41 protein-coding genes, 1 tRNA gene, 3 rRNA genes and 2 pseudogenes (1 of these 47 running past the window's edge) are annotated in these 57,671 nt (G+C 68.3%); 24 read left to right on the plus strand and 23 right to left on the minus strand.

The window, feature by feature from the left end:
• The 3 genes from C3B71_RS12310 to C3B71_RS12320 form a co-directional block, all read left to right on the plus strand.
• On the plus strand, positions 1 to 208 hold the final stretch of the coding sequence (locus C3B71_RS12310) for a hypothetical protein (RefSeq protein ID WP_111890598.1). Its footprint begins 254 nt before the window's first position; the window shows 208 of its 462 coding nt (coding positions 255-462); the start codon falls outside the window, past its left edge; the stop codon is at positions 206 to 208.
• A gap of 144 nt (positions 209 to 352) precedes the next feature.
• A complete protein-coding gene (locus tag C3B71_RS12315; RefSeq protein ID WP_108968423.1) occupies positions 353 to 817 on the plus strand; it encodes a hypothetical protein in 465 nt (154 codons plus the stop codon).
• Positions 818 to 1,124: 307 nt separating this feature from the next.
• A complete protein-coding gene (locus C3B71_RS12320) occupies positions 1,125 to 3,896 on the plus strand; it encodes a hypothetical protein (protein WP_108968425.1) in 2,772 nt (923 codons plus the stop codon).
• 60 nt (positions 3,897 to 3,956) lie between these two features.
• Here C3B71_RS12320 and C3B71_RS12325 read toward each other — a convergent pair whose 3' ends face one another.
• Positions 3,957 to 4,904, minus strand: a complete 948-nt coding sequence (locus C3B71_RS12325; protein WP_159097691.1) for a glycosyltransferase family 2 protein — start codon at positions 4,902 to 4,904, stop codon at positions 3,957 to 3,959.
• 164 nt (positions 4,905 to 5,068) lie between these two features.
• On the opposite strand from C3B71_RS12325, the gene C3B71_RS12330 reads away from it, so the two are divergent.
• The 3 genes and pseudogenes from C3B71_RS12330 to C3B71_RS12340 all read left to right on the plus strand — a co-directional run bounded on the left by C3B71_RS12330 (position 5,069) and on the right by C3B71_RS12340 (position 8,427).
• Positions 5,069 to 6,085: a glycosyltransferase family 2 protein gene (locus C3B71_RS12330; protein WP_108968429.1), complete on the plus strand. Its 1,017-nt coding sequence runs from the start codon at positions 5,069 to 5,071 to the stop codon at positions 6,083 to 6,085.
• Entirely contained in the window at positions 6,075 to 7,262 is a 1,188-nt protein-coding gene (locus tag C3B71_RS12335; protein WP_108968431.1) for a DUF1972 domain-containing protein, read from the plus strand. The genes C3B71_RS12330 and C3B71_RS12335 overlap by 11 nt, the downstream gene beginning before the upstream one ends.
• Positions 7,259 to 8,427 (plus strand): annotated as a pseudogene (locus C3B71_RS12340) (glycosyltransferase family 4 protein). The gene C3B71_RS12335 and the pseudogene C3B71_RS12340 overlap by 4 nt, the downstream one beginning before the upstream one ends.
• A 74-nt stretch (positions 8,428 to 8,501) precedes the next feature.
• On the opposite strand, the gene C3B71_RS12345 reads toward C3B71_RS12340, so the two are convergent.
• The 3 genes from C3B71_RS12345 to C3B71_RS12355 form a co-directional block, all read right to left on the minus strand.
• Complete coding sequence (locus tag C3B71_RS12345) at positions 8,502 to 9,386, minus strand: hypothetical protein (RefSeq protein WP_108968433.1); 885 nt, start codon at positions 9,384 to 9,386, stop codon at positions 8,502 to 8,504.
• Positions 9,386 to 10,132 carry a CDP-alcohol phosphatidyltransferase family protein gene (locus tag C3B71_RS12350; protein WP_108968435.1) on the minus strand — a complete coding sequence of 249 codons (747 nt, stop codon included), beginning with the start codon at positions 10,130 to 10,132 and terminating at the stop codon, positions 9,386 to 9,388. Before C3B71_RS12350 ends, C3B71_RS12345 begins: the two co-directional genes overlap by 1 nt.
• 90 nt (positions 10,133 to 10,222) lie before the next feature.
• On the minus strand, positions 10,223 to 10,858 hold the full coding sequence (locus C3B71_RS12355) for a TetR/AcrR family transcriptional regulator (protein ID WP_108968437.1): 636 nt from the start codon (positions 10,856 to 10,858) through the stop codon (positions 10,223 to 10,225).
• Between the two features lie 1,218 nt (positions 10,859 to 12,076).
• Between C3B71_RS12355 and C3B71_RS12360 the strand changes: the two genes are divergently transcribed.
• From C3B71_RS12360 to C3B71_RS12390, 9 genes are all read left to right on the plus strand, one after another.
• Positions 12,077 to 13,552: a sugar transferase gene (locus C3B71_RS12360; RefSeq protein WP_234415905.1), complete on the plus strand. Its 1,476-nt coding sequence runs from the start codon at positions 12,077 to 12,079 to the stop codon at positions 13,550 to 13,552.
• Positions 13,552 to 13,992: an adenylyltransferase/cytidyltransferase family protein gene (locus tag C3B71_RS12365; RefSeq protein WP_108968439.1), complete on the plus strand. Its 441-nt coding sequence runs from the start codon at positions 13,552 to 13,554 to the stop codon at positions 13,990 to 13,992. Before C3B71_RS12360 ends, C3B71_RS12365 begins: the two co-directional genes overlap by 1 nt.
• A 5-nt stretch (positions 13,993 to 13,997) precedes the next feature.
• Positions 13,998 to 15,536, plus strand: a complete 1,539-nt coding sequence (locus C3B71_RS16535; protein WP_234415906.1) for an Ig-like domain-containing protein — start codon at positions 13,998 to 14,000, stop codon at positions 15,534 to 15,536.
• A complete protein-coding gene (locus tag C3B71_RS16540) occupies positions 15,533 to 16,132 on the plus strand; it encodes an Ig-like domain-containing protein (protein ID WP_234415907.1) in 600 nt (199 codons plus the stop codon). Before C3B71_RS16535 ends, C3B71_RS16540 begins: the two co-directional genes overlap by 4 nt.
• Positions 16,090 to 19,791, plus strand: coding sequence for an Ig-like domain-containing protein (locus C3B71_RS16545; RefSeq protein ID WP_234415908.1), 3,702 nt, complete (start codon positions 16,090 to 16,092; stop codon positions 19,789 to 19,791). Before C3B71_RS16540 ends, C3B71_RS16545 begins: the two co-directional genes overlap by 43 nt.
• Positions 19,792 to 19,901: 110 nt before the next feature.
• Entirely contained in the window at positions 19,902 to 20,864 is a 963-nt protein-coding gene (locus tag C3B71_RS12375) for an AAA family ATPase (protein WP_108968440.1), read from the plus strand.
• A 10-nt stretch (positions 20,865 to 20,874) separates the two neighbouring features.
• A complete protein-coding gene (locus tag C3B71_RS12380; protein WP_234415909.1) occupies positions 20,875 to 22,179 on the plus strand; it encodes a DUF58 domain-containing protein in 1,305 nt (434 codons plus the stop codon).
• Positions 22,176 to 24,476 carry a transglutaminase-like domain-containing protein gene (locus tag C3B71_RS12385; RefSeq protein ID WP_108968442.1) on the plus strand — a complete coding sequence of 767 codons (2,301 nt, stop codon included), beginning with the start codon at positions 22,176 to 22,178 and terminating at the stop codon, positions 24,474 to 24,476. The genes C3B71_RS12380 and C3B71_RS12385 overlap by 4 nt, the downstream gene beginning before the upstream one ends.
• Positions 24,477 to 24,618: 142 nt before the next feature.
• Positions 24,619 to 25,731: an RDD family protein gene (locus tag C3B71_RS12390; RefSeq protein WP_267896300.1), complete on the plus strand. Its 1,113-nt coding sequence runs from the start codon at positions 24,619 to 24,621 to the stop codon at positions 25,729 to 25,731.
• Positions 25,732 to 25,815: 84 nt separating this feature from the next.
• On the opposite strand, the gene C3B71_RS12395 is transcribed toward C3B71_RS12390, so the two are convergent.
• The 3 genes from C3B71_RS12395 to C3B71_RS12405 form a co-directional block, all read right to left on the minus strand.
• Entirely contained in the window at positions 25,816 to 27,168 is a 1,353-nt protein-coding gene (locus C3B71_RS12395; RefSeq protein ID WP_108968446.1) for a serine/threonine-protein kinase, read from the minus strand.
• A gap of 100 nt (positions 27,169 to 27,268) precedes the next feature.
• Positions 27,269 to 28,582, minus strand: coding sequence for an FHA domain-containing protein (locus C3B71_RS12400; protein WP_234415910.1), 1,314 nt, complete (start codon positions 28,580 to 28,582; stop codon positions 27,269 to 27,271).
• 160 nt (positions 28,583 to 28,742) lie between these two features.
• Positions 28,743 to 29,471, minus strand: a complete 729-nt coding sequence (locus tag C3B71_RS12405) for an FHA domain-containing protein (RefSeq protein ID WP_234415911.1) — start codon at positions 29,469 to 29,471, stop codon at positions 28,743 to 28,745.
• Positions 29,472 to 29,533: 62 nt separating this feature from the next.
• On the opposite strand from C3B71_RS12405, the gene C3B71_RS12410 reads away from it, so the two are divergent.
• Positions 29,534 to 30,118: a hypothetical protein gene (locus C3B71_RS12410; RefSeq protein WP_073328261.1), complete on the plus strand. Its 585-nt coding sequence runs from the start codon at positions 29,534 to 29,536 to the stop codon at positions 30,116 to 30,118.
• A gap of 16 nt (positions 30,119 to 30,134) precedes the next feature.
• On the opposite strand, the gene C3B71_RS12415 is transcribed toward C3B71_RS12410, so the two are convergent.
• From C3B71_RS12415 to C3B71_RS16825, 4 genes are all read right to left on the minus strand, one after another.
• Positions 30,135 to 31,991: an ABC-F family ATP-binding cassette domain-containing protein gene (locus C3B71_RS12415; RefSeq protein ID WP_108968448.1), complete on the minus strand. Its 1,857-nt coding sequence runs from the start codon at positions 31,989 to 31,991 to the stop codon at positions 30,135 to 30,137.
• Entirely contained in the window at positions 31,991 to 32,956 is a 966-nt protein-coding gene (locus C3B71_RS12420) for a 4-(cytidine 5'-diphospho)-2-C-methyl-D-erythritol kinase (RefSeq protein WP_108968449.1), read from the minus strand. The genes C3B71_RS12415 and C3B71_RS12420 overlap by 1 nt, the downstream gene beginning before the upstream one ends.
• On the minus strand, positions 32,953 to 33,906 hold the full coding sequence (gene rsmA / locus C3B71_RS12425; protein ID WP_073328253.1) for a 16S rRNA (adenine(1518)-N(6)/adenine(1519)-N(6))-dimethyltransferase RsmA: 954 nt from the start codon (positions 33,904 to 33,906) through the stop codon (positions 32,953 to 32,955). Before rsmA ends, C3B71_RS12420 begins: the two co-directional genes overlap by 4 nt.
• 119 nt (positions 33,907 to 34,025) lie before the next feature.
• Positions 34,026 to 34,847: a resuscitation-promoting factor gene (locus C3B71_RS16825; protein ID WP_108968451.1), complete on the minus strand. Its 822-nt coding sequence runs from the start codon at positions 34,845 to 34,847 to the stop codon at positions 34,026 to 34,028.
• Positions 34,848 to 35,758: 911 nt separating this feature from the next.
• On the opposite strand from C3B71_RS16825, the gene C3B71_RS12435 reads away from it, so the two are divergent.
• A complete protein-coding gene (locus tag C3B71_RS12435) occupies positions 35,759 to 36,271 on the plus strand; it encodes a hypothetical protein (protein WP_146752324.1) in 513 nt (170 codons plus the stop codon).
• 50 nt (positions 36,272 to 36,321) lie between these two features.
• On the opposite strand, the gene C3B71_RS12440 is transcribed toward C3B71_RS12435, so the two are convergent.
• The 3 genes from C3B71_RS12440 to metG all read right to left on the minus strand — a co-directional run bounded on the left by C3B71_RS12440 (position 36,322) and on the right by metG (position 40,125).
• Complete coding sequence (locus tag C3B71_RS12440) at positions 36,322 to 37,266, minus strand: G5 domain-containing protein (protein WP_073328245.1); 945 nt, start codon at positions 37,264 to 37,266, stop codon at positions 36,322 to 36,324.
• 79 nt (positions 37,267 to 37,345) lie between these two features.
• Entirely contained in the window at positions 37,346 to 38,278 is a 933-nt protein-coding gene (locus tag C3B71_RS12445) for a TatD family hydrolase (protein WP_108968455.1), read from the minus strand.
• Entirely contained in the window at positions 38,275 to 40,125 is a 1,851-nt protein-coding gene (gene metG / locus C3B71_RS12450; protein ID WP_073328240.1) for a methionine--tRNA ligase, read from the minus strand. Before metG ends, C3B71_RS12445 begins: the two co-directional genes overlap by 4 nt.
• Positions 40,126 to 40,259: 134 nt before the next feature.
• Here metG and C3B71_RS12455 point away from each other — a divergent pair, with 134 nt between their 5' ends.
• From C3B71_RS12455 to C3B71_RS12465, 3 genes are all read left to right on the plus strand, one after another.
• A complete protein-coding gene (locus C3B71_RS12455; RefSeq protein ID WP_146750869.1) occupies positions 40,260 to 40,811 on the plus strand; it encodes a hypothetical protein in 552 nt (183 codons plus the stop codon).
• A gap of 141 nt (positions 40,812 to 40,952) precedes the next feature.
• Positions 40,953 to 41,588: a hypothetical protein gene (locus tag C3B71_RS12460; RefSeq protein WP_108968457.1), complete on the plus strand. Its 636-nt coding sequence runs from the start codon at positions 40,953 to 40,955 to the stop codon at positions 41,586 to 41,588.
• 119 nt (positions 41,589 to 41,707) lie between these two features.
• On the plus strand, positions 41,708 to 42,448 hold the full coding sequence (locus tag C3B71_RS12465; RefSeq protein WP_146750867.1) for a hypothetical protein: 741 nt from the start codon (positions 41,708 to 41,710) through the stop codon (positions 42,446 to 42,448).
• A gap of 22 nt (positions 42,449 to 42,470) precedes the next feature.
• Here the strand turns inward: C3B71_RS12465 and rsmI are convergent, their stop codons facing one another.
• Positions 42,471 to 43,451 carry a 16S rRNA (cytidine(1402)-2'-O)-methyltransferase gene (gene rsmI, locus C3B71_RS12470; RefSeq protein ID WP_234415912.1) on the minus strand — a complete coding sequence of 327 codons (981 nt, stop codon included), beginning with the start codon at positions 43,449 to 43,451 and terminating at the stop codon, positions 42,471 to 42,473.
• A gap of 36 nt (positions 43,452 to 43,487) precedes the next feature.
• Between rsmI and C3B71_RS12475 the strand changes: the two genes are divergently transcribed.
• The gene (locus C3B71_RS12475) at positions 43,488 to 45,407 is read left to right on the plus strand and encodes a dolichyl-phosphate-mannose--protein mannosyltransferase (protein WP_234415913.1); all 1,920 of its coding nucleotides are present in this window, start codon (positions 43,488 to 43,490) and stop codon (positions 45,405 to 45,407) included.
• A 737-nt stretch (positions 45,408 to 46,144) separates the two neighbouring features.
• Here the strand turns inward: C3B71_RS12475 and rrf are convergent.
• From rrf to C3B71_RS12490, 3 genes are all read right to left on the minus strand, one after another.
• Positions 46,145 to 46,266: ribosomal RNA gene (gene rrf, locus C3B71_RS12480) — 5S ribosomal RNA — on the minus strand.
• Positions 46,267 to 46,626: 360 nt separating this feature from the next.
• Positions 46,627 to 49,826: ribosomal RNA gene (locus C3B71_RS12485) — 23S ribosomal RNA — on the minus strand.
• 376 nt (positions 49,827 to 50,202) lie between these two features.
• Positions 50,203 to 51,769 (minus strand): 16S ribosomal RNA (locus C3B71_RS12490).
• Together the 16S, 23S and 5S rRNA genes form the textbook arrangement of a ribosomal RNA operon.
• A gap of 388 nt (positions 51,770 to 52,157) precedes the next feature.
• On the opposite strand from C3B71_RS12490, the gene C3B71_RS12495 reads away from it, so the two are divergent.
• On the plus strand, positions 52,158 to 52,634 hold the full coding sequence (locus tag C3B71_RS12495; RefSeq protein WP_108968464.1) for a hypothetical protein: 477 nt from the start codon (positions 52,158 to 52,160) through the stop codon (positions 52,632 to 52,634).
• Here the strand turns inward: C3B71_RS12495 and C3B71_RS12500 are convergent.
• Positions 52,569 to 52,922, minus strand: a complete 354-nt coding sequence (locus tag C3B71_RS12500) for a nuclear transport factor 2 family protein (protein WP_234415914.1) — start codon at positions 52,920 to 52,922, stop codon at positions 52,569 to 52,571. The genes C3B71_RS12495 and C3B71_RS12500 overlap by 66 nt on opposite strands.
• Positions 52,923 to 53,073: 151 nt before the next feature.
• On the opposite strand from C3B71_RS12500, the gene C3B71_RS12505 reads away from it, so the two are divergent.
• Both C3B71_RS12505 and C3B71_RS16970 read left to right on the plus strand, forming a co-directional pair.
• The gene (locus C3B71_RS12505; protein WP_108968466.1) at positions 53,074 to 53,376 is read left to right on the plus strand and encodes a YgjV family protein; all 303 of its coding nucleotides are present in this window, start codon (positions 53,074 to 53,076) and stop codon (positions 53,374 to 53,376) included.
• A 234-nt stretch (positions 53,377 to 53,610) separates the two neighbouring features.
• Positions 53,611 to 53,760: pseudogene (locus C3B71_RS16970) on the plus strand (hypothetical protein); the annotation flags it as partial.
• Between the two features lie 505 nt (positions 53,761 to 54,265).
• Here the strand turns inward: C3B71_RS16970 and C3B71_RS12510 are convergent.
• The 4 genes from C3B71_RS12510 to C3B71_RS12525 all read right to left on the minus strand — a co-directional run bounded on the left by C3B71_RS12510 (position 54,266) and on the right by C3B71_RS12525 (position 57,604).
• A tRNA-Ala gene (locus tag C3B71_RS12510) sits at positions 54,266 to 54,338 on the minus strand.
• Between the two features lie 109 nt (positions 54,339 to 54,447).
• Positions 54,448 to 55,575 (minus strand): hypothetical protein, encoded by a 1,128-nt coding sequence (locus tag C3B71_RS12515; protein ID WP_108968468.1) that lies wholly within the window; start codon positions 55,573 to 55,575, stop codon positions 54,448 to 54,450.
• 129 nt (positions 55,576 to 55,704) lie between these two features.
• Positions 55,705 to 56,400, minus strand: a complete 696-nt coding sequence (locus C3B71_RS12520; RefSeq protein ID WP_108968470.1) for a GNAT family N-acetyltransferase — start codon at positions 56,398 to 56,400, stop codon at positions 55,705 to 55,707.
• A complete protein-coding gene (locus C3B71_RS12525; protein WP_073329387.1) occupies positions 56,393 to 57,604 on the minus strand; it encodes a molybdopterin molybdotransferase MoeA in 1,212 nt (403 codons plus the stop codon). Before C3B71_RS12525 ends, C3B71_RS12520 begins: the two co-directional genes overlap by 8 nt.
• Positions 57,605 to 57,671 lie beyond the last annotated feature (67 nt).

The raw sequence follows: 57,671 nt of genomic DNA on the forward strand, positions 1-57,671 counted from the left end.
GTCACTCAGTCGCGGACTCGGCCTACGCCCACTGAGCGAGCAGCCCGCGGTGAACAGCACCACCGCGGACGCGTCCCTGAATGCTGCCTTCGCCGTCTTCGACGAGGTCACAGGCAACGACGATGTTGAGGTGCTCTTCCCCGGGCTGGGCCTGATCGAGTCGGTGCCCGTGGTGGCCTCAAATCAGGCACCATTCTCACTCGCCTGAACAGCGGTCGCGATGGGGATCACCGCGGATCCCGCCCACACAGCCCGGATGCACGGCTAACCTGGTGTCCTGACACAACGCCTTGGAGACCCGCCGAGCTCGCGTGGTGGCTCGTGCGGGGATTGGCATGATGAGGGGGCACCCATGAGCCAAGACGAGGCTGACCGGATCGGCGGCCTGCTGAAGTTGGCGCCACTGTGGCTGGCGCATCTCGTTCTCGGCGTCATCGTCGGAGTCGTATTCGCTACGATAAGCGGCCCGGTCTACACCTCCACGGCCAGCGCTCTTGTTGCCGCCGATACCAGCGACGGGGGTCGCAGCGTCTCCTCCGCAACGAACATCATCAATACGGTGATGCCGACGATTATCCAGCTCAGCACATCCGACTCGGTGCTGGCGGAGGTCGCGCAGACCACTGGGATCGACCAGGCCGAGGTGAAGCGCGCGGTCACGGTGACAAGCTCGACCAACAGCCTGATCATCACTGTCTCGGCTTCCGCATCGTCTGCCGAGACCGCGCAGGTGATCGCCGAGGCCGAGGTCACCGCGTTGCGTCGGGTAGTATCGGAGTTGTCAATAACCCCCAGGACGAGACGGGCCTGTCTTTGACGGACGTAGACGCCGCCTCTCTTCCCTCTGCACCATCCGGCCCCTCAAAGGCACGTTACGGAGCAGTCGGCGGCATCATCGGAGCCCTGATCGGCCTTGCAGTCTCGTTCCTACTGCTTCGCATCCGCGTAAGCAGCGACGACGAGGGCGCAGTCCAGAACACGGCCACTCCACCCGCGACACCGCCGACGCCTGAGTAGGCCACCATTCATGACGTAGACAACTGCACATGCGATCACACGACGATCACCACAGCGGTAGACCTTATGTTACGCTGCTCACACGCCCCCTGAGTCGGAGTTACGTCATGAAACGCATCGCCCCCGCCCTTACTGTGCTGTTCACCCTCGTCTCAATCACTCTTTGCACTGCCCCGACCACGCATGCCGCGGCGGCTACGGACACGATCCACGTCAGCGCCTCGGCGGACGACAAGAGCGCGGACGGCACGGCAGCGCACCCCTTCCATACGATCGGCTCCGCACTCAAGGCCGCTGACCCTGGGGACACGGTGGAGGTTGACAGCGGCACTTACCGTGAGGGTGAACTGGTCCTCAACGGAGTCACGCTCAAGGCCAAGAATGGGACCAAGCCCGTTCTTACCGGCACCGAGGCGCTGGCGCGGGCCGACTTCACCGGCCAGAACGGCATCTGGACCAGCAAGCGCACTGATTTCGTGCGGTTCAACCAGGACGCCTCCACTAATCCCAAGAAGGTGGACGGCGATATGTCTCGCTTCCCGGAGGCCGTATTCTTCGTTGGAGCCGACGGAACCGCCGAGGAGCTGACCCAGGTGGATGACCCCGCCGAGGTCAAGCCGGGGACGATGACCTTCTACGTCAGGGACCTGGCCGCTGAGGAGAACCCCGCCATCGCCTCCCGGCTGGCGAACTCCGACAGCGAGTCCTCCTGGGTGCAAGGCCCACATACGGGCGCGCAGTACGTCCTGGGCTGCGACCCCGGCGACAATACTGTCGAGATAATCCAGCACGGCCGGGCTCTCACCATGACCGGCGACGGCGCGGCGGTGACCGGCCTGACGATCAGCAACTACGCGCCGATCCAGTCGTGGAGCTACGTCGAGCCGGTCTGGGGCACGAACGGCAACGCGACCATGGTCTTCAATGTTTCAAACAACTCGCGCATCGACCGGGTCACGTTCTCCGGCTCCCAGGCGGGACCCGCACTTCACATCGATGCCAATGACGTCACCGTGACGAATTCGGTTTTTACGGGGAACGGCAGCAACGGCGCCGGAGCGAATCGCGCTCACCGCCTTTTCATGTACGGAAATACATTCACAGGGAATGGCAATAAGAGTTTCATCACCGCCGCTTGCGGCGCCTACTGCACAGTGGCGGACCTCAAACTGACTCACAGCGATTCCCTGCGCCTCGAGGGCAATACCTTCGACCGCTCACAAGCGCTGCAGGACGATTCGGACGAGCCCCTCGACGCCTCCGACCTCAGCATGAACAAGGCGCGTCCCACCGCCTTCAACGCCCTGTGGCTGGACGAAGGTGTGATCAACTCGGTGATCGTGGGGAACTCGTTCATCAACATCGACCGCATCGCGATCCTGGACGAGATCGGCCAGAATAACGTCATCGTTTCAAACCTGATTCAGGGATCCAAGACCGGTATTCAGCTGTCCGGCAGCGCGCGCGACAAGGTCTGGAACAACACGATCGTCGGCACCATCGACCCGATCTACGTACGCGAGGACGGACGCATCGACGCATGCAACCTGTCGAGCGAGTGGGATACCTGCCCGGCCGGCTACGTCGAGAAGTGGAGCGCCGGAGAATACAACGGCGGTGACACCACCAAGCCAATGGCATGGGACTCACTGAACAACGAGCTGATCAACAACATCATCGCCTCTAAGCCACGGACGGCCTTCACCGATCCCGGCGCCAACAAGAATCATCGCTACACGAACATGATCCTGGTCGAGGCATCCAGGAACCTGCCGCGCCCGGACGAGGCGGAGGGAAGATTCGCGGGCGTCAACGAGCAGCTCGCCGAGTCCGACTACAACGTGTTCGTCCGGCCGCAAACCATAGATTCCGGCACGGGCTCCGACCGCTACCTGACCAACTTCGGCCTAGGCCCCGATTCCTGGGCCGTGTCCGAGACGCTCACGCAGGAGTCTCAGGCGCAGGGCCTGACGATTGCCGGCAAGGACTCCCACTCGCTCGACCTTCGCGCCGATCGCGGCGACTCTCCGATCTTTGTTCGCGAGACCAGCACCATCACCGACTACAGCGGCGACTACCGGATTCGGGCGGGCTCTCCGGCAGAAGACTCGGGCAAGCCGCTCAGCGCCGCGGTCGCGACCGCGCTCGGACTGCCGACGGGAGCAACGGTGGACAGGGGCGCACTCGTGAACGCCGCCTGGGACACCTCCACGTCGGACCTCGGCAGCAACACGCGTCTGAACGACGGTATCTGGGGCGACCAATTCGAGACCGCCGTCAGTGGCGGCTGGGGCACCTCCTGGTCGGTCGCACCCGCAGCGCGTTTCACCGGCGGTGCGGACGGCTACGGGGTCATCGCCATGCCAGAAGCCGGCGCAGGCTCCTCCGCCACCGTGCGCAACTACAGTTCCACAAGCACCCGCGTCAACGCCTACTTCACCTTCGCCGAGAACGGGGCGGGAGGGAGGACCTACGTCTCGATCGCCGCACGTGGCATCGCCGGGTCTTCGGACTGCTACTACGTGAAAACAGTCCTGGACAATGGGAGACTCTCCGCCAGCCTGATGAAGCGGGTCGGCCCGCAGGAAACCACGCTGGCCACGATCCCGGTGGAGGGCACGTTCAGCCCGGGCATGCGGGTGAATGTCGTCGTCGAGGCGGCGGGCACCTCGCCCACCACGCTGCGGGCCAAGGTTTGGTTGGGAGAGGCCTCCGCGCCCGCCGAGTGGGATGCCACGGCCACTGACGCTGAACCCAGGCTCCAGCGCCGCGGCGTCGTCCGTATCAACACCTACCTCTCGGGAAGCGCCACCTCAACCGGGCAGGCGCTGAAGTTCGCCGCGCTGAGTGTGGAGGATGAAACCAGGGTCCAGCCCTGAGCACCGGTGAGCTGGGCCACGGCCCGCACGGGGGGCGCGGATTCGACCTGCTGCGGCGTCTCAGCGTGCGTAGGGCGCGGTGTGCGGCCCCAGCAGCGTCGCCCGCAGGATGCCGCGGCCGCCCGCGGCGCGGTGCTCATGTTGCGCCCGCTGCGCCTGACGGTCCGCATCCTCGCCTCGGGATGCCAGGGCACGGGCCGAGCCGACCAGCCACAGCGCCGTACCACGCGCCGTAAACTCCAGGCGCCGCCGGGCACGCCGCCAGCCGCTCGTGTCCAGCAGTCGCACCCAGGCCCAGGTCTCGGCGTTACGACGGGCCCGGGTGAGCACCCACTCGCGGCTGGCCCGCTCGGAGGGAACGGTCTCGGAAACCACAGCCGCGTCGCACCAGACGAGTGCACCGGCGCGGGCGGTCAGCGAGCGGGTGAAGAAGGTGTCCTCCCCGCCGGTGAAGGCGAAGCGCGGATCGAATTCGAGTCCCAGGCGGCGCACCACGGTCATGTCCAGCAGCAGGTTGTTGGTGGCGGCACTGCGCATGGGCGTTCCCGTGGGGCGCTGCACCCTGCGGAATACGGGAGCCGATGCCATCCACGGATCCGGCTGCTGCTCAAAGACCGACTCCACTGGCCCCGTCACCCCGACCGCGCCAGTGTTCCGGTAGGTCGCCACCAGGGCGGCGAGCCAGCCGTCGCCCGGCAACTCGTCGTCGTCGATGAAGACCAGCAGATCGCGCTCAGCGGCCTCGCTCAGGGCACGGTTGCGCGCCGCCGACAGCCCCGGGGTGGGCTCCACGACCACATGCACGCGCCCATCCTGACCGACCCCGCCGGCATTGACGAGACGCTCACGGGCCGACCCCGCGGCATCGTTATCCACGATCACCACCCGCGCATCGACCTCCTCCAGGTCCTGCAGTTGCGAGAGCAGCTGCAGCACCAGGCCGGCCACCCGTTCGGGGCGCTTGTAGGTGCATACCGCCACGTCAAGGGTGAGCGGGCCTGCGGGCATGGGGAACTCCCAACGAATCACGGGAGTAGTCCATCGGCGTAGACCACTCGTGAATAGTCTTGGCATAGTATCATCGCCCCCGAGTACGCGGTCTCGCTGAGACGCTCCCCTTGGTTGCGACCACAACCACCCAATCGGACCCCGGTTAAGAAGATACGGCTGGCATGACTAACCTCTCCTCCACGGCAGTCATAGTCGTCAACTACGGATCGCACGAGCTGCTGGAGACCAATCTCGTCCCCCTTTCCGCCGACGCTTCCCCGAGTACCGGGACACCTCGGATTGTGATCGTAGACAACGCGACGACCCCCGCCGAGCGGGCAGCCGTGACCGCCCAGGCCCAAGCCCACGGCTGGCTGACGGTACTGCCCGACGCCAACCTCGGCTTCGGCGCCGGCGTGAACCTGGGCGTCCGAGCAGCACTCGACGCCGGCGCCCAGACGTTCGCCATCCTCAATCCGGACGCGACCATCGCCCCCGATCAGCTCGCCGCGCTCGTGGCGCATGTAGAGGCGGACCCCATGACGCTCGTCGCTCCCATGATCGTCGACGATGTCGGCAGGCCCGTCTTCTACGGCTACCGCGTGGACCTGACCGACGGCGCCACCCGGTCTCCACGCACCACTCTGATCCCGGGGCACCGTCACGCGGAATGGCTGACCGGCGCCTGCTTCGCGGTCTCCCGCCGGCTGTGGGAGGCGACCGGTGGCCTGGCGGAGGACTACTTCCTGTACTGGGAGGACGTCGACTTCTCCCTACGCGTACTGGCCGCCGGCGGTCGTCTGCTCAACGACACCGACATCGTCGCCCGCCATGTGGAGGGCGGAACCCAGCGCCCCCGCCGAGACGCAACCGGCAGCGAATCGGCGGACCCCGCCGGCGCGGCCGACACCACGTCGCGTGAACGGCCGGGCGGGCAGCGGCACTCGGCTACCTACTACTACTGGAACGTCCGCAACCGCCTGCTGCTGGGTACGCGCTGGGCACGCCGCGGAGAACTGGCCCGCTGGGTGCGGCGCACCCCCCAGGAGTCCTGGCGGATCCTCCTGCGCGGCGGCCGCCGTCAGCTGCTGACCCATCCCACCACCACCCTGGTGCCCGCCGTACGCGGGGCGATCGACGGGCTGCGTCTCGTCCACCGGGAACGCTTCACCCCACGAGAGAGGCCCAATGACCGCTAGCTCCACCGCCTCCGCCGCGTGGCCCGACCGGCTGCGCATCGCCATGCTCGGAACCCGCGGCGTGCCCGCACGCTACGGGGGCTTCGAGACCGCCATCGAGGAGGTCGGCCGTCGCCTCGCCGCACGGGGCCACCGGGTACTCGTCTACTCCCGCAACCCCGAACCGGACACGCCCCTGCCCCGCATGTATCGCGGCATGCGGGTGGTGGAGCTGCCGGCGCTGAAGAAGCGCTCCCTGGAGACGCTCTCCCACACCGCACTGTCGGTGCGGCACCTGCTGCCGCGCGTCCACCCGGACGTCGCCATCGTCTTCAACGCCGCCAACTCGCCCTTCCTGCCGGCCCTGCGCGCCGCCCGCATCCCCGTGGCCACCCACGTGGATGGCCTGGAGTGGCGGCGCGGCAAATGGGGGCCCACGGGCAGGCGCTACTACCGGGCGGCCGAGGCGCTGGCGGTGCGCTACTCGGACGCGCTGATCGCCGACGCCCAGGGCATCGCCGACTACTACGCCGAGGAGTTCGAGGCGGACACGGACCTGATCGCCTACGGGGCCCCGCAGGTCGTCGTCGGCACCGACCGGCTGGCCGAGCTCGGGCTGCGGGCCGACGGCTTCCACCTGGTGGTGGCCCGCTTCGAGATCGAGAACCACGTGGACGTGATCGTCGACGGCTACGTCCGCTCGGGGGCACGACTGCCACTCGTCGTCGTCGGCTCAGCCCCCTACGCGAATGAGTACACGGCCCGCATCGAGCAGCTGGCCGACTCCCGCGTCCGCCTACTCGGCGGGGTCTGGGACCAGGAACTGCTCGACCAGCTGTACGCGGGCGCGCTCGTCTACTACCACGGCCACTCCGTGGGCGGCACCAATCCCTCTCTGCTGCGCGCCATCGGCGCCGGGGCCGCCGTGGACGCGTTCGACGTCCCCTTCAACCGGGAGGTGCTCGGCGACGCCGGCCGCTACTGGGCCACGGACGCCGACGTCGCCGCCCTGGTCGACTCCGCGGAGGCCGATCCGGACGCGCAGGCACGCCGCGGGGAGCTGTCCCGCGGCCGCGCCGCCCTGTACGACTGGGATGAGGTGACCGATCGCTACGAGGCACTGTGCCGCCGCCTGGCCGAACAGGGCCCCCGACGCCGGCGCCCCTCCGGACGGCGAACGGGGGCATTCCCCGCATGAGTGCTCCCACCTCACCCCGGTCCGACTCACCCCTGGTGCTGGTCGCCCACCCGTCCCCCGACCTGTATGGCTCCGACTGGCAGCTAGTGGAGACCATCACCGGACTGATCGAGTCCGGCTACCGCGTCAACGTGGCCCTGCCCGAGGAGGGTCCGCTGGTGGGTGTACTCGAGGGTGTGGGGGCGCGCGTCGCCGTCGTCCCCTTCACGGTGCTGCGCAAGGCGCTGCTGAGTCCCCGCGGTCTGGCGGTCCTGGCGGCGCGGGCGCCCGGCGAACTCGCCCGGCTGCGCGGCCTGATCAAAGCCTGCGGCGCCGACCTGCTGCTGGCCAACACCGTGACGATCCCGTGGTGGCCGCTGGCGGGACGTGCAGCCGGCGTGCCGGTGCTGTCACACGTGCACGAGGCCGAGGACACCCAGCACCTGCTTATCCGCGCGGGTCTGAACGCACCACTGCTCGCCGCCACCCGGATCGTGGCCAACTCCGAGGCCGCCCGGCAAGCGCTGCTGTCCGCGCAGCCGCTGCTGGCAGGGCGCACCCGGGTAGTGCACAACGGCGTGGCGGGCCCGCCGCAGTCACCCGCCCCGCTGCATGAACGCGCTCCCCACGCACCGCTGCGGATTGCCATGGTGGGCAGGCTGTCCCCCGCAAGGGCGTGGACGTGCTGCTGGATGCGGTCGCGCTGCTGCGCGAACGCGGTGTCGACGCCTCGCTGGAGGTGGCCGGCTCGATCTTCCCGGGCTATGAGTGGTACGAGGCGCAGCTGCGCGAGCGTGCCGCCGCACCGGACCTGGCCGGGCACGTGGATTTCCTCGGTTATGTCCACCCGACCTGGCCGGTGCTGGAACGGGCGGACGTCGTCGTCGTGCCCTCGCGGCAGGAGCCCTTCGGCAATACGGCCGTGGAGGCCATGCACGCCGCCCGTCCGCTGGTCGCCTCGGGCGTGCAGGGCCTTAAGGAAGTCGTAGACGACGGCGTCACCGGCCTGCTCGTGCCCCCGGATGACCCCGCGGCGCTCGCGACTGCACTGGGCAGGCTCGCCGCCGACCCCGACCTCGCCGCCCGCCTGGCCCGGTGCGGGGCGCAGGAGGCGCGCACCCGCTTCAGCGTCGCCGGCTACCGGGCGGCCATGACCGCGGTGGTCCGCAATCTCATCCCCGCGTGAAGGCGTCAACTGTTGGGTGGTGCGACCCCATTAGCGCGGCCGCATCACCCCCCCATCGGCGCATAGCCAACCGCTCAGTTGCGGATTGCAGGTTTGAGGGGATTGTTCACCAGTCCGGCGTCAAGGCTCAGCTCCCCCGTGAGCGGCTGGTCGGGGCGCTCGAAAGACATGGCGTGGTCGGCAAGGTAAACCGCCATCTCCGGGAAACTCGAGTACGCCGGCGCGATGAAGTGCTGGGAGGAGGCAAGCAGGTACAGGTCGACGATCGCCGAGCGCACGCCCTCGGTGGTGTTGTAACCGCCCTTGTCACTCAGGGCGACGCAGCCGTCGAAGCGACTCATGATCCGTTCCTGCGCCTCGGCGGTGTCGCAGGACAGGTAGAAGCGCACGTCGGGGAATCGTTCGCGCGCCGCGCGCATGCGCTGCTCGAACCACTCCACCGGTGAGGACTGCAGGGTCTTGGCGTGCGAAACCGTATGGGAGCGCACCTGCACTCCCACGTAGCGCCGCCCGCGCAGGGAGTCGTCGAAGACTCGGTTGACTCGTTCGGCGATCTCCGCAACCGGGGTCAGGGCGCGGAAGTCCTCCGTCCACGGTCGCATGCCATCGTCCCAGGTGACCGGCTGCCCGCCGGAGCGGATCTGCCACAGGTGATCGCGCCGCATGGACTCCGTGATCGCCGTCGGTCCGGGACCGTAGAAATGGTGGATCGGTGAGATGGCCCGAGAGGCCCAGCGCGGCACGCGGTGCCCGGCGTCGAAGTGCCATAGCTCGTCCATGGCCGGACCGAAGTAGCGGTCCGTCCCCCACACGTAGAACAGCTCCCGTCCCTCGCGCTCGGCCAGCACCTTCGCGGACAGCAGCGCCCGCACCCGGTTGCCGAGACCATCCTGGCGGCCGGTGTATATCAGCAGCGACTTGGGGCCGGTGAGCAGCCTGAATGGGGTCGGCAATGACATCAGCGCTGCCCCCGCAGTTCCAGATACCACTTGGGCAGCGCCAGGACCACGTAGCCCGCATAGCCGACGAGCATGAGCCCGTACACCCACAGGAACACCACGGGCGCGAAGCGCAGCACCAGCACCAGGCACATCAGCCCGTAGTCGGTGGGCACCGACAGCAGTGACTTAAGCACGCCCGCGCGGCCCTCGTCCTTCGCCAGAGGGGTGCCTCCGGCGTAGCGCAACTGGTAGGTGAGGATGTAGCTGAAGAAGTGGATGTTCTGCACCGCGCCGAAGGCCAGCGGCACCAGCAGGAGTGCCGGGGTCGACAGGTCGGCGAACCGGAACAGGCCGATGGCGATGGCACCGTGGATAGTGGACAGCTTGATCACGTCGGCCACGTGGTCCAACCACTCCCCCGCCTTCGAACCGCCATGGCGCAGCCGCGCCAACTGGCCGTCCGCCGAGTCCAGGGCATAGCCGAGCATCAGCAGCAGGGATGTGGCCACACAGGCGAGCACCGAGGGGCGCCATACGGCCAGCAACACGATGCCGACATAGGTGCAGCAGGCGGAGATCGCCGTGACCTGGTCAGGCGTCATGCCCAGCCGGTGGGCGATGGCGGCGAGTACCCGCCCCACGGGCCGGTTGATCAGGCGGGAGTACAGCGGGGCACCCGCCTTCGCCTTCTGCGCCGACGCCAAGGCATGAATGTTCTCCCGGATTGAGGGGCGAGGACTCGTCTGGGACGCGGATGCGCTCATCCAGAGCTCCAATCAGTAGTACAACGACATAACAAGTTAGCATGCCCCGCGCGGCGCCGACTCCGGCCGAGGCCGGTAGCTCCCGGCGTGCTACTCCGCCGTGGTCGGGACGTCGCGCAGAGTGGGATTGGGGGTCATGGCGCGCAAGCCGTTCCAGGCGAGGTTGACCATGTGAGCGGCCACCTCTTCCTTGCTCATCGCCGGGTTGTCCAGCCACCACTGCGAGGGCATGGCCACAATGCCGACCAGCATCTGCGCGTACAGCGGGGCGGTGCGCGGATCGAGCCCGTGCGTGGAGAACTGCTTGGCGAGCAGCCCCGACACTTGGATCGCGACGTCGGCCAGCAGGGTGGAGTAGGTGTCCGAGCTGTGGGTGTTGGTGGCGGACAGGATGCGGAAGCCGTCGGAGGATTCCTCGATGTAGGTGAGCAGCGCCAGCGCGGCGCGCTCGACGATCACCGAGGCGGACGAGGAGGACTTTAGCGCCTGCGTGATCGTGGTGGAGATGGCGGTGAGTTCGCGGTCCACGATGACGGCGTACAGGCCTTCCTTGCCACCGAAGTGCTCATAGACCACGGGCTTGGACACCTTGGCGCGGTTGGCGATCTCCTCAATGCTGGTGGCCTCGAAGCCCTTCTCAGCGAACAGCGCTCGGGCCACGGTGATCAGTTGCTCACGCCGTTCGGAGGCGCTCATCCGGGTTCTCTTGCTGGCCTTGCTGCTCATAACTGCTCGTTGGGTGTCTGCGTCTTGCAACTCGGGTATGCCGGGGCATCCGACAAGGCGTTGCGCGCGCAACGCCTGGGCATCGGGGACAAACGACGGCTTTCGGCTTCCTCCTGCTTCAAAGTGAGCCTAACACGGCGCGCCTGCGAAGCCCCTGTCGGCGGCACACGCGGGCCGTTTCACCCCGACCAGCATTGCCGGGCGCCAAGGACGCCCCTCGGCGGCACTGGGCGCACAGGGGACCGCCGCACGGGAGCCGCGAGTATGGCGCCCGGGCGGGCGGTTCGGCTTGCTCGACGCCGCCGACGGCCGCCCACGCACCCGGCGTCGCCCCGGAATCCAACACCACAACCCCCGAAGCTGGAAGAGCTGGTTTGGGCCCGCCCGGGACTGTCCAAGGCGTTACCCCACTCGACGGCGACCAGCACAGCTGGTTTGGGCCCGCCCGGGGGCTTGCGGCTCTGCCCGGCGCCCGCACCTTTCCCGCTCCCCTACTCGGACCGCGTCCCTCCAGTTGGACCGCGAATCTGCACTGGGACCGCTTGAGAGTGCGTCTGGGGCGGTCCAAGTGCAGCCCGGCGGTCCAAGTAGAGCCGGGCGTTCCAAGCAGACACGGGCCAGTCGATCGAACCGCAAGCAACCACACACCTCAGACGCCACCCCAACCCCCGCCTCCACACCCGCAAACCGGAAGATCCGCATTAGCACCGCCGAATAATCATCCAACCAGGCCCTCGAGCGGACACAAATCGTGACCGTACGTTATAAAAAAGTTGCTAAATGTGACGCACGACGCTCATATACCGCCAGAAACAACGAGTCCGCCACGCTAAAAATCTCAGTAATGTCACGGCAGCGTCGCCGCCATAATCAATTCTTTACTTTTACGCCCAACCCCGTTCAGAGCTCCACCCAACCCGGCACACCCACCCCAACACACCCTACAAACCGCATCATCACGCCGCTTACCTCCCAAGCCCTTGAAGCACCCCGCCGCCACCTCCGCCCCGAACACTAGCTTCACGCCGTCTCTTTCTGTGCATCTGTTCACGTTCATACCCAACGGCCTCGCGTAGGTAGTAGATTCGGTGGGGACATCGACGAATAAACCCGCGCCCAGCGCCTAACCCGGCGCCCTCGCAGGTCATTTCAGCGGTACTTCCGCTCCGTCCTCTCACGCGTCTTCCATAAGCAACCGCAAACATCCTTGGAGTCGTCTTGGCCAGCCCGACCAGCCCTTCGTCTCGACCACAGTCCGCCGGGCACGACGACCAGAACCCGGACTCCGCGCGGATCCTGCCGCGGCTGACGTCACCGCTGTTCACCGACTGGCCGACCATGCGCCAGGATCTGCTGTCCTGGATCATGCTCAGCGACCTCACGGCCGTGGTGCTTCCGGTATGGGTGGCGCTGATCAGCCTGAGCTGGGGGGCATCACGGCTGCTGCTGACCGCGCTCACCGGTATCTTGATGGTGTCACTCACCTGGGCGTCGGGCGCACTGGGCGTCGATGTTGTCGACCAGGCACGCTCGGGCGGCGAGCGGGTAGCCCTGGCCACTCTGATCACCGCGCCCGTGGCACTTCTTCTGGGGCAACTGCTTACCCCCGGCCTCCCCGCCGGGTCGGTACTGGCGCCACTGGCCACGCAGTTCGCGCTAGCAGTCGTCGGACGCACCATCGAAAGCAATTGGTTGCGCACCCGCCGCATGGAGGGGCACGGCCTGCGCCGCACGCTCATCGTGATGGGACCGGGCGCCGAGCCGATTCTGCGCGATCTGCGCTCTCACCCCGGAGACGGCTTCCTCGTCGTCGGCTACGTCTCCTCCAGTACCAACCACTCCCGAACCGCCGCTCACCTGGGCGACCAGGACGCGATCAACGCGATGATCCGCGCCGAGCACATCGACGTCGTAATGACGCTCGGAGGAGTCGGCCCGGAGGATCTTGTAACCCTGATGCGTGGCCTGACCTCGACCGGTGCGCGCCTGGTGGTCGCCCCCGGTCTGCAGGACGTGGTGCCCGGACGCATGCGCGGGCTACCCGTCACCCACGGCTGGACGGGTCTGATCGACGTGAGCCTGCGCCGCACGCGGCTGCTCGCCAAGGAGGTGTTCGACCGCGTCGCCGGCAGCCTCCTGCTTCTGATCGCCTCCCCGATCCTGGCCGGAGCCGCACTGGCCGTACGTATGGACTCCCCCGGCCCCGCCTTCTACACCCAAACCCGGGTCGGGGCGGGCGGCAAGCACTTCACCCTGTGGAAGCTGCGCTCGATGTACACCGATGCCGATGCCCGCCGCGCCGCCGTGGTGAGCGCCGGTGGTGACGTCGGCAACGAGGTGCTGTTCAAGAACCGCACCGACCCGCGTATCACCCGGGTGGGTCGCTTCATCCGCCGCACCTCCATCGACGAGCTGCCGCAGCTGATCAATGTGGTGCGCGGGGAGATGAGCCTGGTCGGCCCACGCCCGGCACTGCCCAGTGAGGTCGCCGAGTACGACGCCGAGGCCCGCCGACGGCTACTGGTCAAGCCCGGTCTTACCGGCCTGTGGCAGGTGTCGGGCCGCTCCGACCTGTCCTGGGACTCGACGGTCGCGCTGGACCGCCACTACGTTGAAAACCGAGGCGCCCGCCTGGACGCCAGCATCTTCCTGTCAACCTTCAAGGCCGTCGTCGGCGGCAAGGGAGCGTACTGATGATCACCGGCTACGTGCCCGGCGGCTTCGACATGCTGCATATCGGACACCTCAACGTCCTCACCGCGGCCGCCACCCGCTGCGACCGTCTGATCGCGGGCGTCGCCACAGACGAGTCCCTCAAGCGCATGAAGGGGCGTCCTCCGATCGTGCCGCAGGATGAGCGCATGGCACTGGTCGCCGCACTGCGGGTGGTCGACGCCGTCGTCCCCGACTTCGATCAGGACAAGCGCCTGGCCTGGAAGCGCGAGCCCTTCGACATCCTGTTCAAGGGCACCGACTGGCAGGGCACGGAGAAGGGCGACCGACTGGAGCAGCAAATGGCGGAGGTCGGCGCGACCGTCGTCTACCTGCCCTACACGCCCACCACGTCCTCCAGCATGCTGCGGCGCATGCTCACACAGGAGATCGCCACGCACTCGGGCGCAACCGGCAGGTGAAGGGCATGCCTGCCCCAAAGCGCCTTTTCCCCCGCTCCAGCTGGCCAAGCCTCAAACTGTCTCGAAGGCGGCGCCGGGGCCTGTCCGCTGCCCTGGCGGGCCTGGCCGCGCTCTGCCTGGGCACTGCCGCCTGGTTGCACGACGGCGTCCCCCAGGCGGATGTCTCGCTCAACGACGGCGGTGTGTGGGTGACCAGCACCGCGGAGCACCTGGTGGCCCGATTGAACTATCCGTCCAAGCAGGTGGACGGCTCAATCCGCACCGCGTCCGCGGACTTCGACGTCACCCAAAGCGGGGAGGACGTGCTCGTCCCCGACCTGGCGGCCGGCTCGGTGGCGGCGGTGGATCCCACCGCCGTGGCACTATCCACCAGCACGCAGCTGACCGGCGGAACTACCGTGTTGCAGGGCGCGGACCGGGTGTTCGCCGTGGATGCCGAGGCCGGTACCGTATCCGGCACCACCGTCGACGCGGTTGACCTGCTCGCCGCCGCCCCCACCCTGATCGAGGGCATGCCAGGCGTCGTGGCCGTGGCCGGCACCGACGGCTCCCTGTATGCCGTGTCCTCCCGATCCGGCACACTGACCACGGTTCCGGCGAACTCCTCCGGATGGGGAAAGGCCTCGGCACAGTCGCTGAGCTTCACCGACGCCACCGACCTGGCCATCACTGCCGTCGGCGATCGGCCGGTCGTGCTCGAGCGCGGCACCGGGATCGTGCACCTGCCTGACGGGACGAGCACGGATCTGGGGACCTCCGGCCTGGTACTGCAGCAGCCCGGTCCGAGCGCCGACGCCGTCCTGGTGGCCTCGCGGACCGCGATTATGTCCGTCCCGCTGGACGGCTCACCGGCGACCACCATCCCGGCCTCTGCCGACGGCGAGGCGGCTCCCGGCGTCGCCGCCCAGCCTGTGCGCCTGGGCGACTGTGTCTACGGTGCCTGGTCCGGCTCCGGCCAGTTCCTGCGGCAGTGTGGCGACGACGTCGACGCCGTCAGCGACGACGCCCTGGCCTCCTCCTCCCGGCCCGTGTTCCGCGTGAACCGGGACGCGATCGTCCTCAACGACATCACCCAGGGAACCGTGTGGCTGCCCGACGAGAACCTGGTCCTGGTGGAGGACTGGACCGATATCACCTCCCAGACCGACGACCAGTCCGACGACAAGGACGAATCGGCAGAGACCTCCGACGCCCAGTCTCAGCCCGAGCGCACCGAGGAGAACCACCCGCCCCAGGCCAATGACGACACCCTGGGCGTGCGCCCCGGACGCTCCACCGTGCTGCAGGTGCTGGCCAACGACTCCGACCCGGACGGCGACGTACTCAGCGCCGAACCGGGGGACACCGGCGCCGCCCAGGTGACCTCCTCCCAGTCCGGCCTGGCGCTGCGCATCGACGTCCCCGAGGATGCCACCGGCACCTACACCGTCCCCTACACCGCCTCCGACGGGCGCGGCGGCGCCGACTCCGCGGTAGCCGCCGTGGAGGTACACGACTGGAGCGTCAACAACGCCCCGAGCAAATCTCCACCCCAACGCTGGTGATCGCCGCCGACGCCTCCGGGTCCCTAGACGTGCTGGGCAACTGGCTGGACCCCGATGGCGACACCCTCTACCTGGTGTCCGCGCAGGGCGAGGGCTTCGACGTGCGCACCACCAACGAGGGCACCGTCACCGTGCGCGACATGACCGGCGCCGTCGGCACCCGTACCCTGACCGTGGTCGTCTCCGACGGGCAGCAGGCCGCCTCCGGCACCGTTACGGTGGACGTACAGTCCGCTGACTCGGTCGCCCCCATTGCCAACCCCGACCACGTGCTGGTGGTCGCCGGGACATCCACCGTGGTCTCCCCCCTGGACAACGACGTCTCCCCCACCGGCGACCCGCTCAGCTTGGCGGGCGTGGAGGAGACCCCCGCCGGCACAAACCTGGAGGTCAACCAGCAGGCCGGCACCTTCACCTTCTCCGCCGAGCAGGCCGGCACCTACTACGTCACCTACGATGTCACCGCCGGCTCCGCCGTGGCCCAGGGGATCGTGCGCGCAGATGTGGTCGAGCCCTCCGAGCCGGACGTCCCCCGGTCACGGAGAACGACACCGTGCTGCTGCGGGAGGGAGGCTCCGCCACGGTTGCGCCGCTGAACAACGACTTCGACCCCGCGGGTGGCGTCTTGGTGCTGCAGTCGGCGAGTGCCCCCGACCAGTCGGGGGTGAGCGTCACGGTGGTGGACCACTCCCTGCTGCAGGTATCCGCCCCCGGCGCGATCGGGCAGAGTGTGGAGGTGGAGTACACGGCCTCCAACGGGACCGCCTCCGCCACCGGCCACATGACCGTGGTCCCGGTCACCACTGCCGAGTTGCAGGTGCCGATCGCGAGCCCCGACTCCGCCGTCGTGCGCGTGGGCGATGTGGTGACCGTGTCCGTGCTGGACAATGACACCTCCCCCTCGGGACTGGCCCTGAGCGTCGCGGATGAGCTCGGAGTGGCTGGTGCGGACCTGGGCACCGCCTGGACCAGCGGCGACGTGGTTCGCTTCAAGGCCGACGATGCCCCGGGCCGTACCACCCTGTCCTACACGGTGTCCGACACCCAGGGGCAGAGCGCCTTCGGCCAGATCGACATCGAGGTGCGCGCCCGCGACGACGCCGCCAACGCCGCTCCGGTCCCGCAGAGCCTGGAGGCCAGCACCGTCGCCGGCTCGGCGGTGGCCATCACCGTGCCGCTGGACGGGATCGACCCCGACGGCGACTCCGTCAGCCTGGTGGGGCTGGCCCAGACCCCGACGTCGGGAACCGTGGAGGCCTCCTCCACCTACCTGACCTACACCCCCCACGAGGGGGCCACCGGCACCGACACCTTCACCTACACGGTCGAGGACCGCTTCGGGGCGCAGGCCACCGGGACCGTGCGCGTGGGCGTGGCCGCAGCGCCCGAGACGAACACGGCTCCGGTGGCCACCGACGACCTGGTGGTGGCCCAGCCCGGCCGCACCGTGGTCACCGACGTCGTCTCCAATGACTTCGACGCCGACGGCGACACCCTCGCCATGGAGGACGCGCCCCTGAGCGATGACCCGGCACTGACGACCTCCATGCGCTCCGGGCGGGCGGTGGCAGACCTGCCCGGCACGGAGGGTGTGTATACGGCCCACTACCGGGTCGCCGACGGACGCGGCGGCATGGACGTGGGCACCATCACCTACCAGGTGCTGGCCGACGCTCCCCTGATCAGCCCCATCGGCGTGGACGACTACGTCACGGTGGACCAGGTGGACGCAGACGGCATGGCGACCGTATCCGTGCTGGACAACGACCAGGACGCCGACGGCTCCCCCTGGGACCTGACCGTCACGACCGCGGACCCGACCGCCGAGGTGGTCGACTCCTCCATCCGAGTCAGCGTCGGCGACGAGCAGCGCCTGGTGCTGTACACGATCACCGATCAGGACGGGCTGACCGGGAACGCCGTCATCGTCATCCCCTCCCGCGACGACCTGCGCCCGCGGCTGGATTCGGCCGCCATCCCGGTGCGCATCCCGGCGGACACCACCACTACCGTGGATCTGGCCGACTACATCCTCACCCGCGTCGGCACGACGCCCACCGTCGCCGACGACGCGACGGTACGCACCGGAACCGGCCTGGATGAGGCCGCGGTGTCCGGCGGTGGTGGCTCCCTGGACCTGACTCCCGCCGCGGGCTTCTCCGGGCAGACCTCCGTGACCCTGACGGTGACGGACTCTGGAGGCGACGGCGCCCTGTCCTCCAACCTGACCCTGCCGGTGGTGGTGGAGGCCACCGGGAACACACCCCCCGGCTTCACCCCCACCGAAGTGATCGTGGCCGCCGGAGAGGACGCCGTCACCGTCGACCTGTCGGCCATGACCCAGGACGCCGACGGCGACGAACTCTCCTTCTCGATCGGTTCCGCCCCCGCCGGCTTCACCGCCTCGTTGTCCGGCTCAACCGTGTCGGTATCGGCCGAGGTCGGCACGGCGACGGGCACCACCGGCACCCTGCCGGTGACGGTGGACGACGGCAATAACGACCCCGTGACCGGCCAGCTGCCGCTGCGGGTCTCCGAATCCACCCAGCCGCTGATGACGACGGCGCCGGCCGTGCTGACCTCCGACGGCTCCCCCGTCAGCATCGACGTCTACACGCTGGTGACCAACCCCTTCCCCGACCAGCCGATCACCCTGTCCGGCTCCCCGCAGGTCACCTCCGGCACCGGGAACGTGACCACCTCCGGCACCACGCTCACCATCACGCCCGGGGCCGGCTTCGCGGGCCGCCTGGTGGTCCGCTACGAGGTACTGGACGCCACCGGCTCCGCCTCGCGTGCCGTCACCGGCACGGTCACCGTCACGGTCACCGCCGTGCCGAACGCCCCCACCGGGGTCTCGGCCAGCCCGTCCGGCGCCACCGCCATGAAGGTGTCCTGGGTGCCGGGGGCGGACAACGGCTCCGCGATCACCGGTTACACCGTCACCGAGGTGAACGGGGCCGGCTCCTGGCGGTGCGCCGGCTCTCCCTGCGCCGCCACCGGCCTGACGGCGGGCGGCACCTACTCCTTCCAGGTGGTGGCCACCAACGCCGCCGGAGACTCCGCACCGTCGGCCGCCTCCGCCCCGGTGACCCTGACCGTCACCCCGGACGCGCCCACCGGCGTGAGCCTGACCGGCGGGAACGGCTCCGTGACGGTCTCCTGGGGCGCAGCCACCCCCATCAGCGGGGTTTCCATCACCTATGAGGTGCAGCTGCTGCAGGGAGGCAACGTGTCATCCACCCAGGTGGTCTCCGGGACTTCGGCGACCTTCGGCCGATTGAATCCGGGCAGCTACACCGCCCGCGTGCGGGCGGTGGTGTCCGGCTCCGGGCAGTCCGCCTGGGCCACGTCGGCCGGCAGCGCCAGTGTCTACGGCGCCCCGGGCAAACCGGGCACGCCCAGCATCAGCTGGGACGGAAGCAACCTGAACATCAGTTGGACCGCCGCGGCTAACAACGGTGACGCCGTCAGCTACACCGTCGCCATCTCCGGTTCGGTCATGCAGACGGTCCAGGCCGGGGCCAACACCTCGGTGTCCGTGCCGGTCTCGCTGGGGGCGGGCACACACGCCGTCTCGGTGACCGTCACCGCCGCGAACCAGGCCGGCTCGGCCACCTCCACGCCGGGATCTAAGAGCTTCCGCATCACCGGCAAGCCCAGCGCACCGTCGGCACCCGTAGCGGCCGCCTCCGGGACCACGATCACCATTACCCAGGGCTCGGTTGCCGCCTCCGGCGGCGGCTGGGACGCCGGCGAGCTCGAGATCGAGTACCGACTGGTCGACGCCGCCGGCAACCAGGTCAAGGGCTGGGACGACGACAACACCTCCTTCTCCGGCCTGACCCCGGGCGCCACCTATTACGTGGAGGCGCGCACGGTGGTGGACGACGACGAGTCCATCGTCTCCACCACGGTGCGCTCCAACGCGGTCACACTGCCGAAGTCGAACGTTGCGGTTGGCACGCAGAAGAGCTTCACAATCACCACGGGGATCCCAGAGGCCACCTGCACTCAGCAGGACCTCGATGAGACAGGCTTCTCCAGCGGCAGTTGCTGGCGGATAGTGGTAGACGTGTCCGGCTTCAATCCCGACAGCACGGTCTCCTGCAGCTACACCTACCGCGACACTGCAGACGGACAGACGAAGCCTTATTCCGAATCCTTCACGGTCGACTCACAGGGTGGGGGCCGCCATGTGTTCCCGCACCGTAGCCCGAATTCCGATCGTCAGATCACCTGCACGCAGCAGTAGATCGGCAGTTGTTTAACTGTCCAACCCGGCTGTGTCCCGGACGCCGTCTGCGGTCTCCATGCGATCTACCATGACGAAGACCGGTACCCGACTAAGGAGCACCCCACCATATGCCCATGACCCAGGAGAACGCGATGTGGTTCGCCGAAACCTTTGACAAGGTGGTAGATAACGTCGGCGAGGCACTACTTGGCAAGCAGGACGTGATCCGCTTGGCGCTGACCACCATGCTCGCCGAGGGGCACCTCCTGCTGGAAGACGCCCCCGGCACCGGCAAGACGGCACTGGCCCGCGCCCTGGCCGCCAGCGTGCAGGGCAGCCACTCGCGCATCCAGTTCACACCGGACCTGCTGCCGTCGGACATCACCGGCGTGACCATCTACAACCAGAAGACCACCGCCTGGGAGTTCCACCCCGGTCCGGTCTTCGCCTCCGTGCTCCTGGCCGATGAGATCAACCGCGCCTCCCCCAAGACCCAGTCCGCCCTGCTGGAGGTCATGGAGGAGTCGACGGTCACCGTCGACGGCGTGCAGCACGAGACCGGCCGTCCCTTCATGGTGATTGCCACCCAGAACCCCATTGAGCAGGCCGGCACCTACCGGCTGCCCGAGGCGCAGTTGGACCGCTTCCTGATGAAGACCTCCATCGGCTACCCCAGTCGAGAGGCCCTCACCAGCATCCTGGCGGGCTCGGATCACCCCGACCGCTCCCGCGGCCTGGAGGCCGTCATCACCTCCGGTGCGATCGCCTCCATGTCGGATATCGCGTCACAGAACCACGTGGAGGACTCGATCCTGGATTACATCGGCGCCCTGGTGGAGGCCACCCGCGAATCCCCGGACACGCAGCTGGGTGTATCCACCCGTGGCGCCATCGCCATGGCCCGGGTGACACGCGTGTGGGCGGCCTCGCAGGGGCGCCCCTACGTGCTGCCGGACGACGTCAAGGAACTCGCCGAGGTGGTGTGGGCGCACCGCCTGGTCATGGACCCCGACGCCGCCTTCTCCGGCGCCACCGCCGCCGGGGTCATCACCCGTGCGCTGGCCGACGTGCCCGCCCCCACCACCCGCTGAGCGAACACTCATGGCCAGCCCAGCCTCGCCCCCGCAGACACAAGCCGACACGCCCTCGGCCATGCGGCACACCGTGCAGGAGACACTGCGGACCGCCCGCACCGCCACCGCCCGGCTCCGCTCCGGCACCTCCCGGTGGCGCAGCTGGGGGGTGGTCACGGCTGCGCGCCGCAGCCTGGCCGTAGTCACCTCAACCGGCTGGGCGTGTCTGCTGCTGCTGGGTATCTGCGTCGCCGGCGGGGTTCGGGCCGGCTGGCAGGAGGCATGGGCCGCCGCCGCGGTGCTGGGCGTCGTCGTCGCCACCGCCTGGCTGTGGCTGCTGCCGCGCGGCGGGCACACCGTTCACCACGAGCTGTTCGAGCGGCGCGTCACGGTCGGGGACAACGCCATCGTCCACGTGACCGTGCACAACCCCACCGGCCACCCCCTGCTGCCCACCCGCATGGAGATGCCCGTGGGAGCCGCCAACGCCGTCTTCGCCGTACCCACGCTGTCTCCGGGAGGCGACCACGAGCGCGGCTTCATCCTGCCCACGGCCCGCCGCAGCGTCGTCACCGTCGGCCCGGTCATCTCGGTCAACTCCGACCCGGTCGGCCTACTGCGCCGCGAGCGCAATCGCACCGAGGCGCAGACCGTGCACATTCATCCGCGTACGATCCGGCTGGGTGTGACCCTGCGCGGCATCATGCGCGACGTCGAGGGCGCCGTCACCCAGGAGCTGTCAAGTTCGGACGTGTCCTTCCACGCGCTGCGTGACTACGTCCCCGGAGACGACCGCCGCAACGTCCACTGGCGCACCACGGCCCGCACCGGCCGGCTCATGGTGCGTCAGTTCGAGGAGACGCATCGAGCCAACCTACTGGTGCTCCTGGACACCCGGCCCGACGACTACGAAACCGCCGAGGACTTCGAGACCGCCATCTCGGTGGCCTGCTCACTGGCACTGGGCGCCATCTCCGACGGCCGCGAGGTCACCGTCCTCACTCAGACCGAGGCGCTGCCGACCGCCACCGGCATGCGCCTGCTGGACGCCTCCTGCCTGCTGACGGAGACGCCCGACGCCTACGGCTGCGACGAGCTGGCCCGCCAAGCCACGACCCGCCACCCGGAGGCCTCCGTGATGGTGCTGGTCACCGGTCAGCGCTGCGAGGACACCGTGCTGGGGCGCGTGCGCACCATCACCCCGGTGGACACGGTGGTGATTGCACTGCGCTGTGGGTCCCGCCCATTCGGACGCCGCACCCTGGGCACTCTCACCGCCTTCGACCTGGACCGCCTGGAGACGCTGCCCGCGGTGATGCGGAGGGCGGTATGAGCGCCCTGCTTGGAAAGCGCTGGCTCTACCAGTTGCTGGTCACCGTGCTGCTGCTGATCGGCACCGTGCCCTTCATCATTCCCTTCGGCTCCACGGTCGGCATGCTCGTCGCCGCGGTCGGAGTAATCCTGGGCGTGGTCATCGGCCTGGCCACCGCCCGCGCCCACCTGTCGGCGCTGCCCACCCTCGCCGTCACGGCGACGGCGCACGTGCTGCTCGCCCCCTTGCTGCTACCCGACGTTGACCACAACCTGCACGGGCTGCATACGGTCCTGTCCGCCACCATCACCGTATGGCGCGACGCGCTCGCCCTACCGTTGCCATTGACCGCCTTCTCCGCCATGACGGTCCTGCCGTGGCTGACCGGGCTGACCGGAGGCGTGCTGGCGACCCGTGCCATCGCGGCGGACCGGCTCCACCTGGCCGGATTCGTAGTCCTGGGCGCGGCGGCGATCGGCGTCGCCTGGGGTGACGCGGACGCGCCCCTGCCGGCCGCCATCGGCGCGGTACTTGTGGCCGGTGTGCTCGGAACGTGGGCGCTGGCCGCGCAGCGAGGCCGGCGCGAGCGCGTGGCCGAGGCCCTGGAGGACTCCGACTCGGGCATCGCTACGGGTACCCGTCGCGGCGTGGCCCGGGCGGGTGCGCTGCTGCTGGCGGTTGCACTCGCCGTCGCCATCACCGCCCCCGCCGCACCACACACCCGCACGGTGCTGCGGGACCTGTTCACCCCGCCGCTGGACCTCACCGAGTACGCCACCCCCCTGTCGCTGGTACGCACGCTGGAGACGGAGATGGCCTCCACCAACCTCATGGAGCTCTCCGGTCTGCCCGAGGGCGCCCGCATACGCATCGCCGCCCTGGACTCATACGACGGCCTGTCCGCGCGCATCGGTCAGGATGCCGGCACCGGCTCTCACTTCCAGCACGTCGGCAAGGGGACGCCGCTGGTGGCCACAGACACCGCCTCCGCCGCAGACAATGCGGCGGGCGCGGTGAACTCGGTAAACACGGGAAACACAGCCGACGCCGTCACCGTCAACTTCACTCTCGACGGCTACACCTACCCTTGGGTGCCCACCGTCGCCGACGCGCTGTCCATCACCCCCTCCGGGGCTCGCGCCGATGCCATCGCGGACTCCCTGTTCTACGACTCCTTCTCCTCAACCGGGATTGTCACTGCCCGACTGGCCGCGGGCGACGTCCTGACCGAGAACATCGCGGTCCCGGACGCCCTCTCCGACTCGGACCTGTCCCGGCTGGCGCTCGCCGACGTCGAACTCGGCCCCGTCGAGGATGTTCCGGCGGCCGTCCAGGCGCTGGCCCACTCACTGGTCGGCTCCGAATCGGAGCCGCTCAACCAGATCCGCATCCTCCAGCAGGCACTGCGCACGGGCTACTACTCCGACGGCACCAAGAGCCCCTCCGCCCCGGGGCACGGCGCCGCCCGCCTGGCGGCCATGGTCACCGCCGACTCCCTGGTGGGCGACGACGAACAGTACGCGGTGCTGATGATGCTCATGTGCCGTTCGCTGGGGATCCCGGCGCGTGTAGTCATGGGCTTCGATCCGGCTATCGACGGCGACGCCTCCGACGTCACCGGACAAGACGTCAGTGCCTGGGTGGAGGTGCCCTTCGAGCAGGCCGGCTGGATCGGTTTCACCGTCACCCCCGAACGCGACCAGGTGCCCCAACAGCAAAGCGCCCGCAAGGTGTCCAACCCCGAGCCGCAGGTGCTCCAGCCCCCGCTGCCCCAGCAGGACCCGGCCGAACTGCCGCCGGTCTACGACGATAATGACAACAACGGCTCGGAGGAGGACCACGTCACCGGCGTCCCCACCGCCGTGATCGTCACGGCGGCAGTGGTCGCGGGGATTGCGGCACTGCTGGCGGCCATACTCGCCGCAAAGGCGCTGCGCCGTAAACGGCGCCGCCGTCGGCAGGGAGTTGAACGCGCCCTGGGGGCGTGGGACGAGGTGGTCGACCGCGCCCGCGACTTCGGTAGGAGGGCGCCGGACGGCGTAACCCGCAGAGAGGCGGCCGCCGAGCTCTCCTCGGGGTTCCCTCAGGCGGAGCTTCACCGCTTCGCGCGGGCAATCGACGCTCAGGTATTCGCGGCGGGCGACCCGTCATCGTACGATTTGAACCAGATCTGGGAATCCGCCGACCTCATCATCCCGGTGATGGGGTCCGATCGACCGTGGTGGCGCCGCCTGCTGGCGCGCCTGTCACCGCGGTCGTTGTGGCGGCCCGCTGGGCGCAGAGCGCGGCCAAGCACTTCGAGGAGGACACACCTGTGACGGCCACTTCAGCATCGCATCGCGCCGAGGGTGTGCCGACACCGCCCCTGCCCGACCCGGCGCAGGCCCCCGTCACGCGCACCCCGCAGGCCCCCGCCACCACGCTCTCGCCCCCCATGCCGACGCCGCCCGCCCGGCACCCATCCGGGCGCGCGTGCTCGCGGGGCTGGTCGATCTGGCCGGGGGTACCCTGGCGGGCGCGGTGCTCACCACGCTCCTACACCTGATCGGGCTCGGTAGTTGGGTAATCGCGGCACTGCTGGCGGCTGTGATCGTACTGGCAGTGCGCGAGGTGGGCCTTGGGCGCACCGGCTGGAGCCCGGGCGGCCGCCTCATGGATGTGCGTGTGGTCAACGACCGCAACGGGCTTCCCCCGGGAGTCGGCGTGCTCCTTCACGCGGACCTCACCTTCATATGTGTGGCACCGACGCTTGGACTGGGCGCCATTGCGCTGCTGTACACGGCTGCCGCGGACCCGGAGGGCCGAGGTTGGCATGATCGGCTCACCGGCGTCAGGATGGTGAGCGTGAATCCACACACTCCTGACCATGTCCCCGCCTCGCAACCCGAGGCCGTCCCAACCTCTGGAGCCGGCGCACGCGGGCCCTTCTCAGAAGCGCGCTTCGCATTCATGCCATCCGGGGGCCCGATTACGCAGGTGCAGGACACCGTCGACAGCGCCAGGGCATCCTCCGTGCCGAACAGCCGGGCGGCGATCATCGACTCGGTGCCCTGGTCGGCCGTGCCCACCGCGTTGGACGCCACCACCGATGACGCCCCCACCGCCCCCTCCGGCATCGCCGTCGGCTCCGCCGGCCGCAGTGCCCATGCCGCCGAGCCTGCGCGCTCCGAAACGCAACCGGCGCAGCCCAGCGGGGGCACGCGCCGCCGGAGACGTACCTCGCACCGCAAGCCCGAACCCGAGACGGTGCGAATCAGGCTCGTGCCGGCGGACGGTGGCGCACCGATCACGCTGGTCTCCCCCACGGTGGTCGGCCGGGATCCGGACAACATTTCCGCCTACCCGCAGGCGGCATGCGTCATCCTGCCCGACGTCAACCGCTCCATCTCCAAGACACATGCGGCCCTGGCCCCAGTCCCCGGAGGCCTATGGGTCACGGACCTGCACTCCACCAACGGCACCCGCGTTGAGCAGCAGGGCAGCGTCAGGCAGGTGCAGCCGGAGGTGCCGGCCCCCGCGCCGGTCGGCTCGGTCCTCATCCTCGGGCGGGCGTCCTTCCGCGTGGAGGGCTGACGACCGCCGCCGGCCCCGCCGGGCCGCGGCGCTCATGCGCCCGCCCCATCCTGCCAAGGCGCGCCACTACTCGGCGCTTTGCGCCTACCCTGCCGTCGTGCTCACACACAGTGAGGTAGGGGCGGAGGTTCTGCCATCGGCACGCACGCTGTAGACCTCGATGCAGGTGCTGCCCGATCGGGCCGGCAAAGTGACCGTGGTTGCCTGCGTGGACTGCATGGCGGGGTCCCGCTCCCCAGCCAGGTCCTCGCGATACAGGAAGCTGCCGTCCCAGTCCTCCTCCGGCGCCTCCCAGGTGAACGTGACCGTAGCACCGTCGTCGGAGAGGTTGCCGACCAGGTTGCGGGGTGGTGTCACCGATGCTCCCAGCGGGTCGGCGCTGGCCGCCGGGGCAAGGGTCGCGAAGGTTGCGACGGGCCGACTGTTCTCCGCCATGCGTGAGCTGACCACGGCGGCAATGACCAACGCCACCGTGACGATCGCGGCGAGTATCCCGATCGACAGCCGCGAGCGCCGCGTTCCGTCCCCCGGCTCCTCATCCGTCGCCTGGACGTCGACGACGGGAACTTGCGTCTCGGCCTCTGCGACGGGCTCGAACACGCCCAGGCGCGTGGCCTTGGGATCGTCGAACAGGATGTCGGCATCGTGGATGGGTTCAGCGTCGCCGGCCGCGTGGAACAGATCCACCGCGGTGATGGGCAGGCCCAGTTCGGCCTGAACCTGCTGCAGTGCTCGTGCGAATGCCAGAGCCGAGGGGTAGCGTCGGGCAGGGTCCTTGTCCATCGCCACGCTGAGCACCCGGTACAGGGACGGCGGCACATCCTGGCGCCCCAGCGGCGGAAGCGGGTCTTTGATGATGCGCCGCGACAACTCGTAAACAGAGTCAGAGGCCTCGGGAATCTCAAACGGGCTGCGGCCCGTGAGCATCGCATAGGCGGTCGCCGCCAGGGAATAGATGTCCGAGGCCGGATCGGCCAGGTGGGATCCGACCAGCTGCTCGGGCGGCGCCCAGGGCACGCTCATGCCGCGCAACTCGTCGCCTTCACTGCGCGGCCCGCTCATGGCGGAGATACCGAAGTCGGAAAGTACCGGCCGACGATAAGCGGTGAACAGGATGTTGGCGGGCTTGATGTCGCGGTGCACGATGCCGACGCGATGCGCGGACTCCACCGCCCCGGCGATCTGAATGGTGGTGCTCAAGGCGTCGGCGACGCTCAGCGGCCCACGGCGCAGCACCGTGCTCAACTGCGGCGGCGGGCAGTACTCCATCACCAGGAACGGGCGCCCATCGTCGGCCGTACCCGCACCGTAGATGGACAGGATGGCCGGGTGCGAGGACACCTGCGCCATCAGGTTGGCCTCGGACTCGAAGCGGGAGACGGGGCCCAGAGCCACGCCGCAACTCATGACCTTGACGGCCACCTCCCGCTGTGGCATGTGCTGCTCGTACAGGTAAACCCGCGAGTAGCCCCCCGCCCCAGGTCCCTCAGATAGGTGTATCCGGGGATTTCTGGAGGGGACTCCTCGCGGTCATGGGTCACGGCAGGTCCTCCAGCAGCAGCGACTGGCCGTCGCCCAGGTCGAGGATGTCACCGCTGCGCAGCAGCACCGGCTCGGTGGGGGGCATCCGCATCGGGGCGGCGCCGTCGCGCCGCAGCACGGTGCCGTTGGCGGTGGACAGGCTGCGAGCCAGCACGGACCACTCGTCGAGTTGGATGAGCAGATGGTTGCGGGAGATGACCTGCTCCGGGCTGGGCACCGTAATCAGCGCCGGCGTGGCGCCTCCCAGTTCACTGACTCCGTCCGGGGACGGCTCCCGGCCCACGAGCACCGGCTGGTCGAGCACGACCTCTCCGCCGGAGGAGACGCGCACCCGGCCGAGCGGCGGGCAGGGAATGATGCGCGCCGGCTGGGTCAGTTCGGCACCGCACTCGCGGCAGGTGACGTAGTTGGTGGGGTTGGCGTGCCCAGATGGACACACCACCGACAGGGCCATACGGGTGTTCTCCGTTTCAGGCACCTCCGTGTGGGCCGCCGGCGACGGCGCGGCTAAACCAGAGTCCGCCTGCTCCTGCTGGTCCGGCAGCATCCGACCGAGTTCGTCAACGAGATCCTCGGGCAGGTCTGCCACCGTCCAGCCGTCGTGGTCACCGGGGCGGTCCTGGCTTTCCGCAGTCTGCTCGGGCTCCGGGGTTGCCTCCGAGTCGCGTCCCACGGCAGGGGGCGAGTCTGGGGCGGAGTCGTCCGTGGCACCCGCACCGGAGTCGACCTCGGGCTGCGCCGCGTCGGGCTCGACCGTCTCCGGCTGGGTGTCGGGCTCGACCGTCTCCGGCTGGATGTCGGGCTCTGGGGCGGCGGCATCCGCCTGCTCGCTGTCGGTGTTCTCCGCCGCGGAACCGGTGTCGGGCGCGCCCAGCTGGAGCCTGCCGGCGCGCAGTACGGCGTCGACGACGGGGCGCAGCACTGTCCCCGGCTGCCCGGGCACGGACAACGAGATACCGGGTTCGCCGGGCAGCGAAGCCTCCACCCAGGTGGCCACCTTGGCGGCGTCGAGGCGCTGGCCGTCAACCTCCAGGGACGGAGTGCCGCGCAGGGCGAGGTGGGTCCCCGAGTCCTCCAGCAGCACCAGTGCGAAGTCGGGGATGCGGGCGAGGTGCCCGCCGGTGCCCATCACGAGTCGATCGAGAATTGCGGTCAGGCCGCCGTCGGGGGATCGCAGCAGGCGCCAAAGCTGAGTCACCAATTCCTCCGGCACTTCCGGCGGCAACAGCAACACCCCTCGCGGCGTCACGGCTGCGCTCCAGGCGCCTTCCGCCCACAGAGTCTCGCGTTCGTTGTTCGCGTCGCTCACGTTATCTCCTTACAGCCGTTGTCCAGTGGGCTCGAAGCGATGGCACACCTGCTGGGAAGTGTCTCACACGCGACAACCCGCGCCAACCGCAATGGCCGGCGTAACCCGTCACCACTAACTACCCGTCTGTGGCCGAAGCGGGCGCCCCCGCCCCAAGCCGTTACTGAATTGTGCATTCGGCATCTCCGAAGTAGACGCGCCGTCCACGTTCCACCGTCTGTGCCCGCCCCGGAGTCAAGCGATGAACCCCGTGGGCGTCCTCCGCATGCGTGCCGTTGGTCGAATACAAGTCGGTTATGAGCACGCCGCCGCGCACCGGCTCCAACAGCGCGTGAGTTTTGGAAACCGATGGGTCATCCTGGAAGTCCACCAATAGCCGGCTCGCCCTTCCCGGGAGCGGATCGGGCGCCCGCCCCACCACGGTCGGCTGCGCCACGGTGAACAGGCGCCCGTTCGCCGTCGCCACCCGCACCAGTTCCGGGCTGCGCTCCTTGGCGACCACGATTGTCCCAGCCATGCGGTCATACCAGGTGCGGTGCCAGCCGCCGGCCTCCATGCTCACCACCATGGCAAGCGGGAGCACCCCGAATGTCGGCAGGGCCGCCAGCGTGAACAGCCAGGCGCGTTCGGCGGCCGCGGCCCCCGGAGGATCCGCGGGGCGGATCGCGCGCCGCAGCCGTATCGAGGTCAGCAACTGCCCCGGGCTGGCACCGGTCAGCGCCTGCACCAGAGTCATCAGCGCCGCCGTCAGCAGGCCCGCGGCCAGCCGACCCGCGGGCGACAGCGGCGTCAGGATGCCGACCGCAGCGATAATCGCGATGTCCACGATGCCGCTAACCACGCGCCGACGCCGGGAGGCTGGGATCGGTGAAGGAGCGGAGTCGGCCACCCACACAGCATAGGTCCTGCCGCATCCGATATATTGCACAGGCCTGTTAAAGGAGTAGCACAATGCAGATCGCCGTCTCCCCGAACCTCGACCGCTGGGTCGTCATCCCCGAGTTTCCCCCGCCGGGGTGGGCACGCATGGAGGCGCAGACCCGCAGCCGCATGCTCGACATGACCGGCCCCCAGTGGCGCACGGCCTTCGCGAACCTGCTGGAGGAGCTGCGACACACCGAGCGGGATGTTTCCCTGGCGCGGCTGCTGCACGTCGGCGAGGGCGGGCATCAGATCTTCGCGGTCGACCTCAGCCTGGTAATCGCTCAGGACGACGGCACCAAGGAGGGGCGGCGGGCCACCCAGCGCGCACTGATCGCCGACCTGCTTCCGCAGTCCGAACCGCAGCGGCTGCGCCCCACGCCGCAGACGGCCGGATTCCAGGCCGTGTCAACGGACACCGCCCCGGGCACAACCGCCCACCCCAGCGCCATGGTCGTGCTGCGTATGGCGGGACTGCCGACCGTTCCGGTCGACCTGGTCATGCGCGCGTGGAAGGCCAGCCCGGAAGTGGTGGCCGGCGCGCTGGATGACATCGTCTCCCTCGGCCAGGCGGTGGCCCCGGTGGACGTGTTCAACGAGTCACCCGGCCAGTGAGCTTCGAAACAGCCGGTTAGTACTCGGCCGCTTCGGCGGCCTGGAGCCACTGGGCCTCCAACTCCTCCCGCTCGGCCTCGGCCTGGGCGAGCTGCCGGCCTAGTTCGGTGAGCTGTTCCACGTCTACCTGCGCCGAGGCCAGCTCCATCTGCCGGTTCAGCTCGTCGATGTGGGCCGTCGTCTTCTCCAGGCGGCGCTCGACGCGGGCGAGTTCCTTGCGTGCGGCATGCAGCGCGGCGCCACTGCGCGCGGAGGCCGCCGGGGCGGAATGGGACTGTCGGGAGGCCGCCTGTGCGGCGTCGGACGCCTCGCGGCGCAGTTGCAGGTACTGCTCCACTCCCCCGGGCAGATCCTGGAGGGCGCCGTCCCCGAGCAGGGCGACCTGGTGGTCGGTGACTCGCTCAAGCAGGTAGCGGTCGTGGGAGACGACCACGAGCGTGCCGGGGAAGGAGTCGAGTAGGTCCTCGATGGCGGCGAGCGTGTCGGTGTCCAGGTCGTTAGTGGGCTCGTCCAGCAGCAACACGTTGGGCTCCCCCATCAGCAGCCGCAGCAGCTGCAGGCGGCGCCGCTCCCCGCCGGAGATCTCCCCCACGCGCGTCCAGGCGCGCGAGCGGGTGAAGCCGAGCCTTTCCACCAGTTGCGCGGCCGTCAGCTCCTTGCCGGCGACCAGGGTGCGTTCCCCGACCATGGCGACGGCGTCGACCACGCGCATCTCGGCCAGCGGGTCGAGTTCATGCGTGGTCTGCGACAGGGTGGCGACGGCGACGGTCTGGCCGCGCACGACCCGCCCGCGAGTGGGGGCGAGAGTGCCCTCCAGTAGCCGCAGCAGAGTGGTCTTGCCGGCGCCGTTGACGCCGACGATGCCGACGCGCTCGCCCGGTGCGAGTCGCCAGGTGACCCGGCGCAGCACCTCTCGCCGCCCGGTGGGGGCAGCGGGGTCGGGGTAGTCAACGCTGACGTCTTCCAGGTCGATGACCTTCTTGCCCAGCCGGGCGGTGGCCATGGCGGCGAGTTCCACGGTGTCGCGCGGCGGTGGCACGTCGGCGATGAGGGCCTCGGCGGCGTCGATGCGAAAGCGCGGCTTGGAGGTGCGGGCGGGAGCGCCGCGACGCAGCCAGGCCAGCTCCTTGCGCAGCAGGTTCTCGCGCTTGGCGGCGGCGGTCGCGGCCAGGCGGGCGCGCTCGGCGCGAGCCAGCACGTAGGCGGCATAACCGCCGTCGTAGGTCTCCACCCGCCCGGGAATCTGGGGGCGGTTGCCGCCGGGGTCCACGCCGGGTACGACCTCCCACACATGGTTGCATACGGCGTCCAGGAACCAGCGGTCGTGGGTGACGGTGACCAGGGCGCCGGCGTCGCGGCGGCGCGAGAAGCGGGCGGACAGGTGGCGGGCGAGCCAGTCGACGCCCTCCACATCCAGGTGGTTGGTGGGCTCGTCGAGGATGACCAGGTCGGCGTCGGCGGTCAGGACGGCGGCCAGGGCGACGCGGCGACGCTGCCCGCCGGACAGGGAGGAGACCGGGGCGTCCAGATCGAGGTCGGCCAGTAGGCCGGCGTGGATGTCGCGCACCGCCGGGTCGGAGGCCCAGGCGTGCTCGGGGGCGGCACCGTGCACGGCGGTGCGCACGGTGGCTTCCGGGGCGAACCGGTCCGACTGGGACAGCAGCGCGGCGCGGGTGTCCCCGGCGCGGGTGACACGGCCGGAGTCGGGCTCCCGGGTGCCGGCCAGCAGGGCCAGCAGGGTGGACTTGCCGGCGCCATTGGGGCCGAGCACGCCGACGCGGTCGCCGTCCTCAATGCCGAGGTTGACGTCGTCGAGCAGGATGCGGGGGCCGACGGTGGCGCGGACGGATTCGACGCCGAGTAGGTGCGCCATCAGCCCACCATCCGGGCGCCGGAAATGGGGGCGTCGGCGCGCAGGGCGCCGGCGACCAGGCCAGACGCATTCAGGGCGTTGGCCACGGCGGCCGCGGTGGTCGGGTCGGGTGCCAGAGCGGCGATGGTCGGGCCGGAGCCGGAGACGATCGCGCGCAGGGCGCCGGCGGACTCGGCCAGGGCGATGACCTCGGCCAGCTGCGGACGCAGGTCCAGGGCGGCGGGCTGCAGGTCGTTGTGCAGGGCGGCGGCCAGGGCGGCGGTGTCACCGTCGCGCAGGGCGGCGGTCAACGCGGCGGGCACATCGGCGGGGGCTGCGGCCACGGGGGTGAGCTCGTCAAAGCGGCGGAAGACGGCGGGGGTGGACAGTCCCTGCGCGGAGGTGGCGAAAACCCAGTGGTAGGTGCCGCGGGCCAGCAGGGGGGTGAGCCGGTCGCCGCGGCCGTGTCCGACTGCGGTGGCGCCGTGCAGCGGGAAGGGCACGTCCGCGCCGAGTTCGGCGGCGAGCCCGGACAGTTCGGCCTGGGTGAGCGCAGTGCCCCACAGGGCGTTGCAGGCGACCAGGGCGGCGGCGGCATCGGCGGAACCGCCGGCCATGCCGCCGGCAACGGGGACGCGCTTGCGCAGCAGCAGGTCGACACCATCCCCCACGCCGGTGGTTTCGGCCAGCAGGGCCGCCGCGCGCACGGCCAGATTGGTGGCGTCGGTGGGGACGGTGGGGTCCGGCTCGGCCAGGGTCAGGGTGATGGTGCCGCGCAGGTCGGCGGCCTGGCGGCGCGCGGTGACGGTCTCGATCAGCCGAACGGCCTGGAAGACGGTGGTCAGGGGATGGTAGCCGTCGGGGCCGGGGACACCGGCGGACAGGAACAGGTTGACCTTGCCGGGCGCTTCCACGCGCACCTGCGTCAGTGATCCGGAGCGGGGCGGCTGCGGGGCGGCCCCGGGAACGGCGTGCAGTGGGTTCATGTCTGGTTCCTATCCGGTTGCGTCGATGCCGGGGCGACGGCGGCGCCCGGGGCGGCGGGCAGGTCGCCGGCTTCGGCCAGGGCCTGGGTCAGGGCGGCGAAGGCGGTCACGTCCAGGCTCTCGCCGCGGGCGCCGGGGTCGATGCCGGCGGCGCGGGCGGCCACCTCCACGGCCGCAGGCGAGCCGGCGAGTGGCGCGAGCGCCCGGCGCAGGGTCTTGCGGCGCTGGGCGAAGGCGGCGTCGACGACGGCGAATACCTGCTCGCGGGTGGCGGTGGTGGCCGGGGGCTCGCGGCGGGTGAGGGTGACGACGGCGGAGTCGACGTTGGGGGCGGGCCAGAAGACGGTGCGTCCAATGCGGGCGTCGCGGCGCACCTCGCCGTACCAGGCGGCTTTGACGCTGGGCACCCCGTAGGTGCGCGAGCCGGGGGCGGCGGCGAGCCGATCGGCGACCTCCGCCTGCACCATGATGGTGGCGGTGCGCAGGCTGGGCAGGGCGGCGAGCACGTTGAGTAGTACGGGCACGGCCACGTTGTAGGGCAGGTTGGCGACCAACCGCGTGGGCGGCGGGGCGGGCAGTGATTGCGGCCCGGTTATGGTCAGGGCGTCGGCGGCCAGCACCGCCAGGCGGTCTGCGGCGTCGGGCAGGCGGTCGGCCACGGTGACCGGCAGGGCGCGGGCCAGCACGGGGTCGATCTCTACGGCGATGACGCGGGCGCCGGCCTGAAGCAGGGCGAGGGTCAGGGAGCCCAGCCCGGGACCGACCTCGAGGACGGTCTCGCCGGGGGCAACGCCGGACAGGCGCACTATGCGGCGGACGGTGCCGGCGTCATGGACGAAGTTCTGCCCGCGCGTCTTGGAGGGGCGCAGGTCCAGGGCGCGGGCGAGGCGGCGAATGTCGGCGGGGCCGAGGAGGCCGGGGTCGCTGTCGCGGGCGTCGGATTGGGGCACGCGCCCAGCCTATGTCAGGCGCGGTGATCGAGCCGCCGCGAGACCAATTGGGCGGCGCGGGGTGGTACGGCCGGGCGGCGCGGCACCGCCGCGTTGCCGGTGCCGCGCCGCCCGGATGGTCAGAGCAGGCCGAGCTGCGCGGCGCAGTGCGGCCATTGGCCCCAGCCGGACTGGGCCTGGAGCTTCTTGGCCATGGCGGTCTGGGTGGCGGCGTCGGCCTCATGCGGGTAGCCGGTGCCGCCCAGCGCCTGCCAAGTGGACAGGGAGAACTGGTACAGCCCGTAGAAGCCGTTGCCGGTGTTGGTGGCCGCGTTGCCGCCGGACTCGCACTGGGCCAGGGCCGCCCACACCGAGTCGTCGGCGGCCGAGGCGCTGCCGGAAGTCGAGCTGCTCGAGCTGGACGCCGTGGAACCAGAGGAACTGGCGGAGTCGGAAGCAGCGGCGGAGGCGTCCGCGGCCTCGGCGGTGTCCTCGGTGGTGGAACCGGTGCCGACCAGCACCACCTCGTCAACGCGCTCGCTGACCACCACGCGGGAGATCACCTCGCGTGAGGTCTCCTGGCCGTCCACACTGGTGACCTGGTAGACCACTCGGGTGACCCCGTTCACACCCGCGGTCTGTACCTCGGTCTCGCCCTCCGGCAGAGCATTCGTCTCCTGCTCCACCCGCTTGAACTCATCGACCTCGTCCTCGGATACCGAGGAGACCTCGGTCGCGTCACCGCCCGCGACCAGCACATCGGCGGCGTCCGCGTCGGCGGCGATGTCTCCACTCGCCGCCGAGGCGACCACCGCGGTTTCGGGGAGCGCCTCGGCGTCACCACCCGGAGCGGCGGCCTGGACCGCGGCGTAGGCGCCGCCCGAGACAGACAGGGCCAGGGCCGCTGCGACGCCTCCGGCGCGGAGCATGCCGGGTTTAAGCAGATCTTTAACGGGTGTCATGGGGTCCTCTCGTCGGTGGCGGCCGCCACCGAATCCTTGAACTCGACGTCGACTGGCCTTCACGCTAACGAAGAGCGCGGCAGCGGACAATGACGTCAGTCACGGATCGGGGCGCCGGTGCGAGCGGGCAAACCCGCACCTGTCCCGGCCGGCCTCACCGCCGCCAACCAGCCCACCAGGCCGGCAACACCAACCACACCCACAAACCGGAAGAGCCGGTTATGTGGCTCTTCGCGTTTTGGGGTGTGGTGATGTACAAGTGAGGGCCTGGTGGCTGTCGTTGTGGACGTTCCAGCGGGGCTGCTCTGGCAGGCACGGGTAGGGCGGGCGCGATTGATCGCCGCGAGCCCGGGCAGGCCACAACAGGTCCCGGCGGACGCGGCGAGCCCCGGCGAGTCCCGGCGAGTCCCGGCCTCACCCTCTCGGATGCGGCGGTCCGGGCGGGAGGACTCGGCTGCTCGCCTGACGGGGCACCCTTCTCGGGTCGACGATTCGACACTTCCGACGACGGTACGTACCTTCTGATCAACGATTCGTACTCCTATGGGACGGTACGTACCTCTAGGTGCCGAACCGCCACGAGAGGGTACGAATCGCCGGCGCTAAGTGCCGAACCGTCAACCACAGGTACCAACCGCCAGGGCCCGCGCCGACCTACGCGCCAGATCCCACCCGGGAAAACACACCAGACAACCCGGCCGGCCTGCACCCGGCGGCGCGGGCATCAACGACCAGGCCCGCACCCCGCACCCCAGCTGACAGCTCCCACCCTCACCCACCACACCCACAAACCGGAAGAGCCGGTTATGTGCCGAGATCGGTAGAAGTGGCGGCCCCCAGGCGTTTTGAGCGGCAGCGCATGGGCAGGTCACCCCATGGCCGGTCTTTCACGCCGCGCCTAACCTGCCCATATGAGAGTGATCCAGTTGCGCGTGAAGGACCTGTGGTGGTGCAGCGGGCTGTTGCCGTTGTGGACCGTAATCGGATCCGTGATTGACGGCGCCGTGGGGTGGGAACTCTTCTTCATCCCCTACGCGCTGCTCATCCAGCTATTCCTGCAGCTGCTGTTGGCCAGTGTCGCGGCGGCGCCCAACAGCAATGCATGGCGGGAACTGCCGCCGTGGACCAATCGGACGGCGCTGGTGGTGCTCGCCCTGGCGCTGCTGTGGCCTCCGCTGGTGCCGGCACTTACCGACTGGCCGGAGCTCGACGGCATTCTCACTCGAGCCGGCATGTCCTCCGACGCCGCAGGAGCCATCGGCTACGGACTCGTACTCGCGTACCTGCTCGCATGGGTTGTGGCGCTCATCGTCGCGGCCGTCGAGGGGGCGGCGCTAACGCGCCGCGCCGCCCTACAGCAGCCGATCCCGCCGACGTCCTCGCCGGGACCAGCACATCTAACACACCGAGGCCGGTGGATGTAACGCACCGAGACCGGCCGTTGCGACCGGTGCGGTGACGAGTGCGGCGGGGATCAGTACCAGCCAGTGGACTCGGAGTGGGCCCAGGCGGAGCAGGGGGTGCCGTAACGCCCGGAGATGTAGCCCAGGCCCCACTTGATCTGAGTGGTGGGGTTGGTGGCCCAGTCGGAGGCCACGGAGCTCATCTTGGAGCCGGGCAGTGCCTGAGGAATGCCGTAGGCGCCGGAAGAGGCGTTCTGGGCCTGGTAGTTCCAGCCGGACTCGCGGTTCCACAGGCTGACCAGGCAGGTGAACTGGGAGTCGTCCCAGCCGTAGGAGGACATCATCGACTGGGCGATGGACTGGGCGGAGGCAGCGGTGGTGCCGTCACCGGAAGCCGCCACCGTGGTTGTGGTGGATTCGGTTTCGGTGTCGGCGTCCTCACCGCTGGTGTCTGCAGCCGTGCCGGTGCCGACCAGCACCACCTCGTCGACCCGCTCGCTGACGACCACGCGGGAGATCACCTCGCGGGAGACCTCCTGGCCGTCGACGCTCGTTACGCGATAGACCACCCGAGTGACGCCGTCAACGCCCTCGGTCTGCACCTCGGTCTCACCCTCGGGCAGAGCATCCGTCTCCTGCTCCACCTGCTCGAACTCATCGGTCTCGTCCTCGGAAACCGCGGTCACCTCGGCGACGTCGCCGCCCACTACCAGGGCGTCGGCGGTGTCCTCGCCGGAGGCGGCGAGGGCCTGCATGCGCGCCTGGGACTCGGTGAGGGGGGCGACGCCGGAGTCACCGAACTGGGTGGCGGCGTAGGCGCCGCCGGAAACCGCCAGGGACAGGGTGGCGGCCACCCCTCCCGCCCGGTACATCGCCGGCGAAATCGAGGTCTTCGCGGGGCCGTCGGCGCGACGGCGGCCATGTGCGTCGGAGGTTTTGGTGAGGCTCTTTGAGGCCAGTGCCCCAAGCTCAACCAGCGTTGTGCTTAAGGAGCTGCTCTGGGAGTGACGACCCACGGGGATTCTTCCTAACGGTTGACAACTGCCGATCACGCTAACCGACTACGGGTGGCTCAGCAACACAAACTGACACATTTCACACCCATGTGCCGTAGGCCTGAGCGGTGTTGCGGGCCAGCACGGCGGCCATTTTCACCTCGTCGTATCCGCGCAATTGCGCGAGAAAACGTACGGTGTCCGGCATCAGATAGGAGCCGTTGGGGCGGCCGCGCCAGCGCTTCGGCGGCAAGTAGGGCGCGTCGGTCTCAATCAGCAGCAGCTCGTCGGGCACGGCCGCGACGGCGGAGCGCAGCTCCTCGTTGGCCGGGTAGGTGATGGGACCGGCCACGGAGGCGTACCAGCCGTGCTCGGCGCAGGCCTCGGCCAGGGCCGCTCCCCCGCTGAAGCAGTGGAAGACGGTCCGCTCGGGGGCACCGTCGGCTTCCAGAATCTCGATGCAGTCGGCGTGGGCGTCGCGGTCGTGGATCTGCAGCGGCAGATCGAGCTGCTTGGCCAGGGCGATGTGTTCGCGGAAGGCCTCACGCTGGACGGCGGCGCCGCGCGGACCGGTGCGGAAGAGGTCCATGCCGGTCTCCCCGACGGCGACGACGACGTCCCGGTTACCGCGCACCTGCGCCTCCAAGCGGCTGACCGCCTCGTCCAGGGGCTCGTCGTGGTGGGGCAGGCGCACGGGCTCCAGGCCGTCGGGGCCGATCTCCCGCACCCGGGCGTGGGCGACGGCCTCATTGGGGTGGATGGCCAGCGCGACCCGCACGCCGGGAAGCTCACGCGCAAGGGTGAGGCTCGGCGCCCAGGCGGTGGTCTCCGCGGCGGAGGTAATGAGGGCGGTCACTCCAACCGCGGCTGCCCGGGCAACCAGTTCGGCGGCGTCCAGCGGCGCGTCGGCGCCGGGCCCGGCGGCAGCCTCTCCGGGAACCGGCAGGTGGGTGTGATTGTCGGTGACCGGCGCCGCCAGAGGGGCGACGGCGTCGGCGGGCGGCCAGGAGCGGTCGCGGTGCTTGCGGCTCATGCGCCGGTGACGTCGTCGGGCTGGGAGTCGGCGTAGCGGGCCAGCTCCTCCTCCACGATGGCCTCGTCGAGCTTGACGAAGACGGGCTTGGGCTTGGCGATCGGCGTACCGACCGCCACGGGGTGGCGCTCCCACGTGGGCACGCCGCTGTAGTCGCCGGTGATGATCGGGTAGCCGGTGCGGCCGGTGAAGGCATCGGGCAGCACCTGCGGGTCGAGCTCGTCCACCTCCTCAATGTGGGGCATGGGGGCGATGGTGCCCTCGCCGCCCATCACGCGATCGACGTCGTTGGCGGCGTGCGGCAGGAACGGGGAGAGCATGAGGTTCAGGTCGACCACCACCTGGGCGAGGGTGTGCAGCACGGTGGCCAGCCGCCGGTGTTCGGGGCTGCCCTCCTCCCCCTTGAGTTTGAAGGGCTGGGTGTCGGCGATGTACTTGTTGGCCTCGCCCACCAGCCGCATGGCCTCGGCGAGCGCGGCCTTCTGCCGGTGGTGGCGGATCAGGTCGCCGACCGTATCGAAGCCGGCGGCGACGGCGTCCAGCAGGGCGCGGTCCACGTCCTCCAGCTCGCCCGGGGCGGGGATGGCGCCGAAGCGCTTGTGGATCATGGCGGCGGTGCGGTTGACCAGGTTGCCCCAGCCGGCCACGAGCTCGCCGTTGGTGCGGCGCACGAACTCCGCCCAGGTGAAGTCGGCGTCGGCGGTCTCGGGGCCGGCGGCGCAGATGAAGTAGCGCAGGGCGTCGGCCTGGTAGCGGGCCAGGAAGTCGCGCACGTAGATGACGATGCCGTGGGAGGAGGAGAACTTGCGGCCCTCCATGGTCAGGAACTCGCTGGAGACGACCTCGGTGGGCAGGTTCAGCACGCCCATGTCGCCGCTCTCGCCGCCGCGCTCGCCCTGGCCGTTGTAGCCGAGCAGCTCGGCGGGCCAGATCTGGGAGTGGAAGACGATGTTGTCCTTGCCCATGAAGTAGTAGGACAGGGCCTGCGGGTCGTTCCACCACTGGCGCCAGGCCTCGGGGTCACCGCTGCGGCGGGCCCACTCGATGGAGGCGGACAGGTAGCCGATGACGGCGTCGAACCACACGTACAGGCGCTTGTTCGGCTGGTCCTCCCAACCGGGGATGGGGATGCCCCAGTCGATGTCGCGGGTCATGGCGCGCGGGCGGATCTCCGCCAGGATGTTCTTGGAGAAGCGGATGACGTTGGGACGCCAGGCGCCGGAGGCCTCCCGCTCGTCCAGCCAGGCGCCGAGCGCATCGGCCAGGGCGGGCAGGTCCAGGAACCAGTGAGTGGACTCGACGAACTCGGGCGTCTCCCCGTTGATGCGGGAGTGGGGGTCGATCAGGTCGGTGGGGTCGAGCTGGTTGCCGCAGGTGTCGCACTGGTCGCCGCGGGCGCCGGCGGCGCCGCAGATCGGGCAGGTGCCCTCGATGTAGCGGTCGGGCAGGGTACGGCCGGTGGAGGGGGAGATCGCGGAGCGGGTGACCTGCTCGACCATGTAGCCGTTGTCGCGCACGGTGCGGAACATGTCCTGCACCACCCGGTAGTGGTTGCCGGCGGTGGTGCGGGTGAACAGGTCGTAGGACAGGCCGAGCGCCACCAGGTCCTCGACGATGAGCCGGTTGTTGCGGTCGGCCAACTCGCGCGGGCTGATTCCCTCCTCGTCGGCGGCAACCAGGATCGGGGTGCCGTGCTCGTCGGTTCCGGACACCATGAGGACGTCGTGGCCGGCCATGCGCATGTAGCGGGAGAAGACGTCGGACGGGACGCCGAAGCCGGCGACGTGTCCGATGTGGCGGGGACCGTTGGCGTAGGGCCAGGCGACGGCGGAGAGGATACGGCTCATGGGGGCAGCCTATCCGTTCCCGCGGCCGGGTACGGCCCCGGGTTGTTCTCCCCCTGTGTTTGCGGCTCCGGCACCCCTATGGTGGCGGCGACGAGCACGCCAGGTGTGCGTCATCGAGCTTGGAGGAGATCACGATGCCCCGACCGCCTGCGTCTGGAACACCGCGAGTCCCGTTGCGCATCGGCGTGGTCCTGTGTTTGGTGGCGCTGGCCGGGCTGGCCATCTGTCTACCCATGGCGCGCCCCATCAGGGACCTGCAGGCGCTGGATTCGGCTGGGGTGACCACCGTGAGCCTGGATGCGGCGACCACATATGGCCTGTGGGGTTATAGCACCGTGGACTGCACCGTCACCGGCCCGAACGGGGACGGCGTCGTGGTTCTTCCGCCGTCGGAGGAGACGCCAGTGGCCGATCATCGGATTCTCGGAGTGATCGAGGCCGAAGCGACCGGCGATCACACCTTCACGTGTTCCGGGCACGAGAAGCAGGAGGTATCGGTGGGGCGCCTGACCGACCTCCGGATCGTCGACTGCGGTTGGTGGGGAGCGATCACCGCTACCTGCATGGGCCTCGTCGGCCTCCCGCTGGCTACGTTCGGGGGCATTTGGCACTTTATCGACAATAGGCGCGCCCGATCGAACCGGCGCGGCCCCGCCGCAACCACCCGGGGAATCATCCGGGAATAGTCGGCGTACCAACGTCGATCTGCTTCCCGCCAACGTCTCGCCGTCACTCACGGAAGCCGCCTGCGGGCGACACGGCACGTATCGTGAGCGTGATAGCGCGACAACCGACGCCACCAGCCCTCTACCGCACCGGAGTAACCCATGTCCTACCCCCCGACTCCCGGCTCCCCCTATGCGACCGCGCCCCGTGGCGCCGGCCCCAACTCCTACGCCCCTGCCGCACCGGCCCCCAAGGGGCGCAAGGGTCCGCTGATTCTGTTGCTCTCCGGGGTGGCCCTGTGTGTGGTCGCCGGCATTGCCATCATCATCGTGGCGGTCTCGGCCACGCGCACCGCAGGCGAGCTGCAGCCGATTGTCGCCAACGGGACCACCACCGTTCGCCTCGAGGCCGGGGAGGTGTACGGGCTGTACGGCAATGGGTCCTCGGGCTGCACCGTGGCCGGCGCCGACGGTACGGAGTTGGAGGTGACCAAGCCGTCGTCGAGTATTACCGTCAATGACCGGCGACTGTTCGGTGTGATTGCGCCCGCCTCCTCCGGCGACCACGCCATCACCTGCAGCACTTTGCTGGTGAGCGAGGACGTGTACTTCGGTCCGCTGATCGGCGCCCAGGACATCGGGCGCGCGGTATTCGGGGTCCTCGCCGCCGCCAGCCTTCTGGTGCTGGGCGTCCCCCTGACGATCGGCGGCATCATCTGGCTCGTCATACGCATTTCACACAACAGGCGAGCTCTACAGGCGCAGGCTGCATATCCAACCGCAGGCACCAGGCTGTGAGGTTCGGCTGACGAAGACGGCATCGCCCCGTAAAGTCACGTAAAGTCACGGTTGAATCTCGTGGGAGTCGGCGGCGGCCCGCCGGCGGGAAGTACCGGCAGGAAGTAGAGGTGCAGGCGATGGCCGTGTGGAATCAGCCCGGTCCGGGCGTCAATGGACCACCGCAGCGCCCGCGAGGCGTGGACGCGGACGGCCTGCCCTCACTGACGGTGCCGCGCGTCGTCACCATCGGGGGCGTGGCGGCGCTGCTGGTGGCGGTAGCACTGTTCGCAGCAGCGGTGGCGATTGCCCCGCGTGTGCTTGAGGAGGACGCCGTCGCGATCGACCAGGGTGGGCGGTCGACGGCGCTGTCCCTGCTTGAGGACACCGAATACGGCTTCTTCTCCGCCGACGCCAACGTCGCCTGCAAGGTCTTCGACCCGGCGGGAACGGCACTGGATGTCTATACGCTGGATCATGACAACAGCGACCCGCCCCAGGTGCTCGGCTTCCGGTCGACCAACGCCGGCACCTACGACGTCGCCTGCACCGGGACAAGCGCGATCACCATCAACCAGTCCAACGTGTCCCCGGAGTGGAGCCGTAGCCTGCGCATGGCCGTCACTTCGATCCCCTTCTGCGTGGCGGGCCTGACCAGCACCGTAGTCGGCGCGATCTGGCTGGTGGCGCGCCGACGTCGTCGCACGCGCGTCATGATGAGCCGACTGTATCCGCTTGCAGGAGCGCCCGTCGTTCCGGCACCACCGATGTCGGCACCGCAGCCCGCCCCCGCCGCAACGCCGACGGTCGGTTATGGCCTGGCCCCGCAGCAGGTGGTCTACCGGCCGCTGCCCCCGCCCGACGGCGGCCAGGGCGTCTAGCCCTCTTCCGGGCGCCGGCGTTTTAGGCGTCGTCGGCGTCGCGCCGGGCAAGCGCCGCCCGATACACCTCATTGGGGCGAGCACCGGCCCGCGGGGCGACCTCGGCGGCGGCAGCCTTCAGCCGCATGCCGGAGTCCGCCAGGGCCAGCGCCTCGGCGGCAGCCTGCTGTAGGTCCACCACCCGGGCGGGGGCGCCGGCAACCACCAGCACCACCTCCCCCAGCACGCCGTCGGCCGTGGCGTCCGCGAGTTCCCCCAGGGTTGCGCGCTGTACCTCCTCGTGCGTCTTCGTCAGTTCCCGGCACAGTGCGGCACGGCGGTCCGCGCCGAAGGCCTGGCACATGGCACGCAGGGTCTCGTGGGTGCGCCGGGGCGATTCCAGGAACACCATGGTGCGCGGCTCATCCGCTAACGCCGTCAGGGCGCGGACGCGCTCCCCCGCCTTGCGCGGGAGAAAACCCTCGAAGGTGAAGCGATCGGTGGCCAGTCCGGAGAGCACCAGGGCGGTAAGCACGGCGGAGGGCCCGGGCGCGGCGGTGACCGGGACGTCGGCGTCGACGGCGGCCACCACCAGCCGGTAGCCGGGGTCCGAGATGCCCGGCATGCCGGCGTCGGAGACAACCAAGACGGCGCTGCCCGCACGTGCGGCCGCAAGCAGTTCGGGGGCCCGGGAGACCTCGTTGTGCTCATGGAAGGCCACCACGCGGCCGCCCACGCTCACCCCCAGACGGCGGGCCAGGGCGAACAGGCGGCGGGTGTCCTCCGCGGCGATGAGGTCGGCACACTCCAGGGCCCGGCGCAGGCGCGGGGAGGCGTCGGCGACGTTCCCGATCGGGGTCGCGGCCAGGGTGATCGTGCCCGGGCGCGGGGCGGCGTCCACCGAAGGCGCAGGCGGCGCAACATCCTCCGGGGCCGCCGGCCGTGTTTCTGCCGTCCGGTCGGCCTCGGCCGCCGGCGCGCCGCTGTCGTCCGCGGGCGTGGCATCACTCATGTCGTTATTCATGGGCTCAGTATGACGGGCCGCCTTAGACTCGCAGACGTGACTTCACCCTGTGCTGCTTCACCGGATGGCGCCGACGCGTCCCCTACTCCAGGAGACTCTCCCAGCGATGGCTCCCTGCACGCGGCAGCTGCCGCGACTGCCGTCGTCGAGACCGACAGCGCCTCCAAGACCGACACCAACGCCGGTAAGCCCAGTGAGACCGAGACTCCACGCAGCGAGAACCAGCTGCGGTCTCTACTGGGACTGGAACCGCTTGGCACCGAACTGCCGCGGCAGACGCGTATCAACGGCTGGGTGCCCACCGCGTTGGCTGGACTGGTGGCGGCGCTGACGCGGCTGATTGGCCTGAGTCACCCGCATCAGCTCATGTTTGACGAGATCTACTACGTCAAGGACGGCTACGCACTGTGGCAGAACGGCTACGAGTCCAAGTGGGGCGACGGCGCCGATGAGCTGTTCGCGCAGGGAGACTTCTCTGCGCTGACAACCGACCCCAGCTATGTGGTGCATCCGCAGCTGGGCAAATGGCTGATCGGTCTGGGTATGCAGATCTTCGGCGCGGACTCTTCTTTCGGCTGGCGGGTCATGCCGGCGTTGGCGGGCGTTTTGACGGTGATTGTGCTGGCGCGGCTCACGCTGCGGCTGACCCGTTCGCCGTTGCTCGCCGGCCTGGCCGGGGTATTGCTGGCGATCGATGGTGTAGGGATCACCGAGTCGCGGATCGGACTGTTGGACGGGTTCATCGGCCTGTTCGCGACGGTCGCGCTTTATTGCCTCGTGCGCGACCGGGAATGGTCCCGGGCGCGTCTGGCGGCCGACTTCGCGGGCGTGCCCATCGCTGCGGAGGTGCCCGCGCCCCTGGCACCGCGGGCACACCTGCGCCCGTGGCTGATTGGGGCGGGCATCGCCGCCGGGCTGACCTGTTCGGTGAAGTGGTCCGGCGCCTACCTGCTGGCTGCGATCGGGATTCTTGTGGTCGTCTGGGATACGTTGGCACTGCGCCGGGTCGGGGCGCGTGCCTGGTTCCTCGAGGGGACCGTTGCGCGCGGCATGGGGGATTTCATTCGCCTGGTGCCGGTGGCCTTCATCGTCTATCTGGGTGCCGGCTGGGGTTCGTGGTTCTTGCACGACGGCGCCTACTACCACGGCTGGGCGGCGGCGCAGCGCGCGGAGACCGGCACGGTGGCACGCTCCTGGCTACCGGATTCCCTCAACGACCTGCTCGAGTACCACCTGTCGATGTACGACTTCCACGTTGCTCTGGACACCGAGCATCCCTACATGTCGAAGCCGATCGGCTGGCTGGTGCAGTGGCGGCCGACGTCGTTGTACTGGAAGGGCTCTGAGGAGCTGGCCGGCGCCGATTGTGGTTCGGGCCGCTGTATCCAGGCCATCACCTCGATCGGCAACATACCCATCTGGTGGGCGGCCGTGCTGGCACTGGTCTTCGTGATCGTGGTACTGGCAATCGGCCGCCGCGACTGGCGCGTTTGGGTGCCGCTGATCGGGTACGTCGGCCTTTACCTGCCGTGGTTCATCTACTCCAACCGGACCATCTTCACCTTCTACACGGTGGCGTTCGAACCGTGCATGGTGCTGGTGCTGGTGTTGGCACTGGGCGCAGTTTCCGGCATGCTCACGCCCGTGCCCGGGTCGGCAGCCGAGCGTGAGGAGGCGCGTCTGATCGCGGAGGGACGGATTGGGCCGGGGCTCCCCTATCCACGTGGCGCCGTGGCCGCATATTTCGGCTTCGGCATGCGTGCAACGCGCACCCGTCTTCCCGAAGCCTGGACGGGCGTACCGCATTGGCGCCTGCGCGGAGAAGGACTGGCACTGATGGCCGGCGTGATTGTGCTCGCTGCGATGTTCACGGTGGCGTGGTGGCCGATTTGGACCGGACAGACCGTGTCCTACACGTTCTGGCACTGGCACATGTGGCTGAGTTCTTGGATCTAGGGCCGGCGTCCACGGGGTAGCCCTGTCTTGTCCCCCTGGTTGGAGCTACGGGGCATTCCGCTGCGCGCGACTGCGGTGGGGCACTTCCCGGGCCGGCAGGCCCGGCGCCCCATGTGGTACGTGCGGCTGAGCTCTCGGCCGCACGGTAGGGCCCGCCGGAGTCCGCGGTCCGCGGGCCCTGCCCCGGGCACCTCCTGCTGGAGCGGTCCAAACCGACGCCGGGGGGCCAACCGTGGGCCCTACCCGGGGGTAACCTGAGTCGTGACGGTTTAGTACCCACAAGTCATGCTATGCCGGCTGGCGCCCGTGAGCTGGGGGCGTCTGTTACGCCACTTCACCGTCTACTACGCCGGTTGACGGTCCGCTGTATACCTCGGAGCCCTTCAACAGACGACCAAGTGGCGTAGTAGACCGCGAACAGGCGTAGCAGTCGAGTACCCCGTTGCCGAGCACACGGCCAAGGGGCCCCTCGGTGAGTACGTGCCCGGCTGAGGTTCGCGGCTCGAGCCAGTACGGGCGTGCCTGCGAAGGTCACACCGCCTCACCGTTGGCTGTGGTGTCTGCCCACTCGTATTTCCGTGTGTGCGGCCTGTGTGGGCTCGTGGTTTGTGGGCTGGTGCGGCTGCTTTGCCGCGTTGGTGTCTGGTGGGGTCGTGTCGTGTTGTGTGCGTGTGGTGTGTGCCCCCCGGCCAGGGCCCCGGGGGTGGGTGCGGGTTGTGGGTGTGGGTTCGTGAGCGTGCCGGCAGTGTCCTACTCTCCCACCCGCCTTCCGGGGGCAGTACCATCGGCGCTGGGGGGCTTGGCTTCCGGGTTCGGAAAGGAAAGACCGGGCATGACCCACCCCGCTATGACCACCGGCACACACACCAACCCACACCCACCCAGAAACAACCAGGCCAGGCGGACGCTCGCGCACGCACCACACACCCTGTTCACATATCAGCACCCTATTCGGGTGGGTTGCCTGTGAACCGTACAGCGGACGCAAAAAACAAACCAACTGATTGAAAGAACTGCCCAACTCATGTTGTTTGCCGGCTGAACACTGCTGCTTGTGGAAGCCCCACGCGTCAAGCCATCCCACGCGCACCCACCCCGAACACAAGGGGCCGGGGGGCGTGTGCCTGCCGATTCCATGCCATAAAAACAATTGTTTCGCTCGCCACCACCCACCACCTAAGGGGCCCCCGGCCGGGAACCCCCCGGGCAGTGAGTGTTGTGTTGTGTTGTGTCGGCCATTGTTAGTACCAGTCAGCTCAGCAACAGGATTCACCCCACACGGGACTGCCTGCTTCCACACCTGGCCTATCAACCCAGTCGTCTAACTGGGAGCCTACCAACCCCCCACAAGGAGGGGTTGCGGAGACCTTATCTTGGAGACGGTTTCCCGCTTAGATGCTTTCAGCGGTTACCCGACCCGAACGTAGCCAACCAGCCATGCACCTGGCGGTACAACTGGCACACCAGAGGTTCGTCCGTCCTGGTCCTCTCGTACTAGGGACAGCACTCCTCAAGTCTCCAACGCGCGCAGAGGATAGGGACCGAACTGTCTCACGACGTTCTAAACCCAGCTCGCGTACCGCTTTAATGGGCGAACAGCCCAACCCTTGGGACCTGCTCCAGCCCCAGGATGCGACGAGCCGACATCGAGGTGCCAAACCATGCCGTCGATATGGACTCTTGGGCAGGATCAGCCTGTTATCCCCGGGGTACCTTTTATCCGTTGAGCGACGACCCACCCACACGGGATCGCCGGATCACTAGCTCCCACTTTCGTGCCTGCTCGACCCGTCAGTCTCACAGTCAAGCCCTCTTGTGCGCTTGCACTCAACACCTGGTTACCGACCAGGATGAGAGAACCTTTGAGCGCCTCCGTTACCTTTTAGGAGGCAACCGCCCCAGTTAAACTACCCACCAGGCACTGTCCCTGACCCGGATCACGGGCCCAGGTTCAGACGCACGCCACCATCAGAGTGGTATCCCAACAACGACTCCACAACCGCTAGCGCGACCGCTTCACAGTCTCCCACCTATCCTGCACAAACAATGGCGGACGTCAATACCAAGCTGCAGTAAAGGTCCCGGGGTCTTTCCGTCCTTCTGCGCGTAACGAGCATCTTTACTCGTAATGCAATTTCGCCGAGCTCATGGTTGAGACAGTAGAGGAGTCGTTACGCCATTCGTGCAGGTCGGAACTTACCCGACAAGGAATTTCGCTACCTTAGGATGGTTATAGTTACCACCGCCGTTTACTGGGGCTTAGGCTCACCGCTTCACCCCACACTAACCGTGGGACTAACGGATCCTCTTAACCTTCCAGCACCGGGCAGGCGTCAGTCCGTATACATCGCCTTACGGCTTCGCACGGACCTGTGTTTTTAGTAAACAGTCGCTCCTCCCTGGTCCCTGCGACCCTCACCCCTAGCCCGCAACGGGGCTTCAAGGCTCAGGCCCCCCTTCTCCCGAAGTTACGGGGGCATTTTGCCGAGTTCCTTAACCATGATTCACTCGCACGCCTGGGCATACTCTGCCCGACCACCTGTGTCGGTTTAGGGTACGGGCGGTAAAGCACCTCACGTCGAGGCTTTTCTAGGCACCACAGGATCACCCTACTATCCCCCACCACACCGGCAGGGTCACCATCACGCCTCACCCAACCCCACCCAACAGGGCAGGGCACGGCACCCGGATTTACCTAGGCACCAGGCCACACGCTTGAACGGGACAAGCCATAAGCCCCGCGAGGCTACCTCTGTGCGTCACCCCAGTTAAAACACGCTTGCCTACCAGCACGGTCGGTCCCCAGACCACACCACCACCCCACAGCCAGGCCCGAAAGCCCAACCACAGGAAAACAGCGGCAACGGCGTGGGTTAGCACCCGCACGTCAGCATGGGCGGTACTCCACCGGTACGGGAATATCAACCCGTCATCCATCGACTACGCCTGTCGGCCTCGCCTTAGGCCCCGACTCACCCAGGGAGGACGAACCTGCCCCTGGAACCCTTAGTCATACGGCGCCGGGGAATCCCACCCCGGTCTCGCTACTCATGCCTGCATTCTCACTCCCACGCCGTCCACCCAAGAGTCACCCCCGGGCTTCACCCAACGCAGGACGCTCCCCTACCACCCCAACCCAACCAGGGCCGGGGTCCGCGGCTTCGGCGGTGCGCTTGAGCCCCGCTACATTGTCGGCGCACGACCACTCGACCAGTGAGCTATTACGCACTCTTTCAAGGATGGCTGCTTCTAAGCCAACCTCCTGGCTGTCACCGCGACCGCACATCCTTTCCCACTTAGCGCACACTTAGGGGCCTTAGCCGGCGATCCGGGCTGTTTCCCTCTCGACCACGAAGCTTATCCCCCGCAGTCTCACTGCCACGCTCAACCAATACGGCATTCGGAGTTTGACTGGCATCAGCAACCCTGTAAGGCCCCTCAACCAACCAGTGCTCTACCTCCGCACGGCAACACGCAACGCTGCACCTAAATGCATTTCGGGGAGAACCAGCTATCACGGAGTTTGATTGGCCTTTCACCCCTACCCACAGCTCATCCCCCCCGTTTTCAACCGAGGTGGGTTCGGTCCTCCACACGCTCTTACACGTGCCTCAACCTGGCCATGGGTAGATCACCCCGCTTCGGGTCCAGAACGCGCCACTAAAACGCCCAAACTTCAGACTCGCTTTCGCTACGACTACCCCACACGGGTTAACCTCGCGACACGCCCTGACTCGCAGGCTCATTCTTCAAAAGGCACGCCACCACCCACACAGACCAGAAAACCAGCCCGGCAGGCTCTGACGGCTTGTAGGCGCCCGGTTTCAGGTACTCTTTCACTCCCCTCCCGGGGTACTTTTCACCATTCCCTCACGGTACTAATCCGCTATCGGTCACCAGGAAGTATTTAGGCAGCCAGGTGGTCCTGGCAGACACACGCAAGACTCCACGAACCCCACGCACAAAAGGGGAAAAAAAACATGCTCAACACCACACCAGCAGGTTCAACCTACGGGGCTATCACCCTCTACGGCTCCCCATCCCAGAGAATCCAGCTACCCACCAGCAAACAGTGCGGGCCCACGGCAGCAAACCCACAAGCACGCCCCACAACCCCGCAGCCGCAACCCCTGCCGAGTAATCACACGACCACGGTTTAACCTAATCCGCTTTCGCTCGCCACTACTCACAGAATATCCTCTCCTACGGGTACTAAGATGTTTCACTTCCCCGCGTAACCCCCCACCCCCTATCAATTCAGGGACAGGTGACGCGACACAACTCGCGCCGGGTACCCCCATTCGGAAACCCTCGGATCACAGCCCGCAAGCCAGCTCCCCGAGGCATATCGCAGGCCGCCACGTCCTTCATCGGCTCCTGGTGCCAAGGCATCCACCGAACGCCCAAAAAACAACACAAACAAACACAAGCAAAACAAAACAAGCAAAACAGGCAAAACAACAACAAAACACGCAAAACAACCACAAGCAACAACAAACCAGCAAACAAGCTGAACAAACAATCATTGATGCTCGCGTCCGCTATACAGTTCACAACCAACCCACCCAACCAACCCCACCCCCAACCCCAAAGGCCAGAAGCAAAGCCAGCAGGCAACCCAGGACACGCAGCCCCGGAACCCGACAGCATGCCACCCCCAACCCCACCAACCAACCAACAAAAAGAAGGAAGGAGGAGAAGAGGGTCCCGCCCGCCCCCCAGCCACGCAACACACGCAACCACAAGGAAACGAACAGAGTGCCTGCCTGCCCTGCCAGCAAAACAATCTCCCTAGAAAGGAGGTGATCCAGCCGCACCTTCCGGTACGGCTACCTTGTTACGACTTCGTCCCAATCACCAGCCCCGCCTTCGACCGCTCCCCATAAGGCCACGGGCTTCGGGCGTCACCGGCTTTCATGACGTGACGGGCGGTGTGTACAAGGCCCGAGAACGTATTCACCGCGGCGTTGCTGATCCGCGATTACTAGCGACTCCAACTTCACGGTGCCGAGTTGCAGGCACCGATCCGAACTGAGACCGGCTTTAAGGGATTCGCTCCACCTCACGGCATCGCAACCCACTGTACCGGCCATTGTAGCATGCGTGAAGCCCAAGACATAAGGGGCATGATGATTTGACGTCATCCCCACCTTCCTCCGAGTTCACCCCGGCAGTCTCCCGCGAGTCCCCGCCATAACGCGCTGGCAACACGAGACAAGGGTTGCGCTCGTTGCGGGACTTAACCCAACATCTCACGACACGAGCTGACGACAACCATGCACCACCTGCAGACCAGCCCAAACCACAAAAAGCAGCAAGAGAACCACCGTCTCCGGCAGCAACCAGCCCATGTCAAGCCTTGGTAAGGTTCTTCGCGTTGCATCGAATTAATCCGCATGCTCCGCCGCTTGTGCGGGCCCCCGTCAATTCCTTTGAGTTTTAGCCTTGCGGCCGTACTCCCCAGGCGGGGCACTTAACGCGTTAGCTACGGCGCGGAAACCCCGGAAAAGGGCCCCCACACCCAGTGCCCAACGTTTACAGCATGGACTACCAGGGTATCTAATCCTGTTCGCTCCCCACGCTTTCGCTCCTCAGCGTCAGCAACAGCCCAGAGACCCGCCTTCGCCACCGGTGTTCCTCCTGATATCTGCGCATTCCACCGCTACACCAGGAGTTCCAATCTCCCCTACTGCGCTCAAGCCAGCCCGTACCCACCGCAAGCCCCCAGTTAAGCCAGAGGATTTCACGGCAGACGCGACCAGCCGCCTACAAGCCCTTTACGCCCAGTAATTCCGGACAACGCTCGCGCCCTACGTATTACCGCGGCTGCTGGCACGTAGTTAGCCGGCGCTTCCTAACCCGGCTACCGTCAACCCACCCACAAACGAGGCAAGCCTTCACCACCGGAAAAAGAGGTTCACAACCCGAAGGCCTCCATCCCTCACGCGACGTCGCTGCATCAGGCTTCCGCCCATTGTGCAATATTCCCCACTGCTGCCTCCCGCAGGAGTCTGGGCCGTATCTCAGTCCCAGTGTGACCGTCCACCCTCTCAGGCCGGCTACCCGTCAAAGCCTTGGTAAGCCATCACCCCACCAACAAGCTGATAAGCCGCGAGCCCATCCCCCACCAGAACAACCAAAGTTGAACCTATACCAACCCACCCATGCAGGCAGGCCAGACCACCCCGTATTAGCCGCCCTTTCAAGCAGTTATCCAGGAGAAGAGGGCAGGTTACTCACGTGTTACTCACCCGTTCGCCACTAACCAACCCCAGCAAAAAACCAGAGCCAGCCCGTTCGACTTGCATGTGTTAAGCACGCCGCCAGCGTTCGTCCTGAGCCAGGATCAAACTCTCCAAACAAAACAAAAACCAAACAAAGAAACCAACAAAAAACCAACAAAACAAACAAACACGACACACTATCGAGATCCCAAACAACACACCCACGAAGGTTTCGGAAAGCCGTCCGGCTCGCCTCTTCCCTCAAGGCCTGGAGTAGATTAGCCGGACCGTCTGACGCTCGTCAAGCCCGAAATCGGTGATCCCGGTCTCTTTCGAGTCCATCGCCGACATCGATGATGCCGCAGCCCGACTATCTATTTCTCCATGCCACCGCACTCGCCCGCAGGCCCGCGCGGCAGCGAGGAGTAATTTAGGCATATCGGCCGGGATGACGTCAAACAGATTGGAAGTGACGTCCGGCACTCAGGTGCCGCCACCGCTCCGCGGCCACAGTTAGGGTAGCCACATGGCTCCTCGCTCCTCCGGCGGCGACCGCGAACGCTACGCGGTGGACTACGACTGGCTGTGGAACCGGCGCGATCCGACAGCGGCGGCGATTCTGAGGGTGTCCGTCTCCCACCCCACGCCACAGTTGGCTGCACATGCCCTGGAGCGATTTCTCGCGACACTCCCCACCGATGCCAAGGGCGTGCAGGGGCATGAAGGCTGGGCCGTGTTCCCGGTCGCCGGCGATCCGTCTGCCACGGTCAGCTCCATCGACATCGTGTCCGGGGGCGAGGACGTCTCCGATGGAATTCAAGCCGGTGCGGACGCCGTCTTCAACGCCTTGGCACAAGTCGACGGCATCGGCTTGGCCTGGCACCAGCTTACGGCCGATGCCGTTCCCGGCACCCCCGCCGCCGCCCACACGTGCTCATCAGCGTCCCAGCAGGAACTCCCACTCACGCCGGATGAGCCCGTCCTCGATGACGAACACGTCTAGGGATCGCTCACCGTCATCATTGACCAACATCGTCGCAATCAGTCGCCGTTCACGATCACTCATCGCCTCAACACAACGGAACGTGGTGGCGGAGTTCGCGTAAGCGGACTTGATTGCATGCAGGTACCGCTCTTTCCCAACGATCTTGCGCTCACGGCTGCCGTCGATCAGAGTCCACTCGACTTGGGGGTGTAGGAACGTGGCATACGCACGCCAATCCCTCGCGTTCTCCGCAACGAAGAAGCGCGCCACGATCGACTCCAGCTCGCGGTCCGACAGCGCCTCCACGCTGTGATCCTACAAGCAGGCGTACTGGAGCACCTTGCCCGGTATGCGACACCCGGATAGTCTTTAGCGCCCCGGCAGCGAGGCGTTCAGACTCGACCAGTGCCAAGGCAGTGCTAAGGCATTGACCAGCCGGGCAGGTCCAGGAGCTTACGTGGACACTCGTACAGTCCTCGAAATCATCGGATGGATCGGATCCGCTCTCGTCGTCATCTCGCTCGTGGTAGCTAATCAGCGCACCTTCCGCGGCCTCAACCTCACCGGCTCACTCATAGCCACCGCGTACAACGTGGTCCTTGGGGTTTGGCCCGCCGTGGGCATGAACGCCACCATCGCACTCATCGATCTGTACTGGCTGCTGCGGCTGCGCGGCACCGCTCCGCTGACGGCCGATTCCGCGCCGGCTACGCACCGCGATGAACGCCCCTCAGTGGAGGATGTGCTGTCGGAGGATTGACCGCACGGACGACGTCGACGCGGTCAGAAGCAAGCCAAGCAAGGCGGCGGAAATGAGTGGCAAGCGCAAAACGCTGCCGACGCACCAACCACAGCCCGGCCCCTGCCGCAGCGCGAGCAGCATCAGCGATGGGGCCGGGCGGTCGGCGCATACCGCAACGTTGAGTTATCGGCGTGAACGTGTTGCTAAAGATCGGGATTTTGGTTGCTGTGGTGCGGGGAAGTCGGGGTGATTATGGCCTGGGAGGTTAACCCGGGGCGGTGGTTGACTTTCGGGGTAGATGTGCGGGCCGTGAGAACACGGTCCCCACGAGCAAGGCTCTGCCCGATCTGTCAGACCCCTATGAAGAAGCCCGGCCGCACCGCCGCAGGCACCCAACGGTGGAAGTGCACCGCCCCGGTTGGACCGCCCACGCCCCGGTTGGACCGCCCACGCCCCGTTGGACCGCCCACGCCCCGTTGGACCGCTGTAACCGGCGGCTACGGCGGTCCAACCGGGGAACAGCGGTCCAACCGGGGAACAGCGGTCCAACCGGGGAACAGCGGTCCAACCGACAGGCTCAACAGCCACGCACACCGCCACCCAACCGCGCATCGCCACCCAAGCACTGACACAACCGGACCTAGTGAGCCCGGGGGCGCCCGAACCACACACACGTTCGCGCCGACAACCCCGAAGAAGGCCTCTGGAAACGCAAAGGCTGGGCCGGCCGAACCAGCTAGAACACCCCGACACGCCGGTCTAAAGCAACACGTTCGCGCCTATAACCCGCAGCGTTGTTCATTGACTGAACGGACGGCAGGCACAGCCAAGCGGTCCATCCGGCGCCTGAAACAACGAATCGTCCCACCCGGTCAACCGGGCGGGACGATCAATTCCACTTCAGCGGTGGAGCTAGGGGGATTCGAACCCCCGACCTTCTCATTGCGAACGAGACGCGCTACCAACTGCGCCATAGCCCCTGAGCACGGTAGATGGTAGCACCGCAGCCGCGGCGGCCCGCAAGTCGGAGCGCCGTGACTCACGCCACCGACAGCCGGCACCGGAAACCGTTGCCGCCCCGGCCGCGTTTCAGGCACCGGCGCGACGCCGTTCCAGCACCGCCTCCAGGTCGATGGGGTGGAATACCGGCTCATCCGCCCCCACCTCGGGATCGGCGATGGGGTAGGCGTGCGCGCTGCGCGGACGCTCGGGAACCGGCGCAGAGTCGAAGGGTTCCTCCGCGGGCGGCTCATAGCTACGACGCGGAGCGCGGGCGGCCAGCGTGTAGGTCGGCGCCGGAACGCTGACCGGGTGCCAGCCCTGCGGCGGCGTCGCCGGAGCCTTCGCCTCGCGCTGGTCGCCGCGCGTTTCAGCATCGACGACCTCCGGGGGCGCGGTGGGCTCCTCGGTGGAAGCCTCCGCCGGAGTCGCCTTATCGCCCGGCTCCGATCCCTCCTGGACACCGGCCGCCACGGTCGGCTCGTCGCGTTCGACGGCGTCGGATGCCACCGCCGCGGCTTCCGTCTCCTGCACAGCGGTCTCCCGCGCGTCTGTCGCCTGTGCAGCCGTCTCTTGAGCCGGGGCCTCGGCGTCATGCCGCGGCTGAGCCTGCTCATCCGCCTTAACAGACGCGTCCGCAAGCAACCGGCTCGCGGCGGAGCTGCCGGTCAGCGCCGTCAGTTCCCGTTCGAGTGCGGCAATACGACGACGCTCACGCCGGTCGGAGGCCGCCGAGGCGCGCGCCGCCCGTCGTCCCGCGAGCGCGGATCCCCCGAGCAGCGCACCGGGAATGGCAACCACCCACCACGGCATCACAGAAACCGCGGCAACCACGACTGTGCCCGCCGTGACGCCGAGCAGGATCAGTGCGACCGTGGCGCGGTGGGAGGCGGCCACCCGGCGGCGCTCACGAGCGCGCTCATGCGCCTGGCGCAGGCGCACGAGCTCACGCTCCTTGCGCAGCGCCCGCACATTCCTGACTTCGGGCCTGTTCATCGCCCTCACCTCCGGTCGGCGTCGAAAGATCATGGCGTGCCCACCACCGCAGCCCTCCCCGGAGACGGCTGCGCTCCCCGTGGCCAGAAGCCGCAGCCCCGAGGAGTAGCGGTCCTCCGCATTGGCCATACTCATCGCCTCGCGGCGCCCGACCAGGAATGGCAGTAGGTACACGGCGAGAACCGCGACGAGTGCAAGCAGCGCCCACGTTTCGATTCCCACGGCTTAACCGTAGAGGGCACGGGCGGCGGAATTCGGGCACGACCGCGGCGTGTTGGCGCCGGTTGTGGCCGCGATTCCATTAGCAATTCCGTTCCGAATCCCCGGCCCGCGCCACCCGTGCAACAGCTTTCACACTTGCCTCAGCCGCCCCACGAATCCGCCTGCCGGGGCGTCCTCTGCGACGACGGCGAAGGTGACATGATCCGCCCACTGCCCGTTAATGTGCATCAGCCCCCGCCGCACCCCCTCGGAGTGCAGTCCGAGGCGCCGGCACACGGCCAGGCTGCGCGCATTGCTCGGGCGCACGTCGATCTCCACCCGGTGCAGACCGACCCGGGCGCCAAGGAGGTGGTCCAGCACCATCGCCACCGCCAGGGTCATTACTCCGCGTCCCTCCCATGGGGCGCCGATCCAGTAGCCCACGCTCGCGCACTCCAGCGCCCCCCAGCGGATGTAGGAAACCGACACCTGCCCCGCGAACACGCCGTCCACCTCCAGCACGAAGGGCATGGCCTCGCCACGGCGTGCAAGTCGATTCTGGGCGCGCACATAGTCGCGGAAACTGCCGAGGGCGTCGGGGCTGTCCGGCGGCAGCGTCGCCTCCCAGGGGCTCAGTCGGGCGTCGTCGGCCAGGCGCAGCCGTCGCCAGGCCGACTCGTCGCCTACGCGGATGGGGCGCAGCGTCACGGTGCGCGGCCCGCGCGCCAGGCCGCGCGCACTCACCCCCGACTCGGTCAGGACCTCCGGCCAGGGGAAGCGGTTCCCGCCCGGGTGTAACAGATCGCCGAGGTGTCCAATCGCCGTCGGTAAGCGGAGGTCAGGCATCGAGCAGCAGGCAGTACAGCGTGTCGCCGGCGACGATGGTCTGCGTGTCTTCGGGGACGACGGCGATCGCGTTGGCCTGGGCCAGCGCCAGTAGACGCGTGGTGCCCGGCCGCCCCGTCGGCTCGGCGGTGTAGCCGCGCGCCGGCGAACCGCTCAGGTGTACGGGCACGAACTGCCGCTTGCGGGCCGGCGAGTGCCAGCCGGAAGCGAGCGTCGCCGGCACCGAGGCGCGATGCAGGTCCTGCCAGCCGGCGATCTGCCGCAGCACCGGGCGAATGAAGGTCTCGAAGGCGATCTGCGCGCTCACGGGGTCCCCGGGCAGGCAGAAGATCGGTGTGCCCTCGATCGTGCCCACGCCCAGCTGGCGTCCCGGCGACATGGCCACGGAGTCGAAGCGCACCGTACCCAGGGGTGTCAACACGTCCTTGACCGTGTCGCCCTGGCCCACACTCAGGCCGCCGGTGGTGATGAGCACGTCGGCGCGCACCAACTGGTCCTCGATGGTCTCCGCCAGCGCCCCCAGTTCGTCGGGCACCGCCGCCACCCGGAAGGCCTGGCCGCCGGCATCTGTGACGGCGCACGCCAGGGCGTGGCCGTTGGCGTCGAAAACGTCGCCGGCCTCGCGGGAGCCGTCGGGCTCAACGAGTTCGTCACCGACGGAGATGATGACCACGCGCGGCGCCGGATGCACCTTGACCCGGTGGCGGCCGATACCGGCCAGCAGCGCGATCTGACGCGCCGAAATGCGCGAGCCCTGCGGCAGCACGGTGGTGCCCGCCTGCACGTCCTCGGCCCGACGGCGCACGTTCTCTCCGGCGGTCACCATCGCCCGCACCTGCACGCGGGATTCACCGCGGTCCGTGTCCGTCCACGGCACCACGGCGTCGGCACCCAGTGGTAGCGGGGCGCCGGAGTCGATGAGGATGGCCGCGCCCGGCACCAGGCGGGTGGGGCGCATGTCGCCGGCGCGCACGGCATCCATCACCTCCAGGGTGACGGGGCTTCCGGCCGCGGCATCGGCGACGTCGGCGGCGGCGACCGCATAGCCGTCCAGTCCGGCCAGGTCTACCGCGGGCAGGTCAAGGTCGGCGACGACGTCCTCGGCCAGTACGCAGCCGACCGCGTCCAGCAGCACCACGTCCAGGGGGGCCGCGGCCCGGGCGATCTCCAGGCAGGCCGCCAGGTGCTCAGCAACAGTGCGCATGTGGGCTTCGTCCTCCTCCTGCCCGGCCGGGTTCCCGGGCGTACCGCGCACCAGGCTACCTGGCCGC

Source organism: Actinomyces sp. Z16 (assembly GCF_003111765.1).
GTDB lineage: Bacteria > Actinomycetota > Actinomycetes > Actinomycetales > Actinomycetaceae > Actinomyces > Actinomyces glycerinitolerans.

Excerpts from the sequence above, each read along its gene's own strand:
- C3B71_RS12315 (WP_108968423.1), top strand. The coding sequence starts at position 353 with ATGAGCCAAGACGAGGCTGACCGGATCGGCGGCCTGCTGAAGTTGGCG.
- C3B71_RS12320 (WP_108968425.1), top strand. The coding sequence starts at position 1,125 with ATGAAACGCATCGCCCCCGCCCTTACTGTGCTGTTCACCCTCGTCTCA.
- C3B71_RS12325 (WP_159097691.1), bottom strand. The coding sequence starts at position 4,904 with ATGCCCGCAGGCCCGCTCACCCTTGACGTGGCGGTATGCACCTACAAG.
- C3B71_RS12330 (WP_108968429.1), top strand. The coding sequence starts at position 5,069 with ATGACTAACCTCTCCTCCACGGCAGTCATAGTCGTCAACTACGGATCG.
- C3B71_RS12335 (WP_108968431.1), top strand. The coding sequence starts at position 6,075 with ATGACCGCTAGCTCCACCGCCTCCGCCGCGTGGCCCGACCGGCTGCGC.
- C3B71_RS12345 (WP_108968433.1), bottom strand. The coding sequence starts at position 9,386 with ATGTCATTGCCGACCCCATTCAGGCTGCTCACCGGCCCCAAGTCGCTG.
- C3B71_RS12350 (WP_108968435.1), bottom strand. The coding sequence starts at position 10,132 with ATGAGCGCATCCGCGTCCCAGACGAGTCCTCGCCCCTCAATCCGGGAG.
- C3B71_RS12355 (WP_108968437.1), bottom strand. The coding sequence starts at position 10,858 with ATGAGCAGCAAGGCCAGCAAGAGAACCCGGATGAGCGCCTCCGAACGG.
- C3B71_RS12365 (WP_108968439.1), top strand. The coding sequence starts at position 13,552 with ATGATCACCGGCTACGTGCCCGGCGGCTTCGACATGCTGCATATCGGA.
- C3B71_RS16535 (WP_234415906.1), top strand. The coding sequence starts at position 13,998 with ATGCCTGCCCCAAAGCGCCTTTTCCCCCGCTCCAGCTGGCCAAGCCTC.
- C3B71_RS12375 (WP_108968440.1), top strand. The coding sequence starts at position 19,902 with ATGCCCATGACCCAGGAGAACGCGATGTGGTTCGCCGAAACCTTTGAC.
- C3B71_RS12380 (WP_234415909.1), top strand. The coding sequence starts at position 20,875 with ATGGCCAGCCCAGCCTCGCCCCCGCAGACACAAGCCGACACGCCCTCG.
- C3B71_RS12385 (WP_108968442.1), top strand. The coding sequence starts at position 22,176 with ATGAGCGCCCTGCTTGGAAAGCGCTGGCTCTACCAGTTGCTGGTCACC.
- C3B71_RS12395 (WP_108968446.1), bottom strand. The coding sequence starts at position 27,168 with ATGCCACAGCGGGAGGTGGCCGTCAAGGTCATGAGTTGCGGCGTGGCT.
- C3B71_RS12410 (WP_073328261.1), top strand. The coding sequence starts at position 29,534 with ATGCAGATCGCCGTCTCCCCGAACCTCGACCGCTGGGTCGTCATCCCC.
- C3B71_RS12415 (WP_108968448.1), bottom strand. The coding sequence starts at position 31,991 with ATGGCGCACCTACTCGGCGTCGAATCCGTCCGCGCCACCGTCGGCCCC.
- C3B71_RS12420 (WP_108968449.1), bottom strand. The coding sequence starts at position 32,956 with ATGAACCCACTGCACGCCGTTCCCGGGGCCGCCCCGCAGCCGCCCCGC.
- C3B71_RS16825 (WP_108968451.1), bottom strand. The coding sequence starts at position 34,847 with ATGACACCCGTTAAAGATCTGCTTAAACCCGGCATGCTCCGCGCCGGA.
- C3B71_RS12435 (WP_146752324.1), top strand. The coding sequence starts at position 35,759 with ATGAGAGTGATCCAGTTGCGCGTGAAGGACCTGTGGTGGTGCAGCGGG.
- C3B71_RS12445 (WP_108968455.1), bottom strand. The coding sequence starts at position 38,278 with ATGAGCCGCAAGCACCGCGACCGCTCCTGGCCGCCCGCCGACGCCGTC.
- metG (WP_073328240.1), bottom strand. The coding sequence starts at position 40,125 with ATGAGCCGTATCCTCTCCGCCGTCGCCTGGCCCTACGCCAACGGTCCC.
- C3B71_RS12455 (WP_146750869.1), top strand. The coding sequence starts at position 40,260 with ATGCCCCGACCGCCTGCGTCTGGAACACCGCGAGTCCCGTTGCGCATC.
- C3B71_RS12460 (WP_108968457.1), top strand. The coding sequence starts at position 40,953 with ATGTCCTACCCCCCGACTCCCGGCTCCCCCTATGCGACCGCGCCCCGT.
- C3B71_RS12465 (WP_146750867.1), top strand. The coding sequence starts at position 41,708 with ATGGCCGTGTGGAATCAGCCCGGTCCGGGCGTCAATGGACCACCGCAG.
- rsmI (WP_234415912.1), bottom strand. The coding sequence starts at position 43,451 with ATGAATAACGACATGAGTGATGCCACGCCCGCGGACGACAGCGGCGCG.
- C3B71_RS12495 (WP_108968464.1), top strand. The coding sequence starts at position 52,158 with ATGGCTCCTCGCTCCTCCGGCGGCGACCGCGAACGCTACGCGGTGGAC.
- C3B71_RS12520 (WP_108968470.1), bottom strand. The coding sequence starts at position 56,400 with ATGCCTGACCTCCGCTTACCGACGGCGATTGGACACCTCGGCGATCTG.
- C3B71_RS12525 (WP_073329387.1), bottom strand. The coding sequence starts at position 57,604 with ATGCGCACTGTTGCTGAGCACCTGGCGGCCTGCCTGGAGATCGCCCGG.